The sequence below is a fragment of the Bacteroides acidifaciens genome, from assembly GCF_024623065.1.
In the GTDB taxonomy this organism is placed as follows: domain Bacteria; phylum Bacteroidota; class Bacteroidia; order Bacteroidales; family Bacteroidaceae; genus Bacteroides; species Bacteroides acidifaciens.
Genome location: NZ_JANJZR010000024.1, coordinates 1 through 57,671 on the forward strand (window position 1 = coordinate 1; position 57,671 = coordinate 57,671).

Here is a 57,671-nt window from a genome sequence, read left to right on the forward strand (position 1 = left end):
CGCGACAAGAAGAGCCGGGGTAAGTTAAAATATCAGCTATAAGATTATGACTGAAGAGAATTTAAACAGGCTCTAATTTTACAGCTGCCTGACAAGCATATACTATTCGATCATAGGGAATCCATTTCTGATGTTCATCACCCGTACTTAAATTTAATTCATGCAAACCTGCATCTTTTAGTTGTTTAAGGAATAATAATGCCCGAGATTCAGATACAGCCCAGTGTCCGTTAGTAACGATTCTACACTTTAGGTTATTTATAGCTGCATAATTGATTATTTGATGCAGATCTGTTCCCAATGTTGTACATTCACCACCTGTAAAAACACAGGCTAAAATCATTGGAAAATCTTTAATCACTTCATCTATCAGAAATTTCATATCTTCCAATGACATTCTTTGTTTCAATCGCGGGCTACACTGAAAACAACAATTATGACAAGCTGCAGTACACTTTTCTGTTGTAATCAACGATAAAATTTTGGGTTCAATAATTTTACTAATCATATTCTGTTGCATTTTTAGAAGTTTACCAAATATCCATTACTACAGATAAAGTTCTTTATTAAATATAAGAGAATACTAAATTTCATTCAAGGACAAAGTCACCAGTTAATTCATACTCTCCCGCAACAATCTCTATTTTATAGTTTCCCATCTCTTCCGTACTTAAATCTATAGATAAAGTCCCTATATACGAAGTAAAAATATCTTGACTAACAACATTATTTGTTTCTACATTAGTAACAGTGACAACTACACTCGGCAATTCAGAAAGAAAATTGAGAGACAATACTTTGTTTTCAAGAAACGCCTCTACTGGATAAATCTTTAGAGTTCGAGATGTTTTATTTTCTTTTTTCCCTTTAAGAATTATTGTTCTCTGATTATGCACTAAATACACATTATTATTTTGTGTACTATAGCAGCCAGCATTACCTACTATAAAATTCAAGGGGAGTATTCCCAAAAGGAATAAAAATAATAGTTTTTTCATAATATTATCTGTTTAATGTTTTAACAGCACAAATATGAAAGTTCTGCATCGGAAATTCATTATAGCATTATGTTAACATAAGCTAAAACCATCATTTATTGCTTTATGAAATAAGTTAGCAAGTCAAATTCGGTTCAGTATATTAATCAACTCACTCTTTTTAGTAGCAGATACTCCCATTCTTTTCAGAACAGAGTTACTCCTTTTATATACAGCTACATCTAAACATCCCCAAATGAATGCAATATCCGAATATTTAAACTCCAACTTTACAAGACAGCAAAAATGAATATCATCTTCTAACAAAAATTCATATTTCTTTTGCAAGCGTTCAACAAACCCTAATGATGCAATATCTATTTCTTGTAATAACATATTCCATTCTTCGGAAGAAAACATTCGCTTTTCATCAGGATTCAGTCTGTTATGTTTACAGAGTTCAAGTAGTTTTATATAAACCGGAGATGAAGCCAGAACGGATTTAAGATTCAAACGTCTTAATTTTATTACTTCTTCATTTTTTTCATTAAGTTGTTTCTCCAAATTCTCCTGCATCCGATGATATTCTCCCAATAATTCCCGAAGACACCCTTCTTGTTGTTCTTTTTGACCTGTATCTGTCTTTAGTTGCTGATAGTTTTTCTGCAAATTATCTATTTCGATTTTTTTTTCAAATAATTCCTTCTGCAAAGATTCTATACTTATATATAAGTTTTGATGCTTCGCTTGCAATTTCACAATCTCCGCATGTCTTCGCTTTCGTTTATATAAATAAAAACAAACAAAGACTAACAGCAACCCTCCAATCAATAACAAATAATAACGATATTGAACTAAAGAAGATTCATAACGACTCACTGACTGACCATGCAATACATTCTTCAGAGAAGAAACCACCACTGTAGGCCGTTCCACCATTTTCATGGAATCTTTATATACGCCATAAAGAGTTTCATATTTCAAGGCGTTGTCTTTATCCCCCAATGCTGCTGCCACTTCCGACAACCTCATACATGCACTTGCCCGGGTATAATAACTATCCGTATCCAAACTGCGTTTCAGATAAATTGTGGCAGAATCATAATTCGTCAATCGAGAATATGCACTTCCCAAAACAAGATAATAGCCTTTCTTCGCAGAACTATCCGAGGTATATCTAAGTCCCTGATGCGCATAGAAAATAACATCTTGCAGCCGTTCCTGATAATCACAAAGATAACTTAAAGAGCTAAACACAATGGATTTTACGTGCTCATCATCAATTCCATCAACTAATTTCAAAGCCCGATTCATTATTGTATCCGCATCAGCATAATATTCTTTACCTTTCTCCATACATATATCCGCACGATGTACAAGAGCAATAGCCAAACGTAAAGTGTCGTGATGAGCTTCTGCCAACTCCACCGACTGCCTGTATAGTGAATCAGCTTCTTTGGATAGACTATGTTCCCAAAACAGAAGTCCTAAGTTATTTTTTAGCAATATACTCAACTCATAATTGTCTGTTTTCTCTAGCAACGCCGATACTGTCAGAAACTCACGAACGGTATTTTCCACCTCTTCCTTGTCTTGAAACACACGTCCCCAATAATAATGCGCCTTAGCCCGTTGAAGCATATCATCCGTAGTATCAAAATAATCAACCGCTATACGAATCAACGAATCATCCGTATGAGGCACATAGTTCTTATCTTTGGCTTGTGTCAATAGCAAAGCATACCACGCTCTTGACAATTCAGTCGTAAAAAGTGAAGATTCCACAGACTCTAGCAACGACAAAGCACTATCCGAACGGCCTGCACATATCAAAGAATCTGCATGCAACAGAGACGAGTGAGGCTTATTAACCGTAGAAACGCAGGATACCAACAAAAGAAGAAATACCCACCAAATTTGCCTAGCTTTCATTAGTATTGTCATATTTAAGGTTGCAAAATGATTCAAAAAAAGCCCGAACGAATATTATCTTTCGGACTTTTTCTTCATTTTTATCATCTACAATGAGACCGGACGTCGTTTAGTCCACTTGTCCCAGAGAGTTTCCGTATTCCATCTCTCCCTGAACCACGAAAAGAATCTCTTCAGGATCGTATTCTCCTTGTCCGTCACTCTTAGCTTCTTTCACAATGTAAGCCACAACCTCTTCCAAGTCGATGTTAACATAACCGTCGTCATCGGGCTGAGCATCGAGAATACCACTTTCAGCATAATATTCGTCGATCAAGTCGATGAAGTAGTACAACTCGTCGTCCACGAATTTCTCTTTCAGTTCCTGAGGCAGATAGTTCTTAATAAACTCGACAGTCTTTTCGTCGTCAGCATCTGCCATAAAAAAATCTTCTTCCAGTCCCATGATTATTTAAGTATTAAGTGATAAGTTTCAAGTATTACCGCTTAGAGCAGTTTCTTCACTTTTTCTACAAATACAGGTTTGCCTACGGCACCTACCTGCTTGTCTACAATCTCACCATTCTTGAAAAACAGTACGGTAGGAATGTTACGGATACCATATTCTGCAGGCAAATCACTGTTTTCGTCTACATCACATTTACCGATAATAACCTGTCCTTCAAACTCCGTAGCCAATTCTTCAATAATAGGAGCCACCATTTTACAAGGGCCACACCAGGGAGCCCAAAAATCTACAACAACCGGCTTGCCTTCTGCAAGGATTTCCTTATAGTTGCTGTCTGTAATTTCTAAAGCCATTTTCTTTAAGTATTAAGTATTAATTATTAAAAATTATTTCGCCGGGCATTTACGCCACAAATATAATCAATTTATATGGAATCCAAGTTCGGGACGGTCTTTTAAATAAGTAATTAATTCACGGCCTACCGAAAGCTTGATCGGACGGGAAATCAAATCGACCGACATATGGTTTATATCAGCATCATCCGTCACTTTGAAATAAAGCTCCGTATTGCCCGGATGGTCTTTCGTCAACGTTGCAAGTTCTGTGACCAGCGCAGAGTTCAATACAGACAATGGAATAACGATTGTTATCTTCTGCACCAATGCTTCTTTTACGTCCGGTAAAAGTTCCATAGAGGTTATCTTCACTTCCAGTTCATCCTGCCGCCATTGTTTTGCCTGGCAACGGGCTTTGATATATAAAAAAGTACCCTCGTTGAGATACCCCTGATAAGTCACCCAGTCATTTCCCCAGAATGGGATTTCGGTAGAACCGGAATAGTCCTCTATCTTGGCGATGCCATAAGGATTTCCATTCTTACTGATTCCACGGCGAACACTGGTCACAATGCCGCCCATTGTTATTTCACGACCGGCTAATGCAGCTTTATCTTCCAAATCAGCCATACGAGTATTGCAGACATGTTCCAATACAATAGAGAATTCATCCAACGGATGAGCGGAAAGATAGATACCGACCAGGTCGCGCTCCCGGTTCAGACGGTCAAGATCGCTCCAACGTTCCACTCCCTGGGGAATTTCAGGAGTTGCCACATCAATCACATTCTCACCACCGAACAAGGAGTTGACAGCAGCCATCTTATCTGCCTGGTAACGATTTCCATAACGCATCAGAGTTTCCAGGAATACCTCCCCTTTGGAGTTGACTGCAAAATATTGCTCACGTTTCAATTCCGGGAAACTATCAAAGCCACCGGCCAATGCGAGACATTCCATGTTCTTCTTGTTGCAGGCATTCAAGTTGACACGTTGCACAAAGTCGAAAATTCCGGCAAAAGGCCCATTCTTTTCACGCTCTTCCATAATGCTTTGCACAGCGGCTTCGCCTACCCCCTTCACCGCACCAAGTCCGAAACGGATATTACCGTCATGGTTTACAGTAAATTTCAGATTACTCTCATTCACATCCGGGCCAAGTGTCTGGATACCCATTGCCTTACATTCGTCCATCAGTTTCGTGATATCAGTAATATTCGACAAACTTCGGCTCATGACAGCCGCCATATATTCGGCAGGATAGTTCGCTTTCAGATAAGCCGTTTGATAAGCAACCCATGAATAACAGGTAGCATGCGATTTATTGAACGCATAGGACGCAAACTTTTCCCAGTCCGTCCAAATCTTTTCGAGGACTTTCGGGTCATGTCCGTTCTTTCGTCCGCCTTCGATAAATTTAGGTTTCATGTGATCCAGCTTGTCACGCAGCTTCTTACCCATTGCTTTACGAAGAGCATCAGATTCGCCACGAGTAAAGTCCGCCAACAGACGTGACAAAAGCATCACCTGCTCCTGATAGACTGTAATACCATACGTATCTTTCAGGTATTTCTCCATTATCGGAATATCATATTCAATCGGCTTACGACCATGTTTACGGTCAATGAAGTCAGGAATATAATCCATCGGTCCCGGACGATAGAGGGCATTCATGGCAATCAAATCTTCGAATGTGGAAGGCTGCAATTCGCGCAAGTACTTCTGCATACCGGCAGATTCAAACTGGAATGTACCAATCGTACGACCATCACTGTATAACTTATAGGTAGCAGGGTCGTTGATATCTATCATATCCACATCTACTTCGATGCTACGGCTCAGACGGATATTTTCGACAGCTTCCTTGATAATGGACAAAGTTTTCAGTCCCAGAAAGTCCATTTTAATCAGTCCGGTATCCTCAATGACCGATCCTTCATACTGGGTGACGAGCATCTTTTCACCCGTTTCCTTATCGTCGGCGGTGCTGACCGGCACCCAATCGGTAATATCGTCACGGCAGATAATCGTACCACATGCATGCACACCTGTACCGCGCACGTTACCCTCAAGCATCTTGGCATATTTGAGCGTATCTCTCACCAATGGGTCGGGCGATACTTCGGCTGCCTGCAATTCGGGAACATATTCGATGGCGTTTCGCAAGTTCAACTTCTTGTCGGGAATCTTGTCCGGCACTAATTTTGCCAGACGGTCGGATTCGGAGAGAGGAAGTTTTTGCACACGGGCAACGTCCTTAATCGCCAATTTCGTAGCCATCGTACCATAAGTGATGATATGAGCCACTTTTTCCTGCCCGTATTTATTAGTCACCCATCGGAGCACTTCACCACGACCGTCATCATCGAAGTCCACATCAATATCGGGCAATGAAATACGGTCAGGATTCAGGAAACGTTCGAACAGCAAGTCATACTGGATAGGGTCGATTTTCGTAATGCCCAGGCAGTATGCCACTGCCGAACCGGCAGCGGAACCACGCCCCGGCCCTACGGATACCCCCAACTCTTTACGGGCAGCATTGATAAAGTCCTGCACAATCAAGAAGTATCCGGGGAACCCCATCGTCTTCATGATGTACAATTCGAAATTCATACGTTCCTTTACTTCTTCGGTCAACGGTTCGCCATATATCCGCTTCGCTCCGTCAAAAGCCAGCTTGGCAAGATAGTCTCCTTCGAGTTTGATACGATAAAGTTTATCGTAGCCACCCAGACGTTTGATTTTTGCCTTCCCTTCTTCTTCACTCAACACCACATTACCATGCTCATCTTGGGTGAACTCATCGTAAAGGTCTTTTTCCGTATATTTAGCCCTATATCCCTCTTCCGTCCCGAAATCTTCGGGAATAGCGAAAGTAGGCATGATAGGCGCATGGTCGATAGAGTAATATTCTACTTTGTCGAGGATTTCCAACGTATTGCTCAAGGCTTCCGGCACATCGGCAAAGAGCTCATTCATCTCCTCCCGTGTTTTCATCCATTCCTGTTTGGTGTAAAGCATACGGCTCGGATCATCCAGGTCCTTACCGGTACTCAAACAAATCAGGCGGTCATGTGCTTCGGCATTTTCTTCATCCACGAAGTGGACGTCGTTCGTACAAACCAGCTTGATGTTGAACTTCTGAGCGTATTCCATCAGGTATTTGTTCACATTTACCTGCAATGGGTAACATTCGTGATTGGCACGGGGAACAGTTGCCTTATGGCGCTGCATCTCAAGATAAAAATCATCACCGAACAAATTCTTATACCATTGTATAGCTTCTTCAGCTTCCGCAAATTGTCCGGCAGTAATCCGTTTCGGTATCTCACCACCGAGGCAGGCGGAGCAGACAATCAGTCCTTCATGATACTTTTCGAGTTCGCTGCGGTCTGTACGCGGACGCATATAATATCCGCGCGTCCACGCGTGCGATACTAATTTAATAAGGTTATGATAGCCTTTTTCGTTCTTAGCCAATACAATCAAGTGATAACCGCTTTGGTCTGGCTTTCCTTCTTTCAAATCCATTGTGCGGCGCGCCACATACATTTCACAACCGATGATGGGTTTGAAAAGTTTGTTTTCCGCTTCCACTATCTTGGCTTTGCAAGCGGCAATCTCCGCTTCTTTGTCCTCACACTCTATGGTACCGGCTTCAATTCCCGCTATCCGCTTTTTCAAGTCCTTGACTTCACCTTTCGGACCGCTATTCTTCTTATTGACGTAGTTCGTAAATTCCTTGATACCGAACATATTTCCATGATCGGTCACGGCAATACCCTTCATTCCATTCTTCATCGCCTTATCGACCAGACGAGCCACGCTTGCCTGACCATCCAAGAGAGAATACTGGGTATGGACATGTAAATGAACGAAATCCTGCATAATGATAAGTAGTTAATTTGAAGGCATAAAAGTACGACCTCTTGAGTTATAAACAAAAATAATCCTCAAAAAGTTATCAACATTCACATTTCTATGCTCATTTACTTGCTGATTTTTTAAATTAAGTATATTTTTGCAGACAATATCATTAAACAGCACTCATGGGCCGACTAAAAAAATTGAAGAAAATACGTATTCACCGCGAAGGAACACATATATTATGGGCTAGCTTTTTGCTATTGCTACTGATGAATGCAGCTCTTTATTGGGGAATCGATTGCAAAATTCCATTTTATGTGGTAGCAGTAGCGAGTATCGCAATCTATCTGCTAATGGTGAACTTCTTCCGTTGTCCGATCCGTCTTTTCGGGCAGGACACCGAGAAAATAGTCGTGGCACCTGCCGATGGTAAAATCGTTGTTATCGAAGAAGTCGATGAGAACGAATATTTCCACGACCGCCGATTGATGATTTCTATCTTTATGAGCATTGTGAATGTTCACGCCAACTGGTATCCGGTGGACGGTACCGTCAAAAAGGTGGCTCACCACAATGGCAACTTTATGAAAGCCTGGCTTCCGAAAGCCAGCACAGAAAACGAACGTTCTACGGTAGTGATTGAAACTCCCGAAGGAGTGGAAATACTCACACGCCAAATTGCCGGTGCTGTAGCACGCCGTATCGTAACCTACGCGGAAGTAGGCGAAGAATGTTATATCGACGAACACATGGGATTCATCAAATTCGGCTCCCGCGTGGATGTATATTTGCCTATCGGCACAGAAGTATGTGTCAGCATGGGGCAATTAACAACCGGTAACCAAACGGTTATCGCAAAACTCAAATAATTCTGTCACAATGACAAACGTTATTAAAAACAGTATTCCGAATACCGTAACCTGCCTGAACCTTTTCTCCGGTTGTATTGCTTGCGTCATGGCTTTTGAAGCAAAATACGAGCTGGCATTGCTTTTCATTATCTTAAGTGCCATTTTCGATTTCTTTGACGGACTGTTGGCCCGTACGCTCAATGCACATTCCATCATCGGAAAAGACTTGGATTCGTTGGCAGATGATGTCAGTTTCGGTGTGGCGCCTTCACTGATTGTATTCTCTTTGTTTAAAGAGATGTACTATCCCGCAAGTATGGAATTTATTGCTCCATATCTGCCTTATGCGGCATTTTTGATTTCCGTATTCTCCGCTTTGCGTTTGGCTAAGTTCAATAATGATACCCGGCAGACAAGCTCTTTTGTCGGTCTTCCTGTTCCCGCAAATGCTTTATTTTGGGGCTCTTTGGTAGCAGGGGCACATGACTTGCTGGTTTCCGAAAACTGCCATCCTGTCTATCTTTTTATACTTGTCTGTCTGTTTTCATGGTTGCTGGTATCAGAAATACCTATGTTTTCCCTGAAATTCAAAAATCTGTCATGGGCTGACAATAAAGTCAGTTTTATTTTCTTGATTATTTGTATTCCTTTCCTTGTTTTTCTGGGAATCAGTAGCTTTGCGGCCATTATTGTATGGTATATTTTACTTTCACTTTTTACAAGAAAAAGTAAATAAACAATCTCTTGGCACGTTTGTTGTACTATGAGTTTTATCAAAGTTACAACGTAAAAATCATAGCCCGATGCATATACTTTTATTTATACTTATCTTTATTATTGCCATTGTCGTATTTGGTCTTTCGATTATCGGATTTTTGCTAAGAGCCATATTCGGGATCGGTCGCCGTTCGTCGTCATCATCTCGTCCGAAACAAGCCGAATCCGGACGTACTGCTACAGGACAACAGGAATACGGTCAGAGCCCCCAGAATCCAACAGATAATGAAGAAGAAATATATTCAGAGAATGTATCGGGAAGAAGACACAAGAAAATATTCACGCAGGATGATGGTGAGTATGTAGACTTTGAGGAAATTAAGGAATAAATGATCAACGTTTCGCAGCAAAAAACTCTTTCATAAGCTTAGCACACTCATCAGCCATCAAGCCTTTAACAACGACTGTTTTAGGATGCAGAGCCGAACCGGCATATTTCTGATAGCCACGTTTCTCATCTTCGGCGCCAAACACGAGTCTGCCCGTTTGTGCCCAGGCGATAGCTCCGGCACACATCACACAGGGTTCAACTGTGACATACAGGGTACATTCATTGAGATATTTACCACCAAGAACATTGGCTGCAGCAGTAATCGCCTGCATTTCGGCATGGGCTGTCACATCATTCAATGTTTCCGTGAGATTGTGGGCACGCGCAATAATCCGCTCTTTACAAACCACAACAGCCCCTACGGGCACTTCTCCCCGCTCGGCAGCTTTACGTGCCTCTATCAAAGCCTGTTTCATGAAATAAGTATCGTCCAGCACTCTCTTTAATTTTTAATCATAAACTATCCCCTATCGTCTCATATCGTGCTCACCGAAAAGGGTCGGATAATCTTCTTCCATATTCTTATGGATAAACATGAGAATGGTTTCGCGAAGCCAACGTGACTTATTCGTTATCTTGTACTTTTCAAGATAACGATCTACAATCAGTTGCTCTTCATCGCTCAACAAAATGCTCATCCGTCGTTCTCTTTTAGTACATTCGACGTGCATTTTCAGGCACTTCTTACTTCTTTTTCTCATATCTTCTGCAAAATTACTTTTACTTCTGTAAATTCAAAGAATAAAAGCAGTAAATTTGCAAAAAAAGATGGCGAAACATAATGAATTGGGTAAAGCCGGAGAAAATGCCGCAGTAGCCTATCTGGAACAGCAAGGCTATATCATCCGCGACCGAAATTGGAGAAAAGGCCGTTTGGAATTGGATATTGTGGCTGTAAAGGACCTTGAATTGATTGTAGCAGAAGTGAAAACACGCAGCAACACTCAGTTTGCAGAGCCGGAAGATGCCGTTGATTTACCCAAGATAAGACGTACTGTACGCGCTGCGGATACGTATATGAAACTATTTCAAATTGACATCCCTGTACGTTTCGATATTATTACCGTAGTGGGTAACGATGGAGATTTTAAGATTGAGCATATGAAAGAGGCATTTTATCCGCCTTTATTCTAAAGTTCACACCCAAAAGTGCAAAGTGTACACTGATTTATTATAAATTTGAATTATTATGAACGTAGAAACTGTCAGAGAATATTGCTTAAACAAGAAAGGAACTACCGAATCTTTTCCTTTTGATGAGGTATCACTTGTTATAAAAGTAATGAACAAGATGTTTGCTCTTATTGACCTGGAAGAAGCAAATCACATCTCATTAAAATGCGATCCGGAAAAGGCGATTGAACTGCGCGAACATTATTCCGGAATTGAAGGAGCTTACCATTTCAACAAGAAGTACTGGAATAGCGTCCGCTTTGACAGTGATGTAGATGACAAACTCATGAAAGAGCTGATAGACCACTCTTATGATGAAGTAATCAAGAAGTTTACAAAAAAGCTACGTGCAGAATATGATGCTCTCCCCTGAATTATTTCCGGTTCCATTGGTTCATATCAGCGAAACGAACTCTACCAACAACTATCTGCAAACTCTGTGTGCCCAAGAAAAGATAGAAGAGTTTACGACTGTAGTCGCCGACTTCCAAACTTCCGGACGGGGACAACGTGGAAATTCGTGGGAATCGGAGCCGTACAAAAATCTCCTTTTCAGCTTTGTGCTTCTTCCCGAGTTTCTGGAAGCACGCCGCCAGTTTCTTATTTCTCAGATTATATCTTTAGCTATCAAAGAAGAACTGGATACTTATACTAATGATGTTTCTATCAAATGGCCGAACGATATTTACTGGAAAGAGAAGAAAATATGCGGCATATTGATAGAAAACGACTTGATGGGGCGGAATATCAGCCAAAGTATTGCGGGAATCGGAATCAATATCAACCAGGAAGAGTTTCACAGCCCGGCTCCCAATCCTGTCTCATTGTACCAAATCACAGGAAAGCAATATGATATTTTTGAGGTATTGAAGAATATTATGCTGCGAATACAGTCTTATTATAATCAACTTAAAAAGAATGATACTTCATCAATTGTTGCCCACTATGAAAAATCGCTTTTCAGAAAGGAAGGGATGCATCGGTACAAAGATGCTGACGGAGAGTTCCTTGCACGGATTGTGTGTGTAGAACCCGAAGGAAGATTGATTTTGGAAGATGAGAGCCAGACAAAAAGAGGATATATGTTTAAGGAAGTGGAATATTTATTGAAATAAATAATTGACTGACTGATTAAAAACATTATCTTTGAAAGTTTGTATATAGTAATGCAAGAATTTACGCTTATGAAAAAAAGACTTTTTATCGCACCGTTTAATATATTAATTATCTTATTAGGCATTATTGCTTCTTGTAGTGATGACAAAGATACTATATTAGAGGGTAATGGGTTAAAGGAAAAAAGTTGGTCCACTGACAAGACTTATTCCATTTCTGAGGGACAGACACTAAAGTTTACTTTTAATGCACGTTCCAGTTGGACGGCAAATAGTAATTCTACAACATTTCTGACACTGAGTGCAAATTCCGGCAACTCAGGCGAAAACACATTGGAAATTACTGCGAACAAATCTTCTCAGCAGCAAGGTACTGTCACAATCAAGGTAAATGGCTATTCTGCCGAAACCTATATTAATTTAAAGTTAAGCAGCAACACTGAACACGAAGATAACGAAGTCAACTATGCAGTAGACGAATACTTGAAAAAGATGTATTTATGGAATGACGATTATAAGAAATTAACTCCGGACTTCACTCTATCCTATGATAAGTTCCTAGAAAATACCTTAATGAGTATGACTACTAATACTTTAGATAAAAAAGTATATATTAATAATTCCGGTCAATCATATTATGCCTTGTTCTCTTTCATCCAAAAATTAGACCCCGATTTACAGCCAACTCGCAGTAGCAACACTATAGAAAAGAAAGTCTTACAATACAATTTTGGTTTTATTGATATGCTACCTGTAGCGTATCGTGGCACTTCAAATTCAACATATATATTTCTTGCCGTTCAAGGTGTGCATCCCGGTTCTTCCGCCCATCAAGCAGGAATAAAACGTGGAACTAAGATTACCCAAATCAATGGTCAGAGATTGACAGAAAACAATTGGTTTGACTATTATTACAATTTACGTATTCCCACTTCGTCAATATCATTGGAAGTAAAAGACTACGAAGGAAAAACTTATAATATTAATTCCGGTCCGATTTATCCAAATCCGGTAATTCTCTCTCAAGTTAAACAGATAGGCTTACATAAAATCGGCTACTTAGCATATTCCGCTTTTGAAGCAGGATTTGACCAGGAACTTTTTGATACCTTTAAAAATTTCCATAATCAATCGATTACCGATTTAATTTTAGACCTCCGTTATAACGGAGGAGGACACGTTATATCCGCCAATTTAATGGCTAGTTGTATTGCAGGGGAAGCTTGCGCCGGAAAAACTTTCGCTTCTTATCGCTACAATAGCAGTCGCATGGAAGTACTTGGGAATCAACGCCCTACTGAACAATTCGCCTATAGCAAATATGCAAATCTAAACAATACATCGCTTGCTGCCGGTGCGTTGAATTTACCAACCGTTTACTGTCTCGTTAGCAATAACACAGCCTCATCTAGTGAATTAGTTATCAACTCATTAAAAGGGATTGGCATTGACGTTAAACTAATCGGAATGACCACACATGGTAAAAATGTTGGAATGGAAGGAATTACAATTAACACAGCGGCAGCTAAGTACGAGCTATACCCTATAACTTTCCAATCATATAATGCCAAAGGAAATGGTGACTATGCAAACGGATTCCAACCGGAATATATAATAGATGAGGATGCCCCGAACGGGAATAATATGTTTGAAGGTTATGGTGATTTCGGTACTAGCGAGGACCCACTATACGCTATAGCGGAAAGTCTTATCACAGGAACAAATCTTATTAAGTCTACCACACGTTCTATCAATAAGGTAGTCGGTAAACCACTGAAAAAACCGGAAATTAAACATATAGGAATGATAAAATAACAAACTTATATAATTAGAGAAAGAGTTGAATCGCCTATCGATTCAACTCTTTCTCTATTCTCAATATCTTATCCAACGTCTTTTGAGCCTCAGTCGACGGAAACCTTAAAACAACCTTCTGCAAAGAGCTCCGTGCCTTTTCGTATCCCGTAGCAAAGACTTTTGACAATCCATCCCGATACCGGGCATATTGCATTTTCGTTGGCGATGATATTTTCTTATAGTCAGTCTCCAACTGCTTCTTTTCCCGCTCAGCCATCAAATAATAGTAATTCCCTAAAAAGATATTGGCAGCCAAGTTGTCTGTGTCCAATTGCAATATATTCTCATACAGGCGCAGAGCATCCTTTTCTTGTCCTCGATAAACTTGCATTTCGGCACAGGGTTCAAGATAATCTACATTATTGGGAGCCTTTTGAAGTAACTCTTTATAGAACAGGTAAGCCTTGTCGTAATTCCGCTTCTTTCTATAGGCAATCGCCAATTCATTTGCCAGCTTCACGCTAATTTCACTGTTTTTGTCCACACTCGTCCAATAATACATTTCCGTGCGGTCAATATTCAGGCTGATCGTCTGCCGGAAATAGCTCACAGCCTGTCCGTGCTGCCCGGCTTCGATAGCGGCAGACACTTTCTGCAACATCTCATCCACCGACTGCGCATTGAGCATCAGCGGCAACGAAAACAATGATAAAAAGAAGATAGTTAAGGCTCTCATAATCCAATATTTGCTATTTAGTTCGTGACACACAAAGATACAATAAAAAAATAAAAAATGTACCTTTGCGCACAAAAAGAACAATCGATTTGATAAAAGTGTTTCTATAAAATGATAGATAAAAAACAAACCTCTGAAAACAGACGAATATTACAGATTGCCATACCATCGATTATATCCAATATAACCGTTCCTCTACTGGGACTTATTGATGTCACCATAGTAGGTCATCTCGGTGCTCCGGCGTATATCGGAGCCATTGCCGTAGGGGGAATGTTATTCAATATTATCTATTGGATTTTCGGATTCCTGCGTATGGGGACGAGTGGCATGACTTCACAAGCTTACGGGCAGCATGACCTTAATGAAATCACCCGGCTATTGCTTCGCTCGGTCGGCGTCGGCTTATTCATAGCAGTCTGCCTACTAGTACTCCAGTATCCTATCTTGAAACTGGCATTCATTTTTATACAGACTACTCCGGAAGTTGAACAACTGGCAACCACCTATTTCTATATCTGCATTTGGGGAGCACCTGCCATATTGGGGCTGTATGGATTCGCAGGCTGGTTTATCGGCATGCAGAACTCACGTTTCCCGATGTATATCGCCATCACCCAAAATATCGTCAATATCGCAGCCAGTCTATGTCTTGTCTATCTGCTGGACATGAAAGTGGCAGGAGTAGCCACAGGAACCCTTATCGCACAATATGCAGGTTTCATTATGGCAACACTGCTGTACATACGTTATTACGGCAAGCTCCGTAAACGAATCGCATGGAAAGACATCTGGCAGAAACAAGCCATGTACCGCTTCTTCCAGGTCAACCGGGATATATTCTTCCGCACGCTTTGCCTTGTCATGGTCACCATGTTCTTTACTTCAGCCGGAGCCGCACAAGGAGAAATCGTATTGGCTGTTAACACATTGCTCATGCAATTATTTACGCTCTTTTCCTATATCATGGACGGCTTTGCCTATGCCGGTGAAGCATTGGCGGGACGTTATATCGGTGCCAAAAATCAAACAGGTCTGCGCAGTACGGTCCATCACCTTTTCTATTGGGGATTCGGGCTTTCGCTGGTATTCACTATCCTATATTCTGCCGGCGGGAAGGAGTTTTTGGGATTACTGACTAATAATGATTCCGTAATCAATGCATCGGACTCCTATTTTTATTGGGCACTCGCTATTCCATTAGCAGGCTTCTCCGCCTTCCTGTGGGATGGAGTCTTTATCGGTGCTACTGCCACCCGCCAGATGCTTTACTCTATGTTAATCGCTTCTGCCAGCTTTTTCGGAATATATTACGCATTTCATTCTCTCTTGGGAAATCATGCTTTATGGTTGGCTTTTCTTGTTTATCTTTCATTGAGAGGAATTGTACAAACCTTCCAGGGAAGACGAATCATGAAAAAAGTAATCGTATCTCAATAAGGCTATATGACAAATTATCTCTATATTTGCGGCAAACAATAAAAAGCAAAAGATATGGCTAAGTATAAAAGAATCTTGCTGAAACTAAGCGGAGAGAGCCTGATGGGCGAAAAGCAATACGGCATTGACGAAAAAAGGCTGGCAGAATATGCAGAGCAAATCAAAGAAATCCACGGACAAGGCGTGCAGATAGGCATCGTTATCGGTGGTGGAAATATCTTCCGTGGATTAAGTGGAGCCAATAAAGGTTTCGACCGGGTGAAAGGCGACCAGATGGGGATGTTGGCAACTGTTATCAATAGCCTGGCATTGAGTTCGGCACTGGTAGCTGCCGGAGTGAAAGCCCGTGTATTGACAGCAGTCCGCATGGAACCTATCGGTGAATTCTATAGCAAGTGGAAAGCTATCGAATGTATGGAAAACGGTGAGGTTGTCATCATGTCCGCAGGAACGGGAAATCCTTTCTTTACTACTGACACAGGTTCTTCATTAAGAGGAATCGAAATCGAAGCAGATGTAATGCTGAAAGGTACTCGTGTAGATGGCATTTATACTGCTGACCCTGAAAAGGATCCAACTGCAACCAAGTTCGACGACATCACATACGATGAAGTACTGAAACGCGGATTGAAAGTAATGGACTTGACAGCGACTTGTATGTGCAAAGAAAACAACCTGCCTATCGTCGTATTTGACATGGATACGGTAGGTAACCTTAAAAAAGTAATCGACGGAGAAGAAATAGGTACAGTTGTACACAACTGATTAATTCCTTCAATACATCTTTAACAAGGCGGAGAATCTCGTTCTAGGGGATTCTCCGCCTTGTTTTGTATATAATTATCCCCTATATTCCTAAAGACTATCCTTCCACCTGCACTCCTTTAATCCTCAAACTGCATGATTTTAGTTCTATGCAGGCAGAAGATTAGTTTTCAGCATACGAAAGATTAAATTATACTATCAACGGGGGAAACGCTTGTTTATCATGTGCGAACTGCGTACTTTTGCACGCCATTTTAAAAACTTAAAACGATGAACAGCAAAACCAAAGGCTTTATCTATGGAGCGATTGCCGCCGCAAGTTACGGTATGAATCCTCTTTTTGCGCTCCCGCTCTATGCAGCAGGCATGAGTGTCGATACGGTATTATTCTACCGTTACTTTTTTGCTGTCATTGTATTAGGGATACTGATGAAGATGCAACATCAATCTTTCTCCCTTCAGAAAGCAGATATTCTGCCGTTGGTTATTATGGGATTGTTGTTCTCGTTTTCTTCTTTACTCCTTTTTATGAGCTACAACTACATGGACGCAGGAATCGCATCCACGATTCTATTCGTCTATCCAGTGATGGTAGCTGTTATCATGGGAGCGTTTTTCAAAGAAAAGATTTCAGCGATTACCATATTTTCCATCCTGCTGGCACTTTCGGGCATTGCATTGCTATATCAGGGAGATGGCGGTAAGCCGTTATCAACCGTAGGAATCATCTTTGTCCTGTTGTCCTCACTCTCCTATGCTATATATATAGTAGGTGTGAACCGTTCGACACTGAAAAACCTACCGACAACAAAACTCACATTTTATGCTATTCTGTTCGGGCTTTCAGTTTATATTGTCCGCCTGAACTTCTGCACGGAACTGCAAGCCATACCATCCGCATGGCTCTGGGCAGACGTACTGGCACTGGCTATTCTGCCTACTGCCGTATCATTGGTATGCACAGCACTGGCTATCCATTATATAGGCTCTACACCGACAGCCATCTTAGGCGCTTTGGAACCTGTGACGGCTTTGTTTTTCGGAGTTCTTCTGTTTCACGAAAAACTCACGCCCCGGTTAATGGTAGGTATTTTAATGATTATCACCGCCGTTACCTTGATTATCATTGGCAAGTCGCTCATAAAAAAGATGAGTATGCTGTTGCAGATGAACAAAAAATAATATACTTTTGCTAATTAATCAATCGAATAGCAACTTTAATTATCGAAAAATATGGTAGACGTAAAGACTTGCCTTGACAATGCACAAGAAAAAATGGATATGGCGATCATGTATCTGGAAGAAGCACTGGCACATATCCGCGCCGGAAAAGCGAGTACCCGACTGTTGGACGGTATCCGTGTAGACTCTTACGGAAGCATGGTTCCTATCAGCAATGTAGCAGCCGTGACCACACCCGATGCACGCAGCATCGCCATCAAACCCTGGGATAAAAGCATGTTCCGTGTCATCGAAAAAGCAATTATCGACTCCGACCTCGGCATCATGCCCGAAAATAACGGTGAAATAATCCGTATCGGTATCCCGCCTTTGACGGAAGAACGTCGTAAACAACTGGCAAAACAGTGTAAAAGCGAAGGCGAAACGGCTAAAGTAAGCGTGCGTAACGCCCGCCGTGACGGTAACGACGCATTGAAAAAAGCCGTAAAAGACGGATTGGCAGAAGACGAGCAGAAGAATGCGGAAGCTAAACTGCAAAAAATCCATGATAAGTATATCAAACAAATTGATGATATGCTGGCTGAAAAAGACAAAGAAATAATGACAGTATAAGTTGAGAACTCTCCATTCATGAAGGGATTAGTAATCAAAAACACAGGTAGCTGGTATCAGGTAAAGACCGATGACGGGCAACTTATCGAATGTAAAATCAAAGGTAATTTCCGACTCAAAGGTATCCGTAGCACCAATCCGGTAGCGGTGGGCGACCGTGTTCAGATTATACTCAATCAGGAAGGCACTGCTTTCATCAACGAAATAGAAGATAGGAAGAACTACATTATCCGTCGTTCTTCCAATCTTTCTAAACAATCCCACATTCTTGCCGCCAATCTCGACCAGTGCATGCTGGTGATAACCGTCAACTATCCCGAAACTTCCACTATCTTCATCGACCGTTTTCTTGCATCGGCAGAAGCCTACCGGGTTCCTGTCAAACTGATATTCAACAAAATAGACGCTTACGATGAAGACGAACTACGCTATTTGGACGCACTTATCAATTTATACACACATATCGGATATCCCTGTTTCAAGGTTTCCGCCAAGAATGGCGACGGGATAAACGAGATTAAAAAGTCTTTGGAAGGCAATATCACTTTATTCTCCGGTCATTCGGGAGTAGGTAAATCGACGCTTATCAACGCCATACTGCCGGGAATAGAAGCTAAAACCGGCGAAATATCCTCTTATCATAACAAGGGAATGCATACCACTACTTTCTCCGAAATGTTTCCTGTAGACGGAGACGGGTATATCATCGATACTCCAGGCATCAAAGGCTTCGGCACATTCGATATGGAAGAGGAAGAAATCGGACATTATTTCCCCGAAATATTCAAGATTTCCGCCGACTGCAAATACAATAACTGTACCCATCGCCACGAACCGGGATGCGCTGTGCGCAAAGCGGTAGAAGAACACCTGATAAGCGAATCACGTTACACCTCTTATCTGAATATGCTGGAAGATAAAGAGGAAGGCAAATACCGGGCTGCTTACTAATTTCCTTCGTCCAGGCAGCCTGCAAGTTCTCTTCTTTTCTCACAAACGTTTTCCTAATAAAGTTTCTTTTGCTTTTTTATAGAAGCCTATTGTATTTTAAATGCAAAATATTACTTTTGTACTTAGAGTTATTACAATATGTAAAAAGCAATACTATGAAAACCAATCCGACACTACGAAGAACAAGTAGGACGCTGTTCCTTTTGTTCTTGTTCTGCGCGCTATCCGTCCAACTGACAGCCCAAAACGCAGACAAAAAAATCAACGAAACGTCGACGAAAACCAACAAAGGAAACATCATCCGGGGAGTGGTGTACGACACAGACGGGCTTCCACTTATCGGAGCTACGGTGCGCAACCTGCAAAACCAATCGGGAACCGTCACCAACAATGACGGAGTATTCACACTTGCCGGAACCAAAGAAAGCGTGCGCCTGCTTATCTCCTACATCGGGAAAAAGCCGCAGGAGATACGTGCCACCACAGGAAAAAGCATCAAAGTGATTCTGGAAGATGACAACAGTGCCTTGAAAGAGGTGGTCGTAACGGGTATCGTGACGAAAAAGAAAGATACGTTTACGGGGTCGTCTGCCACATTCTCGGGAGAGGAACTGAAATCCGTAGGTGTGCAGAACCCGATAGCCAGCTTGAAAACATTAGACCCATCGTTCAATGTGCTCGACAACGACCTGTTCGGGTCAGACCCCAACCGTCTGCCCAACATCGAAATCCGAGGTAAATCGAGTATGTTGGGTATGCGCGACGAGTTGTCGGAAGATCCCAACCAGCCTCTCTTCATCTTAGACGGTTTCGAATCTTCGCTCGCCGCCATCTACAACTTAGACATCAACCGCATTGCCTCCATGACTATCTTGAAGGACGCCGCCTCAACAGCCATCTACGGTTCCAAAGCAGCCAACGGTGTGGTAGTGGTAGAGACGGTGAAACCCAAAGCCGGACAGTTAAGGCTTAACTACAGCGGCTCGATGGATGTGTCCTTCCCCGACCTGAGCAGCTACAATCTGATGAATTCCGAAGAGAAACTCCGGTTTGAGCAGATGATGGGAAAATATACCTCCAACAATTCGATTGAGGAGATGATTAGTTACGACAATATTTACCAGAAACGGTTGGCAGACATCCAAAGCGGAGTAGACACTTACTGGCTGTCGGAACCGTTGCGCACGGGTATCAATCATCGCCACTCGTTGTATGTGGACGGCGGTTCGGAAGGTTTTCTCTTCGGATTGGGAGTCAACTACAATGGCGTGGAGGGCGTCATGAAAAAGTCGCAACGCGACGTAATGGGAGCCAACATCGACCTGACCTATCGCGTAGGCAGGCTGCAATTCACCAACAAATTCACTGCACAGCAGACCAAAACGGACAATCCGATTGTCTCATTCAGCGAATATGCCGCTGCCAATCCTTATTTCAAGAAATACGACGAGGAGGGAAAGGTGAGCAAACTGCTTGACAACAACCGCATCGAGGGCGCTGTCGGCAATCCGCTCTACAACGACTCGCAAAACAGCCGTAACGAAGGCAAAGACCTGATGCTGTCCAACTTCCTGATTGCCGAATACTCGCCCATCACCGACCTGAAACTGCGCGCACGCTTCGGACTTACGCACACTAACAGCAAAGGCGACAACTTCATCTCGCCCGACGACACCCGCTACGAAACGGTGAACATACTGAAACGAGGCAGTTACGGACACTCGGAAATGGAACAGACCCGCTACGAAGGAGAAGCAACCGCCATCTATGCGAAAGTGCTGAAAGAAGCCCACCGCTTCAATGTAGCTCTCGGCGCCAATATCTCCGAACAGAAATCGCTCACGCAGGGATACTCCGCTTCGGGCTTCCCTTCGGGCGACTTTACGTATCCTTCTTTTTCCAACGGATATACGGAAGGCGGACGTCCCAGTTACTACGAATCGGTATCGCGCTCGGTAAGTGCCTATATGACCGGCGGATACTCCTTGTTAGACCGCTATCTGATGGACGTCAGCTACCGTGTGAACGGTGCATCCGTATTCGGATCGAACAAGAAATACATCAACACATGGTCCGTGGGACTGGGATGGAACCTACACAACGAGAAATTCATCCGCGACAACCTGCGCTTTATCAACTACTTCAAGATTCGCGGTTCTGTCGGCAATCCCGGAAATATGAACTACAGTTCGTCCATGTCGCTCACCACTTTCCGCTACTCATATGCAGCCTACAACTATTTCGGGCTGAGTTCCGTACTGAGCCAACTGGGCAACGACGACTTGAAATGGCAAACCACACTCGACAAGAATATCGGTCTTGACCTGACCATGTTCAACAACCGGCTGGTGCTGACCTTGGATTATTACCACAAAACGACAGACCCTCTGCTTATCGGTATCGGACTGCCCTCTTCGGCCGGTCTCACTTCCTATAACACGAATCTCGGCAAGCAGATATCCAAAGGATTCACCGGTATCGCACAATACTACATCTTCCGCGATTTCAACAAACGGCTCACCTGGTCGGTACGTGGAACAATTCGCCTGGCAAGCAGCAAGCTGGACGGCATCGGCAACGCTCTGGAAAAACTGAACAAATACGGCCAAAGCCGCTCTACCGTACGCTACTACGACGGTGCCGACCCGGATGATATCTGGACCGTACGCTCGGCAGGTATCGACCCGGCAAACGGACGCGAACTGTTTATCAAGAAAGACGGTACCTATACGTACGACTTCTCTTACGACGAAGAGGTAATCGTAGGCAACACCCGCCCGAACGCGGAAGGAACCATCGGTTCGAACTTCGGCTACAAGGGATTCACCGTCGGCGCAACCTTCCGCTACCGTATGGGAGCCGAAACCTTCAACAACGCCGTCTACTCGAAAGTAGAAAACATCGGAATGGCAGGACTGACCAAGAACCAGGACAAACGCGCCCTGTACAACCGTTGGCAGAAACCGGGCGACATCGCGCAGTTCAAGAACATCGCCGATGCAACCAACACCCCGATGTCGTCGCGCTTTGTGCAGAAAGAAAACACCCTGTCGCTCGAATCATTCCAAATCGGCTACGAATTCGACCCGCAGCTTGCCGGCAAGCTCGGCATCAGCGGTATGCGCATCAATGCTTATATGAACAACATCTTCCGACTGTCTACCATCAAAGAAGAGCGCGGAACCAGTTATCCGTTTGCCCGAAGTGTGTCATTAGCCCTTTCATTCACTTTATAAACCTACACTTATCATGAAAGCAAGTATTAAAACATATGTATGGATATTGGTCGCCGTGGTGCTGACCACCGGCTGTTCCGACTGGCTGGACTATTCGCCCAAAGACCAATATGTGAAGAAGCAACAATTCTCTACCGTAGACGGATTCTATTCTGCCGTCAACGGAGTGTACAACCGCATAGCCTCCAATACGCTCTACGGGCAAAACCTGAGCTACGGCATGATAGACATCCTCGCACAACGGTACACGCCGGGCAGCAACAACTCCAATTCGCTCAATTACTTATGGAGCACTTACGACTACAGCAGCACCAACCTGCAGGCAAGCATTGACGCCATCTGGAAAGAGGCTTACTCCACCATCTTGAACGTCAACGTCATACTGAGCGCACTGGAGGAGCAGAACGGAGTGCTGACACAGAAAGATATGGAACTGATAAAAGGTGACTGCCTTGCCCTGCGCGCTTTCATCCACTTCGACCTGCTGCGCCTTTTCGGTCCGAACTACAACGACGGCTCGGCAGAGCAACCCGCCATTCCTTACAACAATTCGGACAAGGCGCAAGCACACGAACTGCTGTCGTCCCGCCAGTTCATCTACGACTATCTGATGCCCGACCTCAACTTAGCGGAAGAGCTACTGAAAGAAGCCGACCCGATACTGACCGAAGGAGTGCTGAACAGCAACAACGAAAACGGAAACAACTACCGACGCTACCGCCAATTGCGTCTCAACTACTTCGCCGTCATCTTGATGAAAGCCCGTGTCCATCTTTGGGCAAAAGACTATACCAACGCCCTGACAGAAGCCGAACGCCTCATCGGCGACGACTATGTGAAAACCACTTTCCCATTCGTTGACTCCGACAAACTGTTGGGCAGCATCTCGCCCGACCGGGTTTTCTCTTCCGAAGTACTGTTCGGACTCTACAATGCCGACCGCGAATCCATCTATTCCGACAACTTCGACGGAACCAACCTTAGCGGAGCAGCCCTCCTGCAACCGAAGGCAGGGTATATCCAGCAGCTTTTCAATCAGGCCGACTACCGGTTCCTGTCGCAATGGCGTGCCAACGGCAACCTGTATAGTTTCTGCAAATACGCCAAAATAAGCTACAACGAAGAGAATCCGCCTTTCTACGCTTTCCTGATGCCGCTAATGAGAATCAGCGAAGCCTATTATATAGCCGCCGAATCTTCCATCATGAAAGACCCCAGCAACCTGATGGCAGGAATAACGGCTGCCCAGACCTACCTCACTCCCATCAAACAGGCACGCGGAATAGGGCTTCCGGGGATGTTCGAACTTCTCACCGAGCACTCCAAAGAGTACCTGCGCGAATTCTGGGGTGAAGGACAGATTTTCTTCATGCTCAAAAGAAACAACCAGGGATTGAACAACCTGTACAATGCGAATACCGATGGCAGTATCACAGCAACCTACCAGTTACCATTGCCGGCAAGTGAACAAGAAAACCGTTAAAAAAACTCAGCAATCATGAAACATATTATTTATACACTCGCCCTTTTACTATTGGCAGGTAGTTGGCTCACCTCCTGCGCCGAAGAAGATTTCACAACCTTTCAAGGAGAAAAATCGGGTATTTACATCCAAAACGTCACCGGATATACGATAACGGGGGTTCCTACTTCGTTTTCCGACTCCACCACGTATTCCTTGTCCGTCTACCCGGAAAGTTCGTCGGAAATAGCCGCCTCGGTAAACGTTTATCTCATGGGCAACATTGCCGACTACGACCGCCCGTTCGTGCTGAAAGTAGACGAAGAAAAGTCCACAGCCAAACGGGGCGTACATTTCGACTACGACGAAAGCACCTGCTTCATTCCGGCAGGCAAAGCCAGCAACAGTGTTTCCGTCGCGCTGAAACGCCATCCGGACCTCACCGAATCGACCCTGCGAATCGAATTCTATCTGGAAAGCAACAACGAATTTACCACCGAACTCGAACAGTATAAAAACAGCGCGTCGTGGAACACACAAGGGGAATACATCTGCGGAACGCGGTTCAAAATTATGTTCCACAACAAATATGACACTCCGAAAGACTGGTCGAAAAATCATTTCGGCGACTGGTCTATCCTCAAGGAGCAACATCTGAACACCATTATGGGATGGTCGCACGAGGACTGGCTGCGTGGAAGATGCCCCTACTACCAATTCGGCTATGCCGCACGGGCACTGAAAGAAGAGTTGCAAGCACTCGCCGACGCCGGTACCCCGGTGATGGACGGAGATGCTTATATGCAACTGGGCCCCAACTATCAAGTAGATTATTCCAACTATGAAACGTCCAACCGCTAAACTTGAACGATTATGAAAAAGATTACAAAAAACACCCTATATCTTGCCTTGCTGCTCTTTCTTACAACCGCCTGTTATGAAGACAAAGGCAACTACGACTACAGCGAAGTGCCGGAAATCACCGCCGAAGGATTGCCCGAACAAGTGACGCTGCTCCAGAAAGCCGATGTGCTGTCCATCACCCCCACCCTCAAGTCGTCCACAGAAGGAATCATCCGGGAGGGCGATCCGAACTACGAATTCGGCTGTTTGCTATACATACGAAGCGGACGTTTGCCGAACGGCTCACGCTATATTGATATCAACGAAGAAAGAAAACAAAAGATAGAATGTATACCTGACGTGGGTCCCGGCGAATATGTCTGCTGGTACACCGTGACAGATAAACGAACCAGTGTCACTACCAACTTCAAGGTGGATGTCAAAATAGTATCCACCACCTACGAAGGATGGATGGTACTTTGCGATGAAGGAGCGGAAAACCATGTACGGCTTGACTTGATATCTGTCATATCCAAAGACCGTATCGTTGTTGCCCGCGACCTCTTGGGAATGAATGCTCCCCTACTTCGGAATGCCAAGAAAATCTATTTCGACGCTTACCCGAAAGACGTAAGAGGAGATGCCATCTTCATCAGCAGCGAGGAAGGAATCTACGAAATAGACAACGCCAGCCTGGAAACTTCCGACAGAAACGATATCAGTTGTTCGCTGTTCCTCAAGGCACTGGAGGACGAAAAACCGGATGTGATTGCCAGTGTGTACTTCAACAATCAGTTTGTCATCACCGACAAAGGCAACCTCTACAAGCGAAACACCTGGAACGCCGGAGGTGGTTTTGAATTTCCCATCAACACACTTATCTCGAACGGGAAGCCGGAATTTACTCTTGCACCGTTTATCGGTACCATGCAAACCCACAATGCGGAAACGGAACTCATCGCACTATTGTATGACAAAGACAACCGGCGTTTCCTGAAATGGGATGACGCCAAAGAGGAACTCTGTGCGTCATTCTCCGACCCGGAAAATGCACTCTTCTCCTTCTCCACCGGAAAAGAGATGATAGCAATGGAAAGCACCAAGTTCGCCTCGGCCACCGTCTATTCGATACTGCAAGACGAAGCACATAAGCGCTATGTCTACGGCATCAACCTTGCCGGAAAAAGTTACCAGCAAACCTATTACCGGCAAATAGAGGCTACGGACTTTGGCAAGGCAAAGCACTTTGCATTCCATTCGCTCTATCCGTATATGTTTTACGAAACCGGCAACAAGGTATATTGCTACCACCTGCAAGGACAAGGCCTCATACCTTCCGCCACTCTGACGTTGGACGGGGAGGAAATCACGATGATGAAGTTCAATCCATTTCAGACACCTGCCGAAAGGCTGTCCGACACATCCGACGAATTTCTGGAGCAGGAACGTTATCTGATAGTGGGTTCGTATAAGAAAGACGACTCCGACCCCAACAACGGAATCGTACGTTTCTACAAGTTCGACAACACCAACGGCACACTGACGGAAGTAGCCCAATACACCGGTTTTGCCAAAGTGCGCGATGTAACCTATCGTGAACGTTGGAAATAACGTTGTTACGCTTGATGGCAAACTTCCGGTTTCTTAGATGGAAAGTTCCGCCCGATTGGTTTTAAACAATAAATGCAAGTTTCGTTTTTATAAACGAGACTTGCATTTATTGTTTGTAATCGGTAGAAAAAAGATTGTGATTACTTCAGCAACTCACCCAACTTTTGTTCCAACTGGTTTCCGCGATAATTAGAGCCGATGATGATTCCTTCCGGACTTACCAGCAGTGTACAGGGGATGCTGTTCACTCCATACTTCTGCGCACCGGCATTCTGCCAGCCTTTCAAGTCGGAAAGTTGCGGCCACGGCATTCCTAACTGTTCAATCGCTTTGAGCCAAGCCTCTTTTTTGTTGTCGAGCGACACACCTACAATCTCGAATCCTTTATCGTGGAATTTCTCATAGGCAGCCTTCACGTGCGGCATTTCCGCCCGGCACGGACCACACCACGAAGCCCAGAAATCAACCAACACATATTTTCCGTTGCCCACAAATTCGGAAAGTTTGCGCATATTGCCCTCCTTGTCTTCCATTTCAAAGTCCGCAAACCTGTTGCCCGAACGGCGCGCCTTTCCAGCATTGAGTTGAGCCAATACCCTCTTCACTGACGGGTATTCCTGAAAATCCTTTCCGGCACTCAAAATCAACTGTTCCGCTTCATCCTCCGAATAGAAACCTTTGACCGACGGAAACAAGTAGGCTCCCAACACATTGTCTTTGTTTTTTACAAACAGACTGTTCATGGCTTGTGACCGACGATCGCGCACGCTGTTGAACACTTCGATAAGCTCCTTTTTCCGCGCATCAGAGGTCTGCGGATTGCGAAACTCGTCCGCCATCTTGTCAATACCGAGACTTGCAGCTTCTCTGTTATAAGCAGCCATCGTGTCAGCGTATTCGTTGAGCCGCTCGCTCAGCGTACCTCCGCTCTGCACCGGAAAATCCTTTCCTGTAAGGTCGAGCGTGATAGTCGCCTCTTCCAACGCGACCAATGCATAAAAACCATGTTCGCTTCTCTGATAAACCGATGCGATATCGTTACGCTCCGTCTCACCCTTGAAAACAAAGGCGCCGTTTTCAATTCTGGCAGAATCCTGCGGCACACGGGTATTCTTCGACATCATGGAAAGGTAGACTTTCTCTCCATTCATTTCCTGGGGAGCTTTCCCCAAAATCGTGTATTTCACACCGGAAAAAGAGGCCAGCGACATACACAGCATACTACATACAAATACAAATCTTTTCATACATTTTGTTTTATAAAGTCAACAATTCCCACCAACCTGCTCTATCCGGAAGGTGACACGGCAAAGATACAAAAAGAATCAACCCATCATCCGACTATACTCTATTTTCTGAAAATAACACTCCATGTATTAAACCTTTTTGGAAATATACCATCTAACTGCAATAAGAAAACATATCTACAAACAATCATATTGTATGTAATCATGAATAAGAAAACTAAATGGGGCATCATTATTCTTGTCGGTGCCGGTATTATCGGTGGTGGAATCTACTCACAATTACCCAAAAAGAACAACGAACTGGCCGCTGCCGACAAAGTGATGGGCGGCAAATCCAAAAAGGGAAAGCAGATTTTAAATGTGAACGCCAAAGTCATAAAGCCACAATCCCTGACAGATGAATTTACGACTACAGGGGTACTTCTGCCTGACGAAGAAGTGGATTTGTCTTTCGAGACTTCCGGCAAGATTGTTGAAATTAATTTTGAGGAAGGAACATCGGTAAAGAAAGGTCAGTTGCTTGCCAAAGTAAACGACCGGCAGTTGCAGGCACAATTACAACGTCTTGTTTCACAATTGAAATTGGCAGAAGACCGCGTATTCCGCCAAGACGCGTTACTGAAACGCGATGCTGTCAGTAAAGAAGCCTACGAGCAAGTGAAAACAGATTTGGCTACCTTGAATGCCGACATAGAAATAATCAAAGCTAATATAGAATTGACCGAGCTTCGTGCTCCGTTTGACGGAATTATCGGACTTCGCCAAGTCAGTATCGGTACCTACGCCTCTCCTACTACGGTCGTTGCCAAACTGACTAAAATCGCTCCCCTCAAAGTTGAGTTTTCCGTACCGGAGCGTTATGCCAAACAGATTAGAAAAGGGACTAACTTAAACTTCAATGTTGAAGGCAATTTGGATGCGTTCGGCGCGCAAGTGTATGCTGTGGAATCGGCCATCGACCCCAACCTGCACCAGTTTACCGCCCGCGCACTGTATCCGAATGTCAACCATATCCTACTCCCCGGCCGCTATGCAAGCGTGTTAATAAAAAAAGACGAAATAGCCAATGCCATCGCTATCCCTACGGAAGCGATTGTGCCGGAAATGGGTAAAGACAAAGTCTACCTGTACAAATCCGGAAAGGCCGAACCGGTGGAAGTCACTACCGGCATCCGCACCGCATCCGAAGTGCAAGTGATAAGGGGGTTGCACATGGGAGATACTATCATCACCTCAGGAACATTGCAGCTCCGCACCGGACTTGCCGTGAAACTCGACAACATTGATTAATACCAACGCCCTATGAATATATCCGAATTAAGCATACGCCGACCGGTATTAGCCACCGTACTGACAATCATTATCCTACTCTTCGGATTTATCGGATACAACTACCTGGGTGTCCGTGAATATCCGTCTGTGGATAATCCGATTATTTCCGTCAGTTGCTCCTATCCGGGAGCCAATGCCGACGTTATCGAGAACCAGATTACCGAACCGTTGGAGCAGAACATCAATGGTATTCCGGGTATCCGTTCTTTGTCCAGTGTCAGCCAACAAGGACAGAGCCGTATTACAGTAGAGTTTGAATTGTCCGTCGACCTGGAAACAGCAGCAAATGACGTGCGCGACAAAGTTTCACGTGCCCAACGCTATCTGCCGCGCGATTGTGACCCGCCTACCGTATCCAAAGCCGATGCGGACGCTATGCCTATCCTGATGGTGGCCCTTCAGAGCGACAAACGTACCTTGTTGGAATTGAGTGAAATCGCTGATTTGACAGTAAAAGAACAGTTGCAAACCATTTCCGATGTAAGTAGCGTATCCATTTGGGGAGAGAAACGCTACTCCATGCGCCTCTGGCTCGACCCTGCAAAAATGGCTGGATACGGTATCAGCCCTATCGACGTGAAAAATGCAGTGGACAGTGAGAACGTAGAACTTCCGTCCGGTAGTATCGAAGGAAATACCACCGAGCTGACAATCCGCACCTTAGGATTGATGCACACAGCAGACGAGTTCAATGATTTGATTATCAAGGAAGAGAATAACCGCATCGTGCGTTTCAGCGACATCGGACGTGCAGAATTGGGACCTGCCGACATCAAAAGTTATATGAAGATGAACGGTGTGCCGATGGTAGGTGTCGTAGTTATTCCACAGCCGGGTGCCAACCACATTGAGATTGCGGACGCCGTATATCAGCGTATGGAACAAATGAAGAAAGACTTGCCGGAAGACGTGCACTACAACTATGGTTTTGATAATACCAAGTTTATCCGCGCATCCATCAACGAAGTGAAGTCTACTGTGTATGAAGCTTTCGTACTCGTTATCATCATCATTTTCCTTTTCTTGCGCGACTGGCGTGTCACACTCGTGCCATGTATCGTGATTCCCGTATCCCTTATCGGTGCGTTCTTCGTCATGTATCTGGCTGGTTTCTCCATCAATGTACTTTCCATGCTTGCCATCGTATTGTCCGTGGGACTAGTAGTAGACGATGCCATCGTTATGACGGAGAATATCTACATCCGTATTGAGAAAGGAATGACCCCGAAAGAAGCGGGTATAGAAGGAGCCAAAGAAATCTTCTTTGCTGTTATTTCCACCACTATTACGCTGGTAGCGGTATTCTTCCCTATCGTCTTTATGGATGGTATGACGGGACGTCTGTTCCGGGAGTTCAGTATCGTAATCTCCGGTTCGGTCATCATCTCTTCATTTGCCGCATTGACTTTCACGCCGATGCTGGCAACCAAGTTGCTTATCAAACGGGAAAAACAAGGCTGGTTCTACACAAAGACAGAACCGTTCTTTGAAGGGATGAACCGGCTATACAGCCGTTCACTTGCCGCTTTTCTGAATAAACGATGGATTGCGCTTCCATTCACATTCATCACCATTTGCCTGATTGGTATCCTGTGGAATGCGGTTCCTTCGGAAATGGCACCTTTGGAAGACCGTTCGCAAATCAGCATCAATACGAGAGGTGCAGAAGGCGTCACTTATGAATACATACGCGATTATACCGAAGATATCAACCAACTTGTCGACTCCATCCTTCCGGATGCGGAAGCGGTGACTGCCCGTGTATCCAGTGGTAGCGGAAACGTACGTATCACGCTGAAGGACATGAAGGACCGCAACTACACGCAAATGGAAGTTGCCGAGAAAATCTCAAAAGCGGTACAGAAGAAGACAATGGCGCGTTCGTTCGTGCAACAGCAATCTTCCTTCGGCGGACGTCGTGGAAGTATGCCTGTCCAGTATGTACTTCAGGCTACCAATCTGGAAAAACTGGAAGAGGTATTGCCTAAATTCATGGCGAAAGTGTACGAAAACCCGGTCTTCCAGATGGCGGACGTTGACTTGAAGTTCAGCAAACCGGAAGCCCGCATCCAGATTAACCGCGACAAGGCGAGTATCATGGGGGTAAGCACAAAGAACATCGCCCAAACGTTGCAATACGGATTGAGCGGCCAACGCATGGGATATTTCTATATGAACGGAAAACAGTACGAAATCCTTGGCGAAATCAACCGCCAGCAGAGAAATAAACCGGCCGACCTAAAAGCGATTTATGTTCGCAGCAACGGCGGAGACATGATTCAACTGGACAACCTGATTGAACTGGAAAGTGGTATTGCCCCGCCTAAACTATACCGCTATAATCGTTTTGTATCCGCCACTATCTCTGCGGGACTGGCAGACGGAAAGACCATCGGACAAGGATTGGACGAAATGGATAAGATAGCCAAGGAAACATTGGACGATACGTTCCGTACCGCTTTGTCGGGCGACTCCAAGGAGTATCGCGAAAGTTCTTCGAGTCTGATGTTTGCCTTTATCCTGGCTATTCTTCTGATATACTTGATTCTGGCTGCCCAATTCGAAAGTTTCAAAGACCCGTTGATTATCATGCTGACAGTGCCGCTGGCTATTGCCGGAGCATTAGTATTTATGTATTTGGGAGATATTACAATGAATATTTTCAGTCAGATTGGTATCATTATGCTTATCGGGCTGGTGGCCAAGAATGGTATCCTGATTGTGGAATTTGCCAATCAGAAACAGGAAACCGGCGAGGACAAGATGAATGCCATCAAGGATTCTGCCCTGCAACGTCTACGCCCGATTCTGATGACAAGTGCTTCTACGGTTTTGGGACTTATCCCATTGGCTTTTGCCACCGGTGAAGGTGCTAATCAGCGTATTGCCATGGGTACGGCAGTAGTAGGTGGTATGGTAGTTTCTACTTTGCTCACCATGTATATCGTACCGGCTATTTACAGTTATATTTCGACGAACCGAATCAAAAAACTAAAAGAATGAAACAGAAAGATAGTTGTATGAGACGCATCATATATATAGTTACCGCATGTGCCTTCTTATCAGTTTCTACTGCGAAGGCACAGGTGCTCACCTTAAAAGAGTGTCTGGAAGAAGGATTGCAAAACAATTACTCTCTGCGTATCGTCCATAATGAAGAGCAAATCAACAAGAACAATGCGACATTGGGAAATGCGGGTTACCTGCCTACATTGGACTTCTCTGCCGGATATACCGGAAACTTGGACAATATTGAGACCAAGGCACGTGCTACCGGGGAAATAACAAAGCACAACGGAGTCTACGACCAGACGATCAATGTCGGTCTTAACCTCAACTGGACTATTTTCGATGGATTCAATATCAGTACGACTTACAAGCAGTTGAAAGAACTGGAACGTCAGGGGGAAACCAACACGCGTATTGCCATTGAAGATTTTATTGCTGCCCTGACTTCCGAATACTATAATTTTATCCAACAGAAGATTCGTCTGAAAAACTTTCATTATGCAATGTCACTCTCTAAAGAGCGCTTGCGCATAGCGGAAGCAAGCCACCTTGTGGGCAAGTTCTCCGGGTTGGATTATCAGCAGGCAAAGGTGGATTTCAATGCAGACAGTGCCCAATACATCAAACAACAGGAATTGCTACATTCTTCACGCATCCAGTTGAATGAACTGATGGCTAACAACAATGTTAATCAAAACATTATTATCAAAGACTCTACCATCGATGTATACAGCGACTTGCAATTTGATGATTTGTGGAATTCAACGTTAGCAACCAATGCTTCTTTGCTCAAGGCAGATCAAAACACGGTACTTGCCCAATTGGACTACAAGAAAATAAACTCACGCAACTATCCATATCTCAAACTAAATACCGGATATGGATATACGTTCAACAAGTATGACATCAATGCAAACAGCAGAAGAGGTGAACTGGGCTTCAATGCCGGAATAACTGTCGGTTTTAAGATATTCGACGGTAATCGTCGTCGCGAAAAGAGAAATGCAAGTCTGGCTTTCAAAAATCGTCGCCTGGAACGACAGGATTTGGAGTTAGCCCTTCGCTCTGATCTCAGTAACCTATGGCAAGCCTATCGCAACAATCTTCAATTATTGAATCTGGAACGTCAAAACCTGATAACCGCCAAAGACAATCACGATATTGCCATGGACCGTTATATACAGGGAGACCTTTCCGGTTTTGAAGTGCGCGAAGCACAAAAAAGTTTGTTAGATGCAGAGGAACGCATCCTCTCTGCTGAATACAATACGAAACTTTGCGAAATATCCCTGTTGCAAATCAGCGGAAAGATCACGAAATATCTGGAATAAGGAAGTAGTTTCCATTTATTTTTTGATTGAGGCTGTCTAAAAAGTCGTCAGTAACTCTAACTCCCCTCCTTCGGGAAGAGGAGAAGAATGAAGATAGAACCGACTTTTTAGACAGTCTCAATTTTTACTGTATAAAAAACAGTTATTACATACCGATGTTTTTCTTTCTTCCTACATTTGCATACTTAAAAACATTAAAATAATAAAAGCCATGAGAAAACTAAGTCTTTTCTTACTATTACTTTTTATCCTGGCAAACGCCTCAGCCCAAAAAGCAACAGATTACAGAAAACAACAGAACTACAAAGATTGGGTACACATCGCCCCCAAATTTGACGATGATTTCTTCAAGACGGAAGAAGCCCAACGCATCGGCGACAACGTGTTACTCTATCAACAAACGACCGGAGGCTGGCCCAAGAATATCTATATGCCAGCGGAACTGACGGAACAAGAATATAATGCAGCACTAAAAGCTAAAGAAAATACCAACCAAAGCACCATCGACAACAATGCCACCACGACAGAAATAGAATATTTGTCACGGCTTTATCTGGCTACGCAAAAAGAGAAATATAAAGAAGGAGTGCTGAACGGTATTCAATATCTGCTCAAATCGCAGTATGAAAACGGTGGATGGCCTCAATTTTATCCGCGTCCCAAAGGTTATTATGTACAAATCACTTACAATGACAATGCAATGGTGAGAGTGATGAACCAACTTCGGAACATATACGAAAAGAAAGCTCCTTACACTTTCCTTCCTGACAATATCTGTGAACAAGCACGCAATGCATTTAACAAAGGGATAGAGTGTATACTCAAAACGCAGGTGCGCCAGAATGGAGAGCTAACAGTGTGGTGCGCCCAACATGACCGTGTCACTTTAGAACCCTGCAAAGCACGTGCCTATGAACTCCCATCACTAAGCGGACAAGAGTCGGACAATATTGTATTACTACTGATGTCACTTCCCCATCCATCTGCAGACGTTGTGAAATCCATAGAAGGAGCTATCAAATGGTTCCAGAAGTCTGCAATAAAAGGAATACAGAAGGAATATTTCACTAACAGTGATGGCAAAAAAGACTATCGCATGGTTCCTTGTGAAGACTGTCCTACTCTTTGGGCACGTTTTTATGAGCTGGAAACAAACCGGCCTTTTTTCTGCGACCGTGATGGCATAAAGAAATATGATATATCGGAAATCGGGCACGAACGCCGGAATGGTTATAGCTGGTATAACAAAGATGGAAGCAAGGTGCTGAAGAGATATGAAAAATGGAAAAAGGAACAGAATAAGTAATCATGAATGATGAAAGGTTGATATTTACACTGAAAAAGTAAATATCCGGAAAGTCTTTAAGTCCTAAAACATAAGAAGAGGGGCTGTCTGACAATAAAATAGTCAGACAGCCCCTTTATGAATTCAAGAGGCTGTCTAGTTACTAACGACTTTTTAGACAGCCTCTCTTCTTACTGTTTCATCCCAACAGGTATCAACCGGTTATTTTTTGCAATTCCACGGTTTCAACTGTTTGAAGAAGTCGTTACCCTTATCATCTACCAAGATAAATGCCGGGAAGTCCTCTACTTCAATCTTCCAGATAGCTTCCATACCCAATTCCGGATATTCCACACATTCGATGCTCTTGATGTTGTTCTGTGCAAGAATAGCTGCCGGACCTCCGATAGAACCAAGATAGAAACCACCATATTTCTGACAAGCATCTGTCACCTGCTGGCTACGGTTACCTTTTGCCAACATCACCATACTGCCGCCATGACTTTGGAACAGTTCTACATAAGAGTCCATACGTCCTGCCGTAGTAGGACCCATAGAGCCACACGCCATACCTTCCGGAGTTTTTGCCGGACCAGCATAATAAATAGGATGATCCTTAATATATTGTGGCAAGTCTTCACCGCGATCCAAACGCTCTTTCAGTTTAGCATGAGCGATGTCACGACCTACAATAATCGTTCCGTTCAATGACAGACGGGTAGCAACCGGATATTTAGCCAACTCTTTCAAAATTTCAGGCATCGGACGGTTCAGGTCGATCTTCACAACATCCCCTTCACCTGCCTGACGCAGTTCAGCCGGAATCAGTTCACCCGGATTTGAATCCAGTTTCTCAATCCAGATACCTTCCTTATTGATTTTACATTTGATGTTACGGTCGGCAGAGCAAGATACGCCCAAACCTACCGGACAAGATGCACCATGACGAGGCAGACGGATGATACGTACATCGTGAGCAAGATATTTACCTCCGAATTGTGCACCCAGCCCAATCTTGTGAGCTTCTGCCAATACTTCTTTTTCCAGTTCGACATCGCGGAATGCACGACCATATTCGTTTCCGGTAGTCGGCAGGTTATCATAGAAATGAGTAGAAGCTAATTTCACTGTCAACAGGTTCTTTTCAGCAGAAGTACCACCGATTACGAAAGCGATATGATAAGGAGGACAAGCAGCTGTTCCCAATGTCTTCATCTTTTCAACCAGGAACGGAACCAATGTACCGGGATTCAGGATCGCTTTTGTTTCCTGATACAAATATGTCTTGTTGGCAGAGCCACCACCTTTTGTTACACAAAGGAATTCATATTCCATACCTTCGGTAGCTTCGATGTCAATCTGTGCAGGGAGGTTACATTTGGTATTTACCTCATCATACATATTCAGAGGCGCATTCTGTGAATAACGCAGGTTTTCTTCAGTGTATGTTTTATATACGCCCAGTGAAAGCGCTTCTTCGTCAGAATATCCAGTCCATACCTGCTGTCCTTTTTCACCATGAATAATAGCAGTACCGGTGTCCTGGCAGAATGGAAGTACGCCTTTTGAAGCAACTTCTGCGTTACGCAGGAAAGTCAGCGCCACATACTTATCGTTTTCACTTGCTTCCGGATCACTCAGAATCTTAGCAACTTGTTCGTTGTGCGAACGACGAAGCATGAATGATACATCACGAAAAGCAGCATTAGCCATCGCAGTCAAACCTTCTTTTTCAATTTTCAGGATGGGATTTCCTTCAAACTCGCTTACTGATACATAGTCTTTGGTAAGCAGATAATACTCAGTTGTATCTTTTCCCTTTTCAAACATGGGCTGATACTTAAACGGAGGTGTTGCCATAAGTTTCTTATTTTATTACGTAATGTTAGTTAGTGTGGCAAAGGTAGTAATTAAGAATGAAGAATGGTGAATGAGGAATGAAGAATTAAGAATGAATAACGGAGAATTCCGGTGCTGAAACAAAACGGCAGACAAGTTGTGCTTTAGTTGCACACTGCCCGCCGTCTATCGTTTCATAGGTTATAGTCTGTTTGCTCTTATATGCCTTCAATACGTTTAATCAGTTCATTTCCAAGCTCTGTTTTCTCTTCAATATGTTTCAACACAGCCGTCACAAACGTATTGCTTTCGAAATCACCGCGTACTTGCTCAAAGTCCTGCTTCATTTCGTCGTGAGAACCGTCGGCACCGAATCCGGTCATGGAAGACAGGGAGAATTCTTTCTTTGCATCTTCATACACCATCTTATCCAGTCCTACAACAGCTTCCTGCCAGGATTTTACGATACGAATCACATCTTGCGCTGTAATCGTTTCCGGATTCAAGCCATAAAATTCCTGAATCTTATTGTAAGCCCACGTCCATTCGTATGTGTAATAATTCTCGTGCATCTCTGCGAAGCAGGCATTGATTGATTTCAATCGATTGATAGTACCGTTCTCAATGCCATCCAGCAATCGGTCGATCTCGCTCTTTGGAGCAATCAGCCCGGACACATCCACCCATTCGCCGGTTCCGATTTCCGTATCCGGCTTCAAACGCTGGCGGATTTCTTCGTTGCTCTGGAAGTTGATGCCTTCCAACCGCTTAATTATTGAGTTACCCAAGAATTTATGAATAGCTATTTCATAAAAGCGGATACCATTATTCAAAGAAGAATTTTTGATTTTGGCACTTTGATAAGAATAGATTTCGGATGTCACACCGGATACCCGTCTCAATTCTTTCAGAATAGAACGTCCTTTGAACATCTTCTGAATGGTATAGGGACTCAAAAGGTTGTAATTGATATAATCCAGTCGGTTCGGGTCTTGCCGCTTGTCACGTTTCGGCCATTTCTGGGCGTCACGAATTGTCCCCACGCTTCGCAGATTAACGCCCGGAACCAGATAAGTCGTATTCCGTTGCTCTATCAGGTAAGAGAAAGGAAGATTGGATGTATCTGCATGATTGACATGGCGTCCCATCACGAGAGAGAAAGCTCCGACACGTGCCGGCCACAGGATGTATGAATCGGAAGTCGTTTTCGCTCCCCTTTCCATCGTCCCCTGGTGAATCGGCCCCAGCTTATACATATGGTTACTTTGATTAGACCCTGAGCCTGCATTCATAAACGAGAACATTCCGGCAATCAGCAAAGTCGATTTGTGATGTGTCACGGTAAAAGGACCCGCGAAAATGGCGCATGCTTCTCCGTTCTCTCCCTGGCAGTTACTAAAGAACAAGGAATCGGAAGCGGAATAGTTATGCCCCAATTTACAAGACTGCCCGACGAAACAACGACTCAACATCGTGCCGTCATCCACCTGCGAACCGGAAGAGATTATAAAATCATCACAAATCACTCCATGTCCGATATGTACGGGAGCCGTCACGTTACTATTCACACTACCATTAGTCAGACGGCAGGTTCCGCAGATATGGCAATAATCGCCAATCCGAACATTCCGGATAGATCCCGTATTTAGAATCATGACATGATTGCCAATACTGCCGACAGCAGATGCATGTTTATTGGAATAATAATCTGCAATGGATTTCATGCGGTTAATCAGTTCGGGACGGTGGCGGTACAACGCAAGTATATACGCCTGGTGCGCAGACAACTTGTCATTTATCAAGACCTCACGTCCTCCGGTTTCATTGAGCACTGCCACTTCCACCCCATTGCCGAAAGTAGTCAACCCATCCACCAGGATGATATCTACATTTTCGATAAAGGTGTCACTGCCAATCTCATAATTTGCAATGTAATTCTGGATATTCTCAATGCAGCAGTTATCCCCTACTGTCACATTGTGCAGCGTCACATGGCGCAATCCCGAATGTTTCTTAATGCCTCCCCGCAATGTAAATTCTGATTCGAATACTCCCAGTTTTACTTCACCCGAGAAACGGGTATGATGGACATACTCACAATTAAATCCATCAGCTACCAGAACATTTCCCCAATCATCGGCCAGACACGACTGGCTCTTCAACTGAAGCACCTCATCTTCAGTTAATCTACGATAGTCTTTCATATAAATAAATATAGTAATATGCCGCTTCCCCCAATCAGCAAAGCAGCACATTGATTAATTATTCCACCTCCTCTTCGTAGGTCTGATAAAGAAAATCGTTATAGGGATATTTCTGAACGTGTAATTCTTTCACTCGCTGATAAACTACATTTTTCAGTTCGTCCATATTGATTCGTTCGCGGGCGGAAATAAAGAGGCAGTTGTCCTCCATCTTTGCCATCCACGTCTTCATCAGTTCTTCGAGTGTTAAGTTTTCCTTTGTTCGGGGGGTAAGGTCGTCCGGCGCTTTCTCCACGTAGGTGTAAGCGTCTATTTTATTAAATACAAGTATCACAGGTTTGCCACTGCCACCAATCTCTGCCAGTGTCTTATTCACTACCTCAATCTGTTCCTCAAATCCGGGGTGGGAAATATCGACTACATGCACCAGCAAATCTGCTTCGCGCACTTCATCCAAGGTAGATTTGAAGGAATCAACCAAATCGGTAGGCAACTTACGGATAAATCCTACCGTATCCGACAACAAGAACGGTAGATTTTCAATAATCACTTTACGTACGGTAGTGTCCAACGTAGCGAACAGTTTGTTTTCCGCAAAGACTTCGCTCTTGGAGAGAAGATTCATCATGGTTGATTTTCCCACGTTGGTATAACCAACCAGTGCGACACGTATCATACGTCCGCGGTTCTTGCGTTGGGTAGCTTTTTGTTTATCAATTTCCGCCAGGCGTTCTTTCAGCAACGACATACGATTCAGGATGATACGGCGGTCCATCTCGAGCTGTGTTTCACCCGGACCACGAAGTCCTACGGAACCTTTACCGCCACCTGCACCGGAACCACCTCCCTGGCGTTCCAAGTGAGTCCAGAGTCGCTGCAAACGCGGCAACATATATTTATATTGCGCAAGCTCCACCTGCGTCTTCGCATTGGCTGTCTGCGCACGCATGGCAAATATATCAAGAATCAGTGAAGTACGGTCCAGTATCTTCACTTTCAGTTCGGCTTCAATATTACGAATCTGTTTCGCAGAAAGTTCATCATCAAAGATGACCATTCCTACTTCACGTTCTTCTTCCTCTTCATTACGAATATATTGTCTGATTTCTTCCAGCTTTCCCTTTCCGACATATGTCACTGAATGAGCTGTCGGCAATTTCTGCGTAAACCGTTTCACTACTTCCGCCCCAGCCGTCTCGGCAAGGAAAGCCAGTTCATCCAGATACTCGTTCGTCTTGCGCTCATCCTGCGTTTGTGTGATGAGTCCGACAAGCACTGCTGTTTCTGTCTGGGCTTCGGAGATTACAAATTCTTTCATAGCCATAGTTTCTACACCTTATTATATATATTATGTATCGTTGGTTCGCGGCAACAAATATAGATAATTTTAATGGAAGCTACCAAAAAGAAAGCTAAAATAAAAACAGACGAAATAGAAAATGACATGTAAAAATGAAGCCGAACTTCATTTTACATGCCATTTCAAATTACATGTTATCTAATTGCCTCAATAATCAGAATCCTTCCGGCATCTCCAATGTTTCCGTAAATCCTTGATAAAGCACTCCCCATCCGCCATTATATGACACTACTCCCCGCATCGGGAAAGACAGCACGTTTCCTTGACGCTCCATACCTTCTGCAGTAAAGTACAACATGCCATAATTCGTCCCGTCATAACCAGTAGGCTGAGGATCCCAAGCTATCAATTCTTGCTTGTCATCACTTAATGAGAAGACTAACGGATATCCTTCTACTATACAGTCTGGTAACCTGTAGATATTTCCTTCTATTGCCTTTTCAATAGGCTGCGGCCATGAATCATCAAATAATTCAGAAGTATAAGTTCCGGTGCCGATACTTTCCCAAGTCAACTTCCTTTGAGCCAACACTTTTATTTTCCCTAATTGTGAAGGGGATAATTGATCTTCATTATCTATAGTCAATACAATTTCGTATTTCTCGGTGGCACCCAAATTATTTATCTCGCCAAATCCAAGTTCTACATATCCAACTGCTTCACCTTTAGCAAAAGTAACGGCTGGGTTATTTAAAGAGAAAATACCTTCGGCTATTGTGGCTTCATCCATACTAATATTTGCGGTACTTTCCGTACTGGTGTTACCCCGATATACAGGGACTCTGATAATACCATTGTCTGCCGCCGTTACTTCCACATTCATCTGAGTGGAAGCAAAGGCAAGTTCTTCCCCGTTTATGTCATATATTGTACCTTCCGCATCTGTATTGCAAGAGGTCAAGGCTGCCAGGCAAAGGGTTATGGCTGCACAAATGTTGATTAAATATATTTTCATATTTGCTTTCATTAAATAAATTACTAATTTACTGAACTATAGGATTCTGATCAGAAGAATCTATATGCTCATTACCATCAATTTCCGACTGTGGCAAAGGAAGAATAAATAGCGGAGAAGAAGCCTCTGTATTCTTTGTGGTTACCTTTTCCGTATGGTTAGATCCTTCATAATTACGATTGTATCCTAAACCTAAACGTTGCAAATCGAAGATACGGCCTGCTTCTCCCCAAAGTTCAACACGGCGTTGAAATAAGATTTCATCCATCAATGTCTGTAGAGGCGCGTTTGTATTCGAGTTGTAAGTCTTGGCATCCGTACGGGCAGATAAACGGTTTTCAAATCCGCTATCTCTTTGATTGCCTAAAGTCTTTATTGTTGCACGCGCGTCATCGTACTTGTCCTGATGGCATTCTGCTTCAGCTTTTATTAAAATCATTTCTTCTGCTCTCATTAGCAGGTAATCACCGGTACGTGTGGTGTAATCTGCCATCTTGAACTTTGTTTGGCAATAACTTGTATAAGAAGAAGACGATTTTTCCTCCTCAGCAGGAATGACACCACGGAACCAAGCGGTTTTGCGTTCGTCCGTATCGGGTATTAGTGCATATAATCCCGTACTAATGCATTGGCGGGCTTTAGAAGCATACATTCCCGGAGCATCGGCATCCATGTGTGAGAAGAAACTAGCAAAGCCACTTGATTGATCGGCTATAATCTCCATTCCCCATAACACATCTGCTACTTTCACACTGTTGTTCCCTCCTAATTCGGCTATAGTCGCAACTTTTAAAGATGGCTTCTTCAATGCTTCGGCTGCTGCGGAGGCTGCATTGGCATAGTCATGCTGTACAAGGCAAATACGGGCTTTAATGCCATTGGCAACATAATAATCCACATGCGATACATGTGTCTGTTCTTTATCATTCAGATTGCCAAGCAAATCAATAGCTTTATTTATATCACTATTTATTTGTGTATATACATCTTGCACTGTACCGCGCGGGCTTCCTTCCGAACCGGCTACAGTCGGTGTCGTATATAAAGGTACTCCCGGTGCTGTTTCATGTCCCTTATAAGTTTGTTGATAGAGTTGGATCAGATAGAAATAGGCATAAGCACGCATGGCATAGGCCTGACCGACAACACTATTCTTAAGTTCGGGGTCTCCTCCCATCGAAGTCTCGGAAGCAATGATATAATTAACATTGCTAATTAATGTATAATAAAAATTCCAGATAGAATAAGAACGTCCCGATTTGCTGGAATAATCGCCATGTACATTCAATCTATAATCTTCATAAAACCATCCTTGACCTTGTTCCTTCATCAAGTGATCTTCAGCCATTAAATCTCCCAACAGGTTAATAGCTGTTTGCCCACAATTTTCAGCTCCCCACTTCTCACTCCATCCCGCCACATACAACATACGATATACGCCATTGATGGCAGTTTCCGCACTACTGGCATCTGCAAATATTGTAGAACCGGAAACTTTATCAGTCGGTTCGGTATTTAATTCATCAGCGCATGAGCTAAATGAAAGGATGCCAATCAAAGAGAATATATATAATAATTTTTTCATCTTTTTACTGTTTGATCTATATTTATTTAAAATGTAATGTCAATTCCCAATGAAACTGTTCTTACAGGTACATAGCCAAAATTTGTTCCTCCGGTAAAATTGTATTGAGGGTCCATACCTTTCAAATGATTAAACAGCACTACATTGTCTGCTGTTGCGGTTAAACGTGCCGACTCAAATCCTATAGATTTCATCCATTTTGAAGGCAAAGTATATCCTAATGCTATATTTTTAATAGCAAAATAGGAGGCATTGATTAGGCTGTTGTCAGTAATGATGTAGCTTTTTCCTATTTCAATACGAGGAATGTCGGTGAGATCTCCGGGCTTTTTCCATGCACGTTCCAACATTTTGCTTTTTGCCTGGCCGATATAGTTGCCGTACAGTAATGTATCATAAACACCATCCAACACTTTACCGCCTATGGAATATGTACATAATATGCTTAAATCAAAATCTTTATATTTAAAAGTGTTGCCAATAGAGCCATACAGGTCTGGAATACGGCTGCCTTGAATTTCCTTACAAGCAGTTGCTTTCGCCATATCATTGGTGATGTATTTTTGTCCCTTAGAGCCATTCTCGTCTGTGTCCCAAGCCCAATACAACTGTTCTCCGGTTGCAGGGTCAACTCCTGCGGCAGTGGCAGTGTAGAATGAATTTAAAGTTTCACCTTCACGAATAATATAAGAGCCGGAAATTATCTCAGGCTTGTCGGCTAATTGCAATACTTTATTTTTAATAGTTGAACCAATCAGGGTCAGACTCCATGTAAATGGCGTATTTTTAAATATATCAACTCCCAATGTAACATCAACACCTGTGTTGCGCATACTTCCTACATTTTTGTTATACCCGTCAAAACCAAGTGAGGATGCCATCGGGAACGACATCAGCATGTCTGTTGTCTTACGTTGATACCACTCTATAGTGGCAGAAAAACGGTCAAATAATTTAGCTTCGATACCGATATTCAGATTTGCATTCTTTTCCCATTTCAAGCCCTTGTTCTCTAAGGAGGTCACGGCAGCGCCACTCATAGAAGAATTTGCATATCCTAAATCATAGAAAGATTGCCAAGCATAGAAATTTTGTTTCGTGCCATCTAATATTGCATCATTTCCCTGAAGACCATAACTGGCTTTTAGAGAAAGATTATTAATCCAACTAATATCGCTCATGAATTCTTCATGAGAAATACGCCAGTTACCGCCAACAGACCAAAATTTACCCCATCTATTGTCCTCATAAAAACGAGAAGATCCATCGGTACGGAAACTTGCCGACAAATAGTATTTATCAGCGAAATCATAATTCAATCGTGACAAGACGGATTGTACGGCATAATTATGCTGATAGGAGGATGCTCCGGTTATGTTGGTCGCCGCATCTAATTCATAAAGTCCGCCAAATGGAAATCCTGTTTTGGTTGCTGATAAGTAATCATATCTATATTTATAGAATTCATGTCCGACTAAAGCCTCAAAATGGTGATTGCCAAACTTACGATCATACGTCAATAACTGATTGAAAGTATAACTGAAAGTGCGAGCTGTCGCTTTTTGCAGAGAACCTTTAACCGCAACAGAGTTACCATTGTATGGATTATAGTAAGTTGCTCCTGCTGAATTTATTAAATCAAAACCGTAATTTACAGAAAACTTTAAGCCTTCCAAGAATGTATTTTTCAAATCACCCAATTCGGCATATACACGTCCGCTGAGATTATCACTTTGTGTGGAGTATTTGTCATCATATAGGGTTGCGATCGTATTCCATTCTGAGTTTGCACCGGCCGGTCTGTTCTTGCCATAGTCAAAAACAGCATTACCTAAATTGTCGTATATAGTAGCACCATCAGCGTCTTTTTCATAAACGGGGAATATCGGTGCCATTAACTGTGCCGAGAACCAGACATTGGACGAACCGGATGAATTTTCTACGGCAGTATTGCTTTCATTGCGAGAATAGTTGGCACTCATTCCGGCTTTCAGCCAATTAGTCACTTCAGAATCAATATTTAATCGTCCGTTATAACGATTGAATTTTGTGGTTTTCAACAGTCCTTCTTCATCTAAATAGCCTAAAGAGAACATATATTTAGTCTTATCATTGCCACCACTGAAGGACGCAACATATTCTTGACGCAATGGATTGGATTTCATAGCTTCGTCCATCCAATCTTCACTATACTTTAATTTTGCATCGCTGCGAACTTTTCCTGTAATAGGATCTATCAATTCCGCAATACCGTAATTGAATGGATTATATTGTTCATCCTTACCCAACATTGCAGTAGCACCACTTTTCATGGCTTCTAATGCTGCATTTCCTGCAATTTCAGGAGAAAGTCCATTATTTATAATTTGATTATTCTTGTATGATTGGAAGACAGTTTCTAAATATCCTGCTTCATTCATCGTTTCATAACGAGGAATAGCACGTGACGAAACGCCCCAATTGGCTTTCAAATTTACTCTAACTTTGCCGGAGTCTCCTTTCTTTGTTGTAATCATAATTACACCATTGGCACCACGAGAACCATAGAGAGCTCCCGCAGAGGCGTCTTTCAGCACTGTCATAGTTTCAATATCATTAGGATTAATTGCTGAAATATTACCGTCATAAGGTACTCCGTCAACAACATACAAAGGCGCTTGTGAAGAATTAATGGAACCATAACCACGAACCACCACTGAAGCACCCGACCCGGGCTGTCCGGAGCCGGAAGTGGTTTGCACGCCGGCTATCATACCATCTAATGCCTTCGTTACATTTGCTATTGGCCTTTCTTTCAGTTTTTCCGACTTAATGACCTCTGCCGAACCTGTAAATGACTCCTTTTTAGTGGTACCATATGCTACCACCATCACCTCGTCTATTAGCTGTGCATCCGATTTAAGAACCACCTTCATTTTAGGCTTAATAACCACTTCTTGCGTCTGCATACCGATATACGAAATCTGCAAAGTCTTTGCAGAACTTGGTACATTCGATAAATTAAAATTACCATCTACATCTGTGATTGTACCTTGAGTGGTACCTTTTACTAACACAGAAGCGCCAACAACTGGCTGCCCGTCTTCTTCAGAAATCACAACGCCTGTGACCTTTTGAGTTTGGGCAGTTACTAGACCTATGCCCACAAAAAGGCATGCCAATAACAGCATCAATTTTCTTTTCATAAATTCTCTCTTAAAGTTTAACTTTACATTATTTGTATCTTTACTCTAACAATTTGCAAATATATTAATAAAACTAAAACCAACCACTATATTTAATGAAAAAAAGTTGTAAATGTAACATTTTGCTATTTAATAAGCAATATTTATGCTTATAAGCATATTTTTCGTTCTTAAAAGTGTTGTTTGTTAAAACAATAACTAACAATTTGCATAAGCAAAATGTATCTTTTAATATTTATTTTATTCGTTTTTAGTCATAAAACTCCTTTAAAAGCTATTCTTTTTGCTTTTTTCGTGGAAAAGCGAATAAAAAAGTAGCATTTAATTTAAAGTTTTGTGAATACTATGTTATTGAAAGACTTATTTTTTTAGAGATATTAATGCTTATTCGCCTCAGAGATAGCACAGAATTACGTCTAATTTATTCTATTATTAATTAAAAAAGAAAGTATGGAAAAGATCAGTTACAACCTTGTGTTTAATAGAAAGAAGAGATTGAATAAAAGAGGAATGGCATTAGTTCAGGTAGAAGCCTATCTGAACAGGAAAAAGATGTATTTCTCCACCAAAATATATCTCAAACCGGAACAGTGGGATGCCAAACGAAAAATGGTGAAAAATCATCCCAATGCGAATGTTTTGAATCGTATGTTATATGAAAATATAGCAGCTATTGAGCAAACTGAACTTGGACTATGGCAACAGGGAAAGACCATATCGTTAGATTTATTAAGAAATTCTATTGATAAACCTCTCAGCAACGAAAGGTCATTTTTGATTTTTTTTAAAGATGAGATAGCTAATTCTTCTTTAAAAGAGAGTACCCGTCAAAATCACCTTTCCACGCTTGAATTACTTCAGGGCTTCAAAAAAGAGGTATTATTTACCGATTTGACATTTGAATTTGTATCCTCATTTGATAATTACCTACAGTCTAAAAGTTATCATCTTAATACTATCGCCAAGCACATGAAGCACCTGAAACGATACGTTAATGTTGCTATAAATAAAGAGTATATGGATATACAAAAGTATGCTTTTAGAAAGTATAAAATTAAAAGCATAGAGGGAAGCCATACGCACTTAGCCCCGGAAGAGTTATACAGATTTGAGAATTTGCAGTTGACAGGAAGATATACGAGATTGCAAAAAACAAAAGATGCTTTTTTATTTTGTTGTTACGCAGGATTACGATATTCTGATTTCATCAGTCTGACCTCCGCAAATATTATTGAATTCCATCAGGAAACCTGGATTATATACAAGTCTGTTAAAACTGGTATTGAGGTACGCCTTCCTTTATATTTATTATTTGAAGGCAAAGGAATCGAGATATTGCAACACTATGAAGATGATCTTGACAGCTTCTTTAAGTTAAAAGACAATTCTAATATCAACAAAGAATTGAATCTGTTGGCAGGCTTGGCGAAAATTGATAAACGTGTATCATTCCACACTGCCCGGCATACAAATGCTACCTTATTATTATATAGTGGTGCCAATATTACTACGGTACAAAAGCTATTAGGGCACAAAAGTGTGAAGACTACACAAGTCTATGCAAATATAATGGATATTACAGTGGTGCGTGATCTTGAGAAAACGGCCTCATCAAAGCTCCACAATAAACAATAGCAATTTATTCTGCCTCTACCTGAAATCGTTTTGGCGTTTTCATTTCTCATATTCTCATAACATGAATATAAGTAGCAGATAATGAAAATAATAACTAATGAGAAATGTTTTATAAATCGACATTTCTCATAGTTTTCATCGTAAAAAGGCTTTTATTTTAGTTATTTCTCATAGTTTTCAGATTCATTTCTCATTGTATTTCGGTCTTGATTGAATAGCTGCTTAATATATATGTATGTACTCTAATCTCTTCCTTTAATTTATATTTTTTCATGGAAACTTGCTTTCATTGTACATTATTACATTACCTATCGTGCAGTCTATTAATAGAAAAGTTCCTTTTGATTAAGGCTAAACTTCTGTTTGCTTAATAGCAAAGTTCCTTTTTATGATTTCTAATCTATAAACGCAACTTGCATTTATAAAAACAAAGGTTCCGTTTTTATAAACAAAGCTTGCATTTATAAAAATGAAACTTGCATTTTAAGTATGCAAATAACAGAAAAGAAGTTTACTATCGGACAAAAACAAGTTTACTCTTAATCAAAAGGAATTTTTCTATTAATGGTTTACAGGAGAAGTAACTGTCATTCAGAGAATACTTCATTCACAATGATGCAGAAAATCATTTAATATGTTTTTTAGATTCATTAATGAGCATACTTATAACAACTGCATAGAGTAATTATGGTATACAATTCAAATCTGTGAAACTGCTACTGATTATAAAATATGGCAATATATATCATCTGCATTTACGTTAATAAAAGGTATAGTATATTGATATAAAGCAAGTTGCTTTTTAATACTGATAGAAATACGGTAGCATAAATCACTCGTTTTGAGTGTTTGACAAGTCATCAATACATTGATAATCTGAATGATAGAAATAATATAATATTTACTATGGGAAGCAAACACTACCTACGCATTTGTTTACTAATCAACTTATTATGAATATATTTAGTTCTGCAAAGACTTTGCAGATTTCGTATATCGGTATGCAAACACAAGAAGTGGCTATAAAGTCTACTTTGAAAGTGGTGTTAAAGTCGGATGCTCAGAAATTGGATGAGGTGATGGTTGTAGCTTATGGTACTACAAAAAAAGCGTCATTTACAGGTGCTGCTTCTTCCATTAAGGGCGACCAGGCCCTGAAAGATATTCCTGTAACATCTTTTGAACAGGCTCTTTCTGGAACGACTCCGGGACTGACGATCAATTCTACCAGCGGACAGCCGGGAGCGGGATTGCAGATTCGTGTACGTGGTACGGGTTCTATGAACGCTTCGAACGAACCGTTGTATGTGATTGACGGTGTGCCTGTTGTCTCGGGAGACATTGCAATCTCTGCCGTGTCAAACGATTCGAAGGCATTTAACGTAATGTCGTCTATCAACCCGAGTGATATTGAAAATATTACAGTGTTGAAAGATGCGGCAGCTGCTTCATTATATGGTTCGCGTGCGGCAAACGGTGTTATCCTGATTACCACGAAGCATGGTAAAGCCGGAAAAACACGTGTTAATTTCAAGGCGAATTGGGGATTCTCGGATTGGGCTATGAAGAATCGTAAGAGTGTGAACGGAAAACAACGCCATGAGTTAACGTATGAGGCATGCTATAATGAGGCTACTATTTATGGTATTCCTGACAATGATGGTAACTATAACGGTCCGGCTTCCGATGCGGAAGCGAAAGCGTACGCAGAGGAGATGGCTGGTTTCTATGCTGATTCTAAATATGATGTGGATTGGGAAGATGCTTTCTTCCGCAAACATGGTTCAAGCCAAAATTATGAATTTTCGGCACAGGGTGGAGACGAGCGCAATTCATTCTTTGCTTCATTAGCCTATAAGAAAGAGGAAGGCAAGTCTAGAACATCTTCATTAGATGGTTTTATGGGACGTATCAATGCCGTTCACCGCTCTGCTGATAATAAGTGGCAGATGGGAGCTAATATCTCTTTGTCCAAACAGAATTCTTCTGTAGCAAGCGAGGGGACTGCCTATTCTAATCCTTTCTTTCTGATCAATTACGTATGTACACCGAATATGCCGATTTATGATGATGAGGGTAATTATTATACGCATCCATTCTTGCAGCAAATCTTCCCTCACACCCATCCGGTAGAAGACATCAGTTTGGATAAGAATGAATCGAGAGTGTTCAGAAGCACCAACAACTTATGGGCTTCTTATCAGATTATTGACGGATTGACATTGAAGGAAAGCGTCAATTATGATTATCTGAACAACAACTCTATCACGTATTGGCCCTTGAACTCTAATAACGGCTCGATGAACAACGGATTGAGGGCCAACTATCCGGTGCAACAGCATAATGTCTATTCATCTACTACGTTGAATTATGTGAAGACATTTGCGCAAAAGCACAATTTGGATGCATTGGTAGGCTGGGATGTAGACGACCGTCGTACGGAGTATGTTTTTGCAACATCTTCAGGATATCCTCATGACAAACTGCCTGAGTCGATCAATGCGGCTACTCCGCAGGAGGGGTCTTCTTACTATACTGAAGATCATTTGCTTTCTTTATTGTCACGTGTCAATTATGATTATGACAATAAGTATTACGCTTCGGTAAATTTCCGTAGAGACGGTAGTTCACGTTTGGGAGCAAACAGCCGTTGGGCTAACTTCTGGTCAGTGTCAGCAGCTTGGAGATTGACGCAGGAGGAGTTTATGAAGGGAATCACGCAGATTAACGACTTGAAGGTGAGAGCGTCTTACGGTATAAACGGAACATTGCCGAGTGATTTGTATGGTCATTTGAGTCTGTATGGGTACGGCTACAATTATCAAGACATACCAGGTTCGGCACCGCAATCTGTACCTAACCCTGACTTGTCATGGGAGAAGAATAAGAACTTCAATATTGGTTTTGACGCTACGTTGTTCGACCGCTTGAATGTTAGCTTTGACTATTATAGCCGTAAAACGAGCGACTTGTTGCAAAATGTACCGACTTCAATGGTTGTTGGCTTCAAGAATATGTTGAAGAATGTAGGAGAGATGACTAACCGAGGTGTGGAACTTGATATCAATGTGGATGTGTTCAAGCACTCACAAGTGAGATGGAATACAGGTCTGGCTCTTTCACACAACTCAAACAAGGTATCAAAACTGTATGGTGGAAAAGATATTATTGATGGTACAAGCATCATCCGCGAAGGTGAATCCTATTATTCATGGTGGAGCCGCGAATGGGCGGGAGTTGATCCCGAAACCGGTGAAGAACAATGGGTGTTGAACACGAAAAATGAAGATGGAACCCTTAACAAGGACTTGACTAAGAATCCGGCTCAGGCTCAGCGCGTAATAATTGGTAAGCCGGATCCGAAACTGACCGGAGGTTGGAGAAACACCGTGTCTTGGAAAGGCTTGGAACTGAATATGCTGTTTAACTTCTCGTTGGGTGGTAAAGTGTTCGATACCATGAGAACTAGTTTTACGGATACCGACGGTTATGTGATTTATTACAACTCTTCTGTCGACCAGCTTGACAGATGGCAGAAACCGGGCGATGTGACAAGTGTTCCGAGACGTATCAACAACTACGAGTATGGAAACTATGGAAGTTCTCGTTTCATGAAAGACTTGAATTATCTGCGTCTGAAGAGCATGAGCTTGTCATACACACTTCCTGCACAGTGGGTGCGTCGTGTGCAAATGGAGAATGTTCGTTTGTTTGTTTCAGGAAGCAACCTTCTGACTTTGACCTCTTATAAGAATGTAGATCCGGAATTGTCGATAAACGGTATTCCCACTTTCGCTTTCCCGAATCTGAAAAGTGTGACATTTGGTATTGAAATCGGATTTTAATAAAAACAGAATATGATGAAAACAATCAATAGATATAAAAATATAGGGGGAGTTCTTTTCGCCAGCTTGATGATGCTATCATCGTGCAGCGATTATCTAACGACTTTGCCTACTGATTCTTTGGTGAGTGATGGAGCAATCAGTACTCCGGAAGATACAAAAACAGCATTGAACGGTGCGTATGCCGGATTGATTGCCGTAGAGTCTAATTATTATTATGGCACAGACTTTCTGGCTCGTGCAGAGGTGGGCGGAGAGGACGCTCAGACAAATAAAGTGGGCGACCGTACAGAGAATTATTATCGTTTTACTGACCGTCAGAATAACGCTCCGCAAGATTTGTGGTATCCTCCTTATACCGTTATCAATAGAGTAAATGTGCTTTTGGAGGCTATTGATAAAGGCGAAGTCCAGATGAATGATGTAGTGAAGAACTCAAAAGGCGAGGCGTTGGCTATTAGAGCCTTGGCGCATTTCAATCTGATTATTACGTATGGTACTCCCTATTTGAAAGACAATGGAGCTTCGCTGGGTGTACCTGTTGTGAAAGAGGTGTTGAATGCAGTTGATTTGCCAAGTCGTTCTACAGTAGCAGAGGGATATAAAGCTGTTTTGGACGATTTGACAGAAGCGTTGAACTGGATCAGTGAAGAGAAAAACTATGGTCATCTGAACAAATGGGGCGTAAAAGCTTTGCTGGCGCGTGTCAATTTGTATAAGGGTGATTATGAAGCAGCTTATTCATATGCCAAGGATGTAGTAGAGAATGGTCCGTATAAATTGATTGACCATGACAAATATCTGGAAGTATGGGGACAAGAGGAAAATGATGAATCGATTTTTGATTTGGCATTGTCATCTACGATGTATTCCGGTAGCCGCGAATTGTGGGGAGCTGTTGTCAGCCCAAGTGAATATGGTGCAGTGGTTGCTACACAAACATTTATCGATCTGTTGAATGAGGATCCGGACGACGTGCGTCTTGGTTTGTTGATTGAAGATAAGAATGGAACAAAACGTACAATCAATAAATATCCGGGACGTGGTGCGGTAACGATTAACAATGTTCGGGTGATTCGCCTGTCGGATATTTACCTGATTGGTGCCGAGGCTGCTTTGAAAAAAACGTCGCCCGATCAAACTTTGGCTAACGACTATCTGCATGCCATTAAAGACCGTGCTCATCCGGGTGTTGAAAAAATTGCTGCAACATTGGATTTGGTAGCTAAAGAACGTCGTAAAGAGTTGGTATTGGAAGGACATCGTTTGTATGACATATTGCGTCAAGGATCAGAAATCAAGCGTCAGGGAACGGGACATTTTTTGAATGGCAATGATTTGATTACAGTGAACTGGAACGATTACCGTACAATAATGCCTATTCCGCAAGCGGAAATAGACGCTAATCCGAATATCAAGCAGAATCCGGGATATTAACATCCGGTTCGGAAGAGACTCTTCCTTAGAATATGGGGCTTGTGGTTGACGAAAATAAAGGAACTCAATCATAAGCTCCATATTCTTTATTATATTTGCGCTCACATTATTATATATACATTAGAAGAAAAGAATGAAAGAATTTGTAATCTCCGAAGCCCAGGCAGAGACAGCAGTGCTTGTCGGACTCATCACACAAACGCAATTAGCTATAAATATGAAGTTCCTTCCGAATATGAAAACAAAGTAGACGACCAGCAAGTCATCTAGGAAGCATCCCCTCTCTCACAATATCCACCAATATCGGCTTCACCCCGCTCACGAAACATTCTACCGCAATCACCATCAGAATCAATCCCATGAGACGCATCATCACATTATTGCCCGTCTCACCCAAGACATTCACCAACTTCGTGGAAGCCCGAAGAATAAAGAAAGTCAGCAGATAAATTAATGCAATAGTGCCTATCAGTATCCCTTTCATTTCATAAGAATGGGCATCCTGCATCAATACGATAGCGTTGGCAATCGCACCGGGTCCACACAACATAGGTATGCCAAGCGGAGTAATAGAGATATCATCCGCATACGTTTTGATTTCCTCATCTTTCAGTTTCATCGGCGTATAACGGGCTTGGAGCATATCGAAACCTATCTTGAAGATAATCACTCCTCCGGCTATACGGAATCCGTTGGTAGAAATACCGAAGAACTTAAAAAGAAACTGACCGGCAAAGACGAAAACCATTATTGTGATAAACGACACAATAGTGGCACGACGAACGATAGACTGACGCTCTTTTTCTGTCATCCCGTGAGTCATAGTAAGGAAGACAGGCATTGTTCCCAAAGGATTGGTCAACGTAAAAAACGAGGTGAAGCAAAGTAAAGCAAATGGCAGAAGTGCACTATCCATGATTATATCGTATTTTTATACATTTATTAAACGCAACAAAAATACGACTTAATCCAGAAAACTTATAATAAATTCATTAATTCTTTCAGAGAATGAATGTGATAAGTGGGAAGAAAAGGGAAAGCAGCCCGTTCCGTCACGTTGTAGAAGGCTTGATGCATCCCTATCCCGTGCGCTCCGGTAATATCCGCTTCCCAGCTATCACCAATCATCAACGATTCGCGCATCTCGGATTGAGTGGCGGACAGGGCAAAATTAAAGATTTCGGGGCGGGGCTTCAACACTCCGAGGTCTTCCGAAAGAATCACCTTCTTGAAATAGCCATCCACGCCTGCCGAACGCATCTTATGCGATTGCAGTTCACGAAAGCCGTTAGAAAGGATATACAAGTTGTATTTAGGAACAAGATACTCCAACACCTCCTTAGCGTGGGGCATCAGACCGCTTTTAGTAGGAATAATGGCAAAGAAATCTTTCGAGAACCGGTCGGCTAAAACCTCATCTTTCACTCCTACCGCCTGCAAAGGATAAAAGAACCGTTGACGGTTCAATTCATCTTTCGTCACCTTTCCTTCACCGTACTCAATCCAAAGTTCGGTGTTACGTTTCTGATAAAGTGTATAATAATGGTCGAACGAATCAAAGTAACGGTCGAATGCATATTTCTGATATACTTCTTCAAAAGTGTCACGGGCATTGCGGGAGAAAGCCCAGATAGTGTCGTCAAGATCAAAAAACAGATTTTTATATTTCATCAGTAGCTATGGGTGTATATAAGAAACAGAAAAGCCAATGTGCTAATTTCTCGAATCCAGGAATCAGCACATTGGCAATTCAAAAAGGGATATCTACATCTACCTTATTTTACCTGGATAACCAAGTATCTGGACACACTCCAGAATTCAGTAGGATTAGTAATCTTCAATGTCAACTGGCCTTTGTCATCTTTCACCAATTCATAAGAACCAGTCGGATGAGTAGTCAACAACTCAGCACGCTTAGAGTACAACTTGATTTCTTTGGTGGTACGAATATCGATTTGAGTGAAATAATCTTTATTGAAATCAGCGCTCTTCAATACATCTCCGCTTTGAAGAATCTTTTGAGCTTTCAATTCAGATTTAGTACCGAATACAAACCAGGCAGCATTCAGGCTCTTTTCCTGCTCGGCAACGGTTTTAGCTTTAGCTTCGTTTTCTGCAACCAACGTCTCTTTGGCAGCAGACAAGTCGCTGACAGCAGCATCCAGTTCCTGAATACGGATATTCTTGGAAGCCAGTTCTGTCTGAAGTTCCTCGATACGTTGTTGTTTAGCGTTCAATTCTGCTGTCAAAGCGGCTACAGCTTTTTTCATCTGCGCAGAATTATACTTACTGTTTTTCAACTGAGCTTCCAATTTTGCAATCTGAGCCTTGTTTTCTTCCATCTGTTTAGAGATGAATTCGATATCAGAAGCAATCTGTTGCTTGGCATTGGCAGAGTTTTCAGTGATGGTTCCACGTTGCAAATCAACACGGCTTTCGGCAGCACTGATCTTACGGAAGCCTTCCTGAACTTCATTGAAAGTACCCATCATATCATCCAATTCAGCATTGCGTTGGTTCAGTTCCATCAAAAGAGAATCATTTTCAGCTTTCAGGTCCTTACTTCCACCTTTAAAGCCATCACACGAAGCCAACATGGCTGCGCATACAAATAAAACAGCTAACTTTTTCATACGTTTACGTTTTACGTTTTTAATGAAATTATTTTAATCGTCTATTCCTGCTAATATTATCACAATCTCGCCCCGTGGCTCGGTGGCGGTAAAGTGTTCTATCAGTTCTGTCAAGCTGCCGCGAACCGTCTCCTCATGGAGCTTGGATATTTCACGCGACACGGTTGCCTGACGTTCGGCACCGAAATATTCGGCAAACTGTGTCAACGTCTTCAACAGACGGTGAGGCGATTCATAAAACACCATGGTACGGCGTTCTTCTGCCAATGCCTTCAGTCGTGTCTGACGTCCTTTCTTTTGGGGCAAAAATCCTTCGAAGCAAAACTTCTCGTTCGGCAATCCCGATGCTACGAGTGCCGGAACAAAAGCCGTTGCTCCCGGCAAGCATTGCACTTCGATACCATTACGTACACACTCACGAACCACCAGGAATCCGGGATCAGAAATCCCGGGCGTTCCGGCATCCGAAATCAACGCAACCGATGCACCGCCCCTTATTTTATTAACAACACTTTCCACCGTTTTATGTTCATTAAATTTGTGGTGAGATTGCATTGCATTCTTTATTTCAAAGTGTTTCAGCAAGATACCGGAGGTACGCGTATCCTCTGCCAGAATCAAGTCGACCTCTTTCAGAACCTTGATAGCCCGAAAGGTCATATCCTCAAGATTTCCTACCGGCGTAGGCACTACATACAACTTTCCCATATATTTTTGTTTATGCTGATTGGTTAAAATGCTTTTTTAATAACTCCAAAAAGTCAACTACCGCTTCTTTCTCTTCGTCTATTTCAACTTTCGAGGAAAGAAATGCGACAGCAGTCTTGTATGAACCCATAACTGATATCTGCTCAATCACACGGTTCATCAAATCAGTATCCCCCTTAAACAGTTCGCGTGAGAAACGGAAAGAATCATTCAAGCTGATAGAATGGCGCAAGCCGGCAGCCAGCTTTATGCTTTCTCCCAACACGGCGTTTTTGGGTTCTTCCTTCTTTATAATGACGGGGGCCTCTTCGATGACGGGTTCTTCTACTATCACAGGTTCAGGAGATTGGATAATAACAGATGTATCCTTTTCCTGAGCGGTAATCTCATCCTCTTTCACTACCGTTTCTTCTACGACAAAAGAAGACAAAGAAGACAAATCAACAGAATCTATTTCCTGCGACAATTCATCCAGACGTCCCTGCATACGCGCAACACTCCGCTTCAACAGTTCAGACAGAGTCTGAGTCGGCTCTTTGGAAAAAGACTCCATGAGATACTTCAACTCATGAACATCCAATTCGATATCTGCTAATAGCTTCTGTTTCATGTTCATCTATTATTAATATGGTGCGAATGTAGGAATAATTTATGCAATAACTTAAAATAATGGATATTTTAACAGTTCTTGCACATTGAATTGTTTACCTTTGTGCAGTCATTTATTTAATCAAGAAAGCACGAAATCACATGGTATTATTTTCAGAAGACCACATACAGGAGACTAAAAGAAGAGGTAGAATTGAAGTTATCTGCGGCTCTATGTTCTCAGGAAAGACAGAAGAGCTGATTCGCAGAATGAAACGGGCTAAGTTTGCACGTCAGCGTGTGGAGATATTCAAACCGGCTATCGACACCCGTTATTCGGAAGAGGACGTAGTTTCACACGACAGCCATTCCATCGCTTCCACTCCTATTGATTCATCGGCAAGTATCCTGTTGTTCACTTCCGAGATAGATGTGGTAGGAATCGACGAAGCACAGTTTTTCGACAGCGGGCTGATAGACGTATGCAATCAGCTTGCCCATAACGGAGTTCGCGTCATTGTTGCAGGTTTGGATATGGACTTCAAAGGAAATCCTTTCGGCCCGATGCCACAACTCTGCGCCATAGCCGATGAAGTATCCAAGGTGCATGCCATCTGCGTAAAATGTGGAGAACTGGCATCATTCTCACATCGTACAGTCAAGAACGACAAGCAAGTCCTTCTAGGTGAAACAGCGGAGTATGAGCCTCTTTGTAGGCAATGCTACCTCCAGGCGCTGGAAGAGGACGGGCAAAAGGTATAAACTCAACAGAAAACAACTATGGAAAGGAAGAAGATAACATTCGACAGTTTTATACGTGGTGCCATCGGATGTGTGATGGTGGTAGGAATATTAATGCTTGTAGAACGACTGAGCGGAGTGCTATTGCCTTTCTTTATCGCCTGGCTGATTGCCTATATGGTTTATCCGTTAGTCAAGTTCTTCCAATACAGGCTAAAGCTGAAAAGCCGCATCCTTTCCATTTTTTGCGCATTGTTTCTGATCACTGTTGTGGGAGTGGCATTATTCTATCTGTTAGTTCCGCCTAT

46 protein-coding genes (1 of these 46 running past the window's edge) are annotated in these 57,671 nt (G+C 42.7%); 25 read left to right on the plus strand and 21 right to left on the minus strand.

The features are described 5' to 3' along the window. Positions 1–61: 61 nt before the first annotated feature. The 6 genes from NSB03_RS09220 to dnaE form a co-directional block, all read right to left on the minus strand. Positions 62–508 (minus strand): radical SAM protein, encoded by a 447-nt coding sequence (locus NSB03_RS09220; RefSeq protein WP_135035618.1) that lies wholly within the window; start codon positions 506–508, stop codon positions 62–64. Positions 509–590: 82 nt separating this feature from the next. Further along, a complete protein-coding gene (locus tag NSB03_RS09225) occupies positions 591–998 on the minus strand; it encodes a DUF3244 domain-containing protein (RefSeq protein WP_024986910.1) in 408 nt (135 codons plus the stop codon). Between the two features lie 123 nt (positions 999–1,121). Beyond that, positions 1,122–2,909, minus strand: coding sequence for a tetratricopeptide repeat protein (locus NSB03_RS09230; protein ID WP_024986911.1), 1,788 nt, complete (start codon positions 2,907–2,909; stop codon positions 1,122–1,124). Between the two features lie 109 nt (positions 2,910–3,018). After that, positions 3,019–3,354 carry a hypothetical protein gene (locus NSB03_RS09235; RefSeq protein WP_024986912.1) on the minus strand — a complete coding sequence of 112 codons (336 nt, stop codon included), beginning with the start codon at positions 3,352–3,354 and terminating at the stop codon, positions 3,019–3,021. Positions 3,355–3,395: 41 nt separating this feature from the next. Further along, positions 3,396–3,710, minus strand: coding sequence for a thioredoxin (gene trxA / locus NSB03_RS09240; protein ID WP_022140338.1), 315 nt, complete (start codon positions 3,708–3,710; stop codon positions 3,396–3,398). 66 nt (positions 3,711–3,776) lie between these two features. Then, positions 3,777–7,583, minus strand: a complete 3,807-nt coding sequence (gene dnaE, locus NSB03_RS09245) for a DNA polymerase III subunit alpha (protein WP_136014279.1) — start codon at positions 7,581–7,583, stop codon at positions 3,777–3,779. Between the two features lie 161 nt (positions 7,584–7,744). Here dnaE and NSB03_RS09250 point away from each other — a divergent pair, with 161 nt between their 5' ends. The 3 genes from NSB03_RS09250 to NSB03_RS09260 all read left to right on the plus strand — a co-directional run bounded on the left by NSB03_RS09250 (position 7,745) and on the right by NSB03_RS09260 (position 9,519). Further along, positions 7,745–8,431, plus strand: a complete 687-nt coding sequence (locus tag NSB03_RS09250; RefSeq protein ID WP_024986913.1) for a phosphatidylserine decarboxylase family protein — start codon at positions 7,745–7,747, stop codon at positions 8,429–8,431. Between the two features lie 10 nt (positions 8,432–8,441). Then, positions 8,442–9,149, plus strand: a complete 708-nt coding sequence (gene pssA, locus NSB03_RS09255; protein WP_024986914.1) for a CDP-diacylglycerol--serine O-phosphatidyltransferase — start codon at positions 8,442–8,444, stop codon at positions 9,147–9,149. Positions 9,150–9,216: 67 nt separating this feature from the next. Then, a complete protein-coding gene (locus NSB03_RS09260) occupies positions 9,217–9,519 on the plus strand; it encodes a DUF4834 family protein (RefSeq protein WP_024986915.1) in 303 nt (100 codons plus the stop codon). 4 nt (positions 9,520–9,523) lie between these two features. Here the strand turns inward: NSB03_RS09260 and NSB03_RS09265 are convergent, their stop codons facing one another. After that, a complete protein-coding gene (locus NSB03_RS09265; protein WP_118219189.1) occupies positions 9,524–9,958 on the minus strand; it encodes a nucleoside deaminase in 435 nt (144 codons plus the stop codon). A gap of 30 nt (positions 9,959–9,988) precedes the next feature. After that, the gene (locus NSB03_RS09270; protein ID WP_004299215.1) at positions 9,989–10,222 is read right to left on the minus strand and encodes a hypothetical protein; all 234 of its coding nucleotides are present in this window, start codon (positions 10,220–10,222) and stop codon (positions 9,989–9,991) included. A 67-nt stretch (positions 10,223–10,289) separates the two neighbouring features. Here NSB03_RS09270 and NSB03_RS09275 point away from each other — a divergent pair, with 67 nt between their 5' ends. The 4 genes from NSB03_RS09275 to NSB03_RS09290 all read left to right on the plus strand — a co-directional run bounded on the left by NSB03_RS09275 (position 10,290) and on the right by NSB03_RS09290 (position 13,624). Beyond that, entirely contained in the window at positions 10,290–10,655 is a 366-nt protein-coding gene (locus tag NSB03_RS09275) for a YraN family protein (protein WP_024986916.1), read from the plus strand. A 55-nt stretch (positions 10,656–10,710) separates the two neighbouring features. Further along, positions 10,711–11,067: an MmcQ/YjbR family DNA-binding protein gene (locus NSB03_RS09280; RefSeq protein ID WP_024986917.1), complete on the plus strand. Its 357-nt coding sequence runs from the start codon at positions 10,711–10,713 to the stop codon at positions 11,065–11,067. Next, positions 11,051–11,809, plus strand: coding sequence for a biotin--[acetyl-CoA-carboxylase] ligase (locus NSB03_RS09285; RefSeq protein ID WP_024986918.1), 759 nt, complete (start codon positions 11,051–11,053; stop codon positions 11,807–11,809). Before NSB03_RS09280 ends, NSB03_RS09285 begins: the two co-directional genes overlap by 17 nt. Positions 11,810–11,878: 69 nt before the next feature. Continuing rightward, positions 11,879–13,624, plus strand: coding sequence for a S41 family peptidase (locus NSB03_RS09290; RefSeq protein ID WP_257466347.1), 1,746 nt, complete (start codon positions 11,879–11,881; stop codon positions 13,622–13,624). Between the two features lie 34 nt (positions 13,625–13,658). Here NSB03_RS09290 and NSB03_RS09295 read toward each other — a convergent pair whose 3' ends face one another. Next, a complete protein-coding gene (locus NSB03_RS09295; RefSeq protein WP_257466348.1) occupies positions 13,659–14,342 on the minus strand; it encodes a tetratricopeptide repeat protein in 684 nt (227 codons plus the stop codon). A 111-nt stretch (positions 14,343–14,453) separates the two neighbouring features. Here NSB03_RS09295 and NSB03_RS09300 point away from each other — a divergent pair, with 111 nt between their 5' ends. The 9 genes from NSB03_RS09300 to NSB03_RS09340 all read left to right on the plus strand — a co-directional run bounded on the left by NSB03_RS09300 (position 14,454) and on the right by NSB03_RS09340 (position 26,444). After that, positions 14,454–15,782, plus strand: a complete 1,329-nt coding sequence (locus tag NSB03_RS09300) for an MATE family efflux transporter (protein WP_024986919.1) — start codon at positions 14,454–14,456, stop codon at positions 15,780–15,782. A 54-nt stretch (positions 15,783–15,836) separates the two neighbouring features. Further along, entirely contained in the window at positions 15,837–16,547 is a 711-nt protein-coding gene (pyrH, locus tag NSB03_RS09305) for a UMP kinase (protein ID WP_024986920.1), read from the plus strand. 270 nt (positions 16,548–16,817) lie between these two features. Next, positions 16,818–17,729: an EamA family transporter gene (locus NSB03_RS09310; RefSeq protein WP_136014344.1), complete on the plus strand. Its 912-nt coding sequence runs from the start codon at positions 16,818–16,820 to the stop codon at positions 17,727–17,729. Between the two features lie 51 nt (positions 17,730–17,780). Then, the gene (gene frr / locus NSB03_RS09315) at positions 17,781–18,341 is read left to right on the plus strand and encodes a ribosome recycling factor (RefSeq protein WP_024986921.1); all 561 of its coding nucleotides are present in this window, start codon (positions 17,781–17,783) and stop codon (positions 18,339–18,341) included. Positions 18,342–18,359: 18 nt separating this feature from the next. Next, positions 18,360–19,292, plus strand: coding sequence for a ribosome small subunit-dependent GTPase A (gene rsgA, locus NSB03_RS09320; protein WP_024986922.1), 933 nt, complete (start codon positions 18,360–18,362; stop codon positions 19,290–19,292). A 155-nt stretch (positions 19,293–19,447) separates the two neighbouring features. Next, positions 19,448–22,528, plus strand: a complete 3,081-nt coding sequence (locus NSB03_RS09325; protein ID WP_121766053.1) for a SusC/RagA family TonB-linked outer membrane protein — start codon at positions 19,448–19,450, stop codon at positions 22,526–22,528. A 13-nt stretch (positions 22,529–22,541) separates the two neighbouring features. Further along, positions 22,542–24,011, plus strand: coding sequence for a RagB/SusD family nutrient uptake outer membrane protein (locus NSB03_RS09330; RefSeq protein ID WP_024986924.1), 1,470 nt, complete (start codon positions 22,542–22,544; stop codon positions 24,009–24,011). Positions 24,012–24,026: 15 nt separating this feature from the next. After that, positions 24,027–24,851: a DUF4843 domain-containing protein gene (locus NSB03_RS09335; protein WP_024986925.1), complete on the plus strand. Its 825-nt coding sequence runs from the start codon at positions 24,027–24,029 to the stop codon at positions 24,849–24,851. Positions 24,852–24,863: 12 nt separating this feature from the next. Then, positions 24,864–26,444, plus strand: coding sequence for a PKD-like family lipoprotein (locus NSB03_RS09340; protein WP_024986926.1), 1,581 nt, complete (start codon positions 24,864–24,866; stop codon positions 26,442–26,444). Positions 26,445–26,584: 140 nt separating this feature from the next. Here NSB03_RS09340 and NSB03_RS09345 read toward each other — a convergent pair whose 3' ends face one another. Beyond that, positions 26,585–27,691 (minus strand): TlpA disulfide reductase family protein, encoded by a 1,107-nt coding sequence (locus NSB03_RS09345; RefSeq protein WP_257466349.1) that lies wholly within the window; start codon positions 27,689–27,691, stop codon positions 26,585–26,587. A 204-nt stretch (positions 27,692–27,895) separates the two neighbouring features. On the opposite strand from NSB03_RS09345, the gene NSB03_RS09350 reads away from it, so the two are divergent. The 4 genes from NSB03_RS09350 to pelA all read left to right on the plus strand — a co-directional run bounded on the left by NSB03_RS09350 (position 27,896) and on the right by pelA (position 34,669). Next, positions 27,896–28,981: an efflux RND transporter periplasmic adaptor subunit gene (locus NSB03_RS09350; RefSeq protein WP_257466350.1), complete on the plus strand. Its 1,086-nt coding sequence runs from the start codon at positions 27,896–27,898 to the stop codon at positions 28,979–28,981. 12 nt (positions 28,982–28,993) lie between these two features. Further along, positions 28,994–32,026, plus strand: coding sequence for an efflux RND transporter permease subunit (locus NSB03_RS09355; protein WP_024986929.1), 3,033 nt, complete (start codon positions 28,994–28,996; stop codon positions 32,024–32,026). Further along, positions 32,023–33,363 (plus strand): TolC family protein, encoded by a 1,341-nt coding sequence (locus NSB03_RS09360; RefSeq protein WP_024986930.1) that lies wholly within the window; start codon positions 32,023–32,025, stop codon positions 33,361–33,363. Before NSB03_RS09355 ends, NSB03_RS09360 begins: the two co-directional genes overlap by 4 nt. A gap of 211 nt (positions 33,364–33,574) precedes the next feature. Next, positions 33,575–34,669, plus strand: a complete 1,095-nt coding sequence (pelA, locus tag NSB03_RS09365; RefSeq protein ID WP_024986931.1) for a pectate lyase — start codon at positions 33,575–33,577, stop codon at positions 34,667–34,669. 201 nt (positions 34,670–34,870) lie between these two features. Here pelA and NSB03_RS09370 read toward each other — a convergent pair whose 3' ends face one another. The 6 genes from NSB03_RS09370 to NSB03_RS09395 form a co-directional block, all read right to left on the minus strand. Next, positions 34,871–36,508, minus strand: coding sequence for a fumarate hydratase (locus NSB03_RS09370; RefSeq protein WP_024986932.1), 1,638 nt, complete (start codon positions 36,506–36,508; stop codon positions 34,871–34,873). Between the two features lie 197 nt (positions 36,509–36,705). Next, on the minus strand, positions 36,706–38,691 hold the full coding sequence (locus NSB03_RS09375; RefSeq protein WP_024986933.1) for a DUF4954 family protein: 1,986 nt from the start codon (positions 38,689–38,691) through the stop codon (positions 36,706–36,708). A 58-nt stretch (positions 38,692–38,749) separates the two neighbouring features. Next, a complete protein-coding gene (gene hflX, locus NSB03_RS09380; protein ID WP_024986934.1) occupies positions 38,750–40,009 on the minus strand; it encodes a GTPase HflX in 1,260 nt (419 codons plus the stop codon). A gap of 196 nt (positions 40,010–40,205) precedes the next feature. Beyond that, positions 40,206–41,006 carry a hypothetical protein gene (locus NSB03_RS09385; protein ID WP_024986935.1) on the minus strand — a complete coding sequence of 267 codons (801 nt, stop codon included), beginning with the start codon at positions 41,004–41,006 and terminating at the stop codon, positions 40,206–40,208. Positions 41,007–41,034: 28 nt separating this feature from the next. Beyond that, positions 41,035–42,591, minus strand: a complete 1,557-nt coding sequence (locus tag NSB03_RS09390) for a RagB/SusD family nutrient uptake outer membrane protein (protein ID WP_024986936.1) — start codon at positions 42,589–42,591, stop codon at positions 41,035–41,037. A gap of 26 nt (positions 42,592–42,617) precedes the next feature. Further along, positions 42,618–45,776: a SusC/RagA family TonB-linked outer membrane protein gene (locus NSB03_RS09395; protein WP_257466351.1), complete on the minus strand. Its 3,159-nt coding sequence runs from the start codon at positions 45,774–45,776 to the stop codon at positions 42,618–42,620. A gap of 450 nt (positions 45,777–46,226) precedes the next feature. Here NSB03_RS09395 and NSB03_RS09400 point away from each other — a divergent pair, with 450 nt between their 5' ends. From NSB03_RS09400 to NSB03_RS09410, 3 genes are all read left to right on the plus strand, one after another. After that, positions 46,227–47,411, plus strand: a complete 1,185-nt coding sequence (locus NSB03_RS09400) for a site-specific integrase (protein ID WP_024986937.1) — start codon at positions 46,227–46,229, stop codon at positions 47,409–47,411. Positions 47,412–48,364: 953 nt separating this feature from the next. Then, on the plus strand, positions 48,365–51,256 hold the full coding sequence (locus NSB03_RS09405; RefSeq protein WP_162223648.1) for a SusC/RagA family TonB-linked outer membrane protein: 2,892 nt from the start codon (positions 48,365–48,367) through the stop codon (positions 51,254–51,256). Between the two features lie 12 nt (positions 51,257–51,268). After that, a complete protein-coding gene (locus tag NSB03_RS09410; protein WP_024986938.1) occupies positions 51,269–52,693 on the plus strand; it encodes a RagB/SusD family nutrient uptake outer membrane protein in 1,425 nt (474 codons plus the stop codon). 262 nt (positions 52,694–52,955) lie between these two features. Here NSB03_RS09410 and NSB03_RS09415 read toward each other — a convergent pair whose 3' ends face one another. The 5 genes from NSB03_RS09415 to NSB03_RS09435 form a co-directional block, all read right to left on the minus strand. Beyond that, the gene (locus tag NSB03_RS09415) at positions 52,956–53,609 is read right to left on the minus strand and encodes a MarC family protein (protein WP_024986939.1); all 654 of its coding nucleotides are present in this window, start codon (positions 53,607–53,609) and stop codon (positions 52,956–52,958) included. Between the two features lie 62 nt (positions 53,610–53,671). After that, the gene (locus NSB03_RS09420) at positions 53,672–54,364 is read right to left on the minus strand and encodes a YjjG family noncanonical pyrimidine nucleotidase (RefSeq protein ID WP_024986940.1); all 693 of its coding nucleotides are present in this window, start codon (positions 54,362–54,364) and stop codon (positions 53,672–53,674) included. 104 nt (positions 54,365–54,468) lie between these two features. Continuing rightward, positions 54,469–55,326, minus strand: coding sequence for a Cbp1 family collagen-binding glycoprotein adhesin (locus NSB03_RS09425; protein WP_024986941.1), 858 nt, complete (start codon positions 55,324–55,326; stop codon positions 54,469–54,471). A gap of 33 nt (positions 55,327–55,359) precedes the next feature. Then, positions 55,360–56,034 (minus strand): 16S rRNA (cytidine(1402)-2'-O)-methyltransferase, encoded by a 675-nt coding sequence (gene rsmI / locus NSB03_RS09430; RefSeq protein WP_024986942.1) that lies wholly within the window; start codon positions 56,032–56,034, stop codon positions 55,360–55,362. 10 nt (positions 56,035–56,044) lie between these two features. Continuing rightward, positions 56,045–56,644: a DUF8457 domain-containing protein gene (locus NSB03_RS09435; protein ID WP_257466352.1), complete on the minus strand. Its 600-nt coding sequence runs from the start codon at positions 56,642–56,644 to the stop codon at positions 56,045–56,047. 140 nt (positions 56,645–56,784) lie between these two features. On the opposite strand from NSB03_RS09435, the gene NSB03_RS09440 reads away from it, so the two are divergent. Together NSB03_RS09440 and NSB03_RS09445 are read left to right on the plus strand one after the other, a co-directional pair. Continuing rightward, positions 56,785–57,384 (plus strand): thymidine kinase, encoded by a 600-nt coding sequence (locus NSB03_RS09440; protein WP_024986943.1) that lies wholly within the window; start codon positions 56,785–56,787, stop codon positions 57,382–57,384. A gap of 18 nt (positions 57,385–57,402) precedes the next feature. Continuing rightward, a protein-coding gene (locus tag NSB03_RS09445) for an AI-2E family transporter (protein ID WP_024986944.1) crosses the window boundary here: on the plus strand, positions 57,403–57,671 show its 5' end (the start). The gene runs 865 nt beyond the window's last position; 269 of the gene's 1,134 nt are visible here — the first part of the coding sequence; it begins with the start codon at positions 57,403–57,405; its stop codon lies beyond the right edge, outside the window.

Coding starts and splice junctions, on each gene's coding strand:
- NSB03_RS09220 (WP_135035618.1), bottom strand. CDS start 508: ATGATTAGTAAAATTATTGAACCCAAAATTTTATCGTTGATTACAACA.
- NSB03_RS09225 (WP_024986910.1), bottom strand. CDS start 998: ATGAAAAAACTATTATTTTTATTCCTTTTGGGAATACTCCCCTTGAAT.
- NSB03_RS09230 (WP_024986911.1), bottom strand. CDS start 2,909: ATGAAAGCTAGGCAAATTTGGTGGGTATTTCTTCTTTTGTTGGTATCC.
- NSB03_RS09235 (WP_024986912.1), bottom strand. CDS start 3,354: ATGGGACTGGAAGAAGATTTTTTTATGGCAGATGCTGACGACGAAAAG.
- trxA (WP_022140338.1), bottom strand. CDS start 3,710: ATGGCTTTAGAAATTACAGACAGCAACTATAAGGAAATCCTTGCAGAA.
- dnaE (WP_136014279.1), bottom strand. CDS start 7,583: ATGCAGGATTTCGTTCATTTACATGTCCATACCCAGTATTCTCTCTTG.
- NSB03_RS09250 (WP_024986913.1), top strand. CDS start 7,745: ATGGGCCGACTAAAAAAATTGAAGAAAATACGTATTCACCGCGAAGGA.
- pssA (WP_024986914.1), top strand. CDS start 8,442: ATGACAAACGTTATTAAAAACAGTATTCCGAATACCGTAACCTGCCTG.
- NSB03_RS09260 (WP_024986915.1), top strand. CDS start 9,217: ATGCATATACTTTTATTTATACTTATCTTTATTATTGCCATTGTCGTA.
- NSB03_RS09270 (WP_004299215.1), bottom strand. CDS start 10,222: ATGAGAAAAAGAAGTAAGAAGTGCCTGAAAATGCACGTCGAATGTACT.
- NSB03_RS09275 (WP_024986916.1), top strand. CDS start 10,290: ATGGCGAAACATAATGAATTGGGTAAAGCCGGAGAAAATGCCGCAGTA.
- NSB03_RS09280 (WP_024986917.1), top strand. CDS start 10,711: ATGAACGTAGAAACTGTCAGAGAATATTGCTTAAACAAGAAAGGAACT.
- NSB03_RS09285 (WP_024986918.1), top strand. CDS start 11,051: ATGATGCTCTCCCCTGAATTATTTCCGGTTCCATTGGTTCATATCAGC.
- NSB03_RS09290 (WP_257466347.1), top strand. CDS start 11,879: ATGAAAAAAAGACTTTTTATCGCACCGTTTAATATATTAATTATCTTA.
- NSB03_RS09295 (WP_257466348.1), bottom strand. CDS start 14,342: ATGAGAGCCTTAACTATCTTCTTTTTATCATTGTTTTCGTTGCCGCTG.
- NSB03_RS09300 (WP_024986919.1), top strand. CDS start 14,454: ATGATAGATAAAAAACAAACCTCTGAAAACAGACGAATATTACAGATT.
- pyrH (WP_024986920.1), top strand. CDS start 15,837: ATGGCTAAGTATAAAAGAATCTTGCTGAAACTAAGCGGAGAGAGCCTG.
- NSB03_RS09310 (WP_136014344.1), top strand. CDS start 16,818: ATGAACAGCAAAACCAAAGGCTTTATCTATGGAGCGATTGCCGCCGCA.
- frr (WP_024986921.1), top strand. CDS start 17,781: ATGGTAGACGTAAAGACTTGCCTTGACAATGCACAAGAAAAAATGGAT.
- rsgA (WP_024986922.1), top strand. CDS start 18,360: ATGAAGGGATTAGTAATCAAAAACACAGGTAGCTGGTATCAGGTAAAG.
- NSB03_RS09325 (WP_121766053.1), top strand. CDS start 19,448: ATGAAAACCAATCCGACACTACGAAGAACAAGTAGGACGCTGTTCCTT.
- NSB03_RS09330 (WP_024986924.1), top strand. CDS start 22,542: ATGAAAGCAAGTATTAAAACATATGTATGGATATTGGTCGCCGTGGTG.
- NSB03_RS09335 (WP_024986925.1), top strand. CDS start 24,027: ATGAAACATATTATTTATACACTCGCCCTTTTACTATTGGCAGGTAGT.
- NSB03_RS09340 (WP_024986926.1), top strand. CDS start 24,864: ATGAAAAAGATTACAAAAAACACCCTATATCTTGCCTTGCTGCTCTTT.
- NSB03_RS09345 (WP_257466349.1), bottom strand. CDS start 27,691: ATGAAAAGATTTGTATTTGTATGTAGTATGCTGTGTATGTCGCTGGCC.
- NSB03_RS09350 (WP_257466350.1), top strand. CDS start 27,896: ATGAATAAGAAAACTAAATGGGGCATCATTATTCTTGTCGGTGCCGGT.
- NSB03_RS09355 (WP_024986929.1), top strand. CDS start 28,994: ATGAATATATCCGAATTAAGCATACGCCGACCGGTATTAGCCACCGTA.
- NSB03_RS09360 (WP_024986930.1), top strand. CDS start 32,023: ATGAAACAGAAAGATAGTTGTATGAGACGCATCATATATATAGTTACC.
- pelA (WP_024986931.1), top strand. CDS start 33,575: ATGAGAAAACTAAGTCTTTTCTTACTATTACTTTTTATCCTGGCAAAC.
- NSB03_RS09370 (WP_024986932.1), bottom strand. CDS start 36,508: ATGGCAACACCTCCGTTTAAGTATCAGCCCATGTTTGAAAAGGGAAAA.
- NSB03_RS09375 (WP_024986933.1), bottom strand. CDS start 38,691: ATGAAAGACTATCGTAGATTAACTGAAGATGAGGTGCTTCAGTTGAAG.
- hflX (WP_024986934.1), bottom strand. CDS start 40,009: ATGAAAGAATTTGTAATCTCCGAAGCCCAGACAGAAACAGCAGTGCTT.
- NSB03_RS09385 (WP_024986935.1), bottom strand. CDS start 41,006: ATGAAAATATATTTAATCAACATTTGTGCAGCCATAACCCTTTGCCTG.
- NSB03_RS09390 (WP_024986936.1), bottom strand. CDS start 42,591: ATGAAAAAATTATTATATATATTCTCTTTGATTGGCATCCTTTCATTT.
- NSB03_RS09395 (WP_257466351.1), bottom strand. CDS start 45,776: ATGAAAAGAAAATTGATGCTGTTATTGGCATGCCTTTTTGTGGGCATA.
- NSB03_RS09400 (WP_024986937.1), top strand. CDS start 46,227: ATGGAAAAGATCAGTTACAACCTTGTGTTTAATAGAAAGAAGAGATTG.
- NSB03_RS09405 (WP_162223648.1), top strand. CDS start 48,365: ATGAATATATTTAGTTCTGCAAAGACTTTGCAGATTTCGTATATCGGT.
- NSB03_RS09410 (WP_024986938.1), top strand. CDS start 51,269: ATGATGAAAACAATCAATAGATATAAAAATATAGGGGGAGTTCTTTTC.
- NSB03_RS09415 (WP_024986939.1), bottom strand. CDS start 53,609: ATGGATAGTGCACTTCTGCCATTTGCTTTACTTTGCTTCACCTCGTTT.
- NSB03_RS09420 (WP_024986940.1), bottom strand. CDS start 54,364: ATGAAATATAAAAATCTGTTTTTTGATCTTGACGACACTATCTGGGCT.
- NSB03_RS09425 (WP_024986941.1), bottom strand. CDS start 55,326: ATGAAAAAGTTAGCTGTTTTATTTGTATGCGCAGCCATGTTGGCTTCG.
- rsmI (WP_024986942.1), bottom strand. CDS start 56,034: ATGGGAAAGTTGTATGTAGTGCCTACGCCGGTAGGAAATCTTGAGGAT.
- NSB03_RS09435 (WP_257466352.1), bottom strand. CDS start 56,644: ATGAAACAGAAGCTATTAGCAGATATCGAATTGGATGTTCATGAGTTG.
- NSB03_RS09440 (WP_024986943.1), top strand. CDS start 56,785: ATGGTATTATTTTCAGAAGACCACATACAGGAGACTAAAAGAAGAGGT.